The sequence below is a fragment of the Furfurilactobacillus siliginis genome (genome assembly GCF_001437435.1).
GTDB lineage: Bacteria > Bacillota > Bacilli > Lactobacillales > Lactobacillaceae > Furfurilactobacillus > Furfurilactobacillus siliginis.
In genome coordinates this window covers 47,095-104,765 of the sequence record NZ_JQCB01000002.1, presented here as the reverse complement: position 1 = coordinate 104,765, position 57,671 = coordinate 47,095, and the positions used below count along the sequence as shown (strand labels likewise).

Sequence of the window (57,671 nt, the reverse complement as noted above, 5' to 3'; positions counted from 1 at the left end):
AGATTCGCCCTCACAGTAAACAGCAATGATTGATTTTTGGGACAGTCCTTGTTTTTGTCTTCCCATGAAAGTTAATCCTCGCCCTTAATTCTGATTGCCGCGAGCATCTTTTCTTCATCAATTTGTGGAACTGCGCCAAACCTGCCCGCAATATATTTTTTCATAAATCCAACGTCATATCTAGCTGAATCACGACTATCTTTAAAATCAAAGATAGATTTCAAATTACTTTCACCTTGGAAATCCTTGTCCATTAAATATATTTGATCAGTTCTTAAATTCTGGTCTAACAATTGTAATTCATGCGTCGTTAAAATAAATTGATTCAAATTTGTCTCTGAGTTAAAAAGCTTAACCAGTGCTTTTGAAAGTTCAAAATGCAGTGAATCATCAAACTCATCAAACAAGAGTGTTTTGCCATTTCCAGATATTTGAGCGTTGATAATCGACAGAGCTATCAAGAAGATTTTTTGGGTACCTTTTGATTCCATGTTTAGTGGGAAATTTTCTGTCCTGACTACTTCCCCGGAATCGTCATACACTTTATGACTTGTATATAATTGGAGACCTTCAGCAGGGAATTTTGCATCTGAACCAATTGCTTCAAGTATTTTTTTTATTTGTTCAGGTGCTTCGGGTATTTTTACATTTATTGCATTCACATCCGTTATGTTGAAATCAGCAAATTTCAGGAAGTTTAGCAGCTCTTTTTTAATTTCAGGATTCTGAATAAGCTTAACTAACTCAGAGGATGGTTGCGTTTCGTTCACAAAAATCAAATCTTCTGCAAACCACTTAAATACCTCTGTAGAAACAGAATCATTAACCGCCTGAGCGTTAAAAAGCAACAATGTGTTTGACTTAGTTGCCCGTCTGGTATCAGCTAAAGACTCTGGAATTATTTCTTCAACTTCTTTCCCCCTCAAAAAATAGATATTTTCTTTTTCTTTTTCAAATACAGATAATTTTTCCGAAAAAATTTCATTCTGGTAAAATTCAATTGCATAAGAATAGGTGTGCTCTAAGTAATTAAATTTCACTTCAAAGGAAATAGGACGATTACGATTTTCTACATTTAGCATAAATGGTAATCCATTCAACTGTTCAACAACTGTCGGTAAATTTCGCAATACCAAATTCTTCATCAAGCTCAGGCCATCCAACAAATTTGATTTACCTGAACCATTCGGACCAAATATTAGCAAACTTTTTAAGAGGGATACATTGTTTTCTTCAAGAGTGTTCGTTTTTCTCAAGCGGGATAAATGCGCGCCCGTTTCAGCAGACAACGTTATTTTATTTTTTATAGATGCGTAGTTTGTTGCAGAAAATTCAATTAACATGTTTGATTTCCTCCATTTTGCTTCCATGAGTATATCACTAATTCACGGAAAAACGTGATTAATTTTATATTTTATCTTTTTTGTGTTTATTCGCAAATTATATGTTTTTACATAGAAATGATTGCTGCCACTGGCGTGATAAACTTTTTCATACCAATTTTCATGAAACCTTTCCAAGTTGCTATTATAAATGAAAATTCAAAGTCCTCGCAACCTAAGGTCAGATAAGCAATTCTGAGTCTCACCATCCCCACAACCCTTAATGATTTTATTTACGACATTTCATTAGTTCTAGCAGGGAGATCCAACACGTCCCTATCAAAAATAACCCCGTACTCCAATCAAGGAATTTGGGACTATTTGCATTAATAAATCTATAGCGTAGTTATTTAGTTTTGGTTCGCAGTTGCTGGAACACAACTTAACCACGTACCGTAACTACCAAAATCTGCACGGAATCCATTAGACGCAATATCCGTGTAGTCCACATGATGTTCACCAGACACGATGAAGTAATCACCTGGATACAAATTCTAGTTGGCAGCACGATGACCATTCTTGTCAGTCTTAACAAGTGGTGCAGCATCTAAGTAGTTCAAGCTACCGAATTCACCACCAAACAGTTCCTCGCTAGCAATTACATTGTAAGCTGCGTCAGTCGCACTCCCCTGATGTACTCCTCAATTTTAATTGTTGAACCAGGCTCAAGAATCTGGTCAGGAGTAGCTAGTCTCTGTTCCTCTGGCGCACTAATGCCATAAGCTAAGTCGTGTGCAAATTGTTCTTGGCTAATACCATGACTAGCCAGGTACCCAACAGGATTCTGATGATCGCCGCCAATATTGTTAGATACCCATTTGGGTCTTAATGCCGTTTCCTGCACTGTCTAGCGTTAACGGAATACCCATACTTGATTGCCATTGTCCGTAAAATCCAGACTTAACTAGCGTAATCCTTGCCAAACGCAGCTTGATCATCAGTTTCAGTTAGTTCAACCTGCGCCAGTGCGCATGGATTAGCGTTCAGCGCGCCACAACTAACGAATCCATCTATACCACACCCACCAGAACCGACCATGAAGGTGGTATACGCGTTGAACCAGTTGTTCATCATGTAGTTGACTTCTACATCAAGTGGATCACTCATCTGCTTGTCGCTATCATTGCCAGTTACATGAGCAATGATATAGTTGTTCGATGCAGAATATGGTGATCCCTCGTCCCCAGGCAAGATGCTCTGCTCTATGGTTGGGTCAGCCGTTACCTGTTATGTATGACCAACCATCGTCACACCAATAGAAAAGGTCGCCGCAAGTGTGACAACCCCAACCGATTAATTTAGTTTTTCTTCATACTTTACCTCCCTTGTAATAGAAAGAGCGCCCTCAACTCGTGAGAGACGCCCTTCGTGATCATCAATTCTTTTAGAGTGACTGTTAAGACGGCGGTCCTGCTCGTCATTTTTACCATGTAAATCCTAGTGCTCACCAACAGAGTTCAACGATTAGTTGCTAATGCGACATTAGCTCTGCAATCATCTCACGCACAAGCTGACGCATTGCAACCTGAACCCGATGAAAGATCCAACCGATAACACCACCCACACCAGCAATTACCGCCAATAGTGCAGTCCAATCCTAAATACTCCATTGAGTTATATTCACACATTCCCCCTCCTTTCCAAAATAAAAACGTCCCGAAGGACGTTCAATTATTTTAGTCTGTACCGGTATGGAGATAATAAACCTACAATCTTTTTAGCCTGCTCTCCAACACTGACTTGCCATTCAAACTTAACTCTCTGAGAGTATTTCCCATCATCTTCAATGCTATATTTGTCCTTTAACGGCACATCCCAGTGATTATCAGTTTTTTCAAATAAATCTTTAAATCTATCTTTTCCAGTAATAACTTCATCCATTGTTTCTTTTTCGATTTCTTTTAAATTTCGTGACCAAAGCTGTATGATCGCCGTTTCAACTTCTTCAATTAGGTGATTATCACTCAGCTCTATTTGACGCACTAACTGAATATGGTTTGGATTGCTATCCATTTGCGTAAGATTGTATTTGTTCTTAAGTTCAAGGCCATTAAAATATATGGATTTGGGATTCTTTACAAAATCGTTGCTGTTGAGTAACTGCATAATTGCATCATAGCTCTTACGTAATTTTCTCTTTCGAATAAGATTTTCAATTCTATCAACGATTAAAAAAACAAGACCCCTACTGTACCGATTGAACCTATACAGGTCCATGTGACACTCCAACTCCAGCTTGAAAAAGGACTTGGTGTTTTTACAAATTTAAACAAAATAATTGAGGCAATTGCTCCAGCAAGAAACAACGTCAAATAATATGCAATAAGTCTTTTTATTGAAATAAATAAAATCTTATTAAGATACTTCATCTTATGCCTACCTCAACGTAAGTATACATAAAAAATGGTCCGGTCACACTAATCTTTGCTAAGCGTTCAACCTACTCATTACAATAAAATATTGATAAAGTAATTCTTAGGCTTAGCAAAGTTCCAGGAATAGAAGTCCTGCCAGGGCGATTGAAGCGCAGATAAGCTTGAACGATTGTGACATCAAACAACTCGAAGTTCCCATGGCTATCGAACTTAATGTCAAGCCCCCAATCGTTAATGATTGGGTTAAGCACTTTGTTCCAAATCATCTTACTGGTAAAGTCAGCTAAGATGTACATTAGATTGCTTTCACCCATAGATTTAGCCAACTTAGCAGTCGCACTAACTTCATCTAAAAAGATCGTATTGTCGACAATAGTTTTACCAGAACGAACTGCACCGTAATTGATCAGCAGCTTTCAGTCTTTATTATGACGAACTTCACGCAAAACATACTGTTGTTTCCTGGTATACATGCGATCTAGAGCAGCTTATTTCTGTTCCTTACTTATCTTCATCAAGCAATACCCCCCAGATCGTCTAAGTGCTTATCGATTTTGGCCTTACGTTCAGTGTTCTTACCATTGATCAGTTTCACTTTGGCTTCTGAAATCTCTGCGTCTGCCTTAGCCTTACGAGTACGTGAATGAGTCTCTGGTTCCAGGTGCTTGAGCAATAGTTCTAGCGCCTTCTGCTGCTTGTCGAACAGTTCAACATCTACGCCGTCCTTACCAACCTTTACGGACTTGATCAGTGTAGTGTCCACTTCATCCTTATTGCTTAAATAAATCCGTGAACGTTTCTGAACCACTGGATCTTTGTTCTCATCAACCATTGGGCCATACATAGTTATCAGTTGCCCATCATGAGTGTAGAAGTTCACGAAGTCACCAACATCAGCGAACGCTTGGCGTTTGAGTTCATGCAACACGTCTTCCACGGTCAATGACTCTGCTTCTTGACGAATGCGTTTAAGCCGTTTTAACTCGAGTAAAATGTTAGCATTTGCAAACGTACGTGCACCGTTTGTTCTCGCAGTGTCATAACTTCATAAGCTGGTTGGTAAACCTTGGTCGCGTTAAACGACTGCAAATAAAAGAGACAAAACAGTTTTTGCTTTTCACTAAGCTCACCGTTCGCCTCTAATTCATCAACTATCTTTTGGAGTGCACCCCTTTTTCTGTTTTGGGTGCACCCTTTTCCCTTGTCCACCCATGACGTTTATGCCAGGACTTAATTGTGTTTATAGTGACGTTGTGCTTAGTAGCAAGATCCTTATACTTCATTCCTGATAGGTAGTCTTGCTCCGCATTATAAATTTGTTCTTCACTAGCCATTACATATCACCGCCACCTCCTGTTATAGTCAAATAAAAAGAAAAGAGAATATCAATGCAAAATAATTCAAAAAAACGTTTAAGACATTTGGAGAAACAAGTAAGTGAACTTACTAAGGCAAATATAGACAGAGAAAAAGAAGAAGCCGACAGCTTCTGCAACCACAATCTTTTATGATCACCATGGCAACTTGTTTTCCAACAATAATAACGTCACTTTTCTCCATTACTATTTATAAAAATTTTTCAAAAAAATGGAGTAACCACACGAATCAAAAACAATTTATTTTTAGGGACTTAGTAGTTTTTGCGATTTCACTACTTCTTTTGTGGGTAGCACATCATTTCTTACACGGATTGGGCAACTCCCCTTTACGTGCGCTCTTGTATAGCGTCCTTTTTGCACTTTTTTCTGCATCATTAATTGCAGCAATTTCTAACTCTCGGCTTACCAAGTTGGATTAGGACGTTGTTTTCTTCATTTTTTTTATTATCTTTCCTCCACACACGAGCTTTTGGCATAGAAAAACGACGACCTAATAGACAACGCTTAGGTTTGCTATTTCTTTTATCAAGGTTGCAAATAACACTGGCTTCTTGCTTGGTAATATAACCGAAGTTAGTGTTAATCATCTTACCGAACCTTATCTTATTTTATGAATTCTGAATGTTCGTGTTCTAAACTCGTCGATTTCGATCTGGTTAGATATATTACTATATTTGTGCAATCAAATATGCTGACGGGTACGGAACCCGAGTTATGTTGCCTTCTATTAGTCGCCGTATTACTTTTTATTGGTCCGTATATAGGAGGTGGTCTGATGGACATTTTTTTGAAACACTGCTAATCCGAATGACCTCAAAAAAATTATCGATTCATTAACGACGACACAGCCGTGAGCATATTTTTAAAGATACCGAATTAATATCGGTATCTTTTTTTGTGCGGCAAAATAAAAACGCCCCGAAGGACGTTAACACTCAATTTTTATTGCCTGAATGATTATTTGAAAAGAGCTATCAGTGAAATTACGATTGCTGAAACTCCAATTACTGTTGTCAATCTATCATTTGCACTTGGAACTAATTTATTCAGTGTCGCTAGAATTGCAAATACTCCCTGAATGAGCACATCAATTAGCATCGATAAAACAAACCAAGTCGTGTAAAACAAAATTGTTCTGTTCCACCCAAAAAGGACCACTGGATTGATCAGAGTAAGCCCCAAGAACATAACTAGACCATTTCTTATCGCCATAGGAACAAACGTTTCAGAAAACCCGATGTTCTTCAAGACCAAATTTGCCCACCCCATAAACAACGAAATAACAAGCAATATTCCAATAATAATAAGTTGAACTCCCAATTCTGAATTCTGTTTATAGCTCGATTTTTTCATAAAATCAAAAAAACCGTAATTGTATAAAAGCATCAATATGCTCGAAACAGATAATCCAATTGAAATAGCATAAAGTCCGACTATCACTGACCCACCATCAAATAAAATATGAATTAAATAATTTCTGATTTTCTTCATTTTGTACAGTTTCCTCGTCATATATACGTTTCAAATGAACAGCTTTAGAACAGAAAGGTTTGGATAGCTGCGATTACAATAGCGACAACGAACAATAACATGAGCAGCATTGTTTCTTTACTATTTTTCTTCATAATTAATTCATCTTTCTGAAAACAATGTCTATTTCCTTCAAAAGCGCATTTCGTATTTCTACAAACTGAGCATGTAATGAAATCACTTCCTTATCATGATGATCTCTATACCATGATTTTTGCTCTCGATAGCTCTTGCTTCCTAACGCTTTACCTTCATGAGCCATCAGAGAAGTACGGGTCAAAAAAGGGCCAATTAAATTGGACGTAGCTTGAACATTTGTCCATTTCTTATAATATTCGTCAAAGTTCCGACTATCTATAAGTTTGACTATAGAATCCATAACGCCTTGCTTATCAAAAATCAGATGTACTTCCACGTTAAACTTTTCAAGCTTACTATTTAATTCTGTAATATACTGTTGCTTTGCATTGTCTTCGAACGCAACGTCAAGACCCTGCATTAAGTCGAGATAAGATTTAGAACATCTCTCAACTTCAACTGTATAAGTCCGTAATTCAGACAAACAGAATTGAAGTTTGGCAGTCTTGTTTTGAACAGAAATGTTGTTTTCCCGTGCTATTTTTAACTGGTCACGCATTTCAATCCTGTTCTTGTCGAAGGCTTTTGCACTTGAATTCTTAGATAACTGCCACGCTATTAATGCTGGTAGTACAGTCTTGACTATCTCAAACACAAATTGTCCCGCTGAATCGTTTCCCAATACCATTTTGAAAGCTCCCTTACTTATAGAAGTGTTTTCTTAATGATACACAAAAACCGCCCAAGTCGTAAGGCGGTCGAAATTACTTAAATCATAGAATTAATCTTGAGAGAGGAGCGAACACCTATTTTCTATAATGTGTTTGGCGTTAGCCAATGTCGCCGGTAGGGATTTGCACCTCACATGGAACTATTACAAGGTCAGAAGCACCTTAATCTTATAAGGTTCAGTCGATTTAACATTGTTATTGGGTTAGATGGCTTCATTCTGATTACGCTTCTTTTATTACAGCCACATCACGACTAACCCATTCCTTAACGATCTGATAGCGTCTAGCTATTCCGCCACAGTGACATACTCCCTTCCTTTTGACTGGAAGAAGATTATTTCGAAGAAACCGGTATAACTGACTGTCAGCAGTATCTTGGTCAGTGAACGGTCGAACTGTCCTCTCCATTGCCTAGCGTGGAAATTGCTAGGACTTTCATCAGCATTGCAGCCCTAGTATAAGCATGCTTCCAATCACGGCACCTATTGTCGAAGTGATCTACTTGGCAGTTCATCACGATACCAATATAACGCCTTAATCCAGAGGATCCCGACGGTCTTACGATGGTCTTACGACGACAAAACGACGGTCAATCGACAACTGAACGACGATTTGTAAAAGCTACTAGTGATGGATAGCCTGCCTGGCACTCTTTGCGAGTTCGAGTGAAGTAGTCATCAAACTGTAAATGTGCATTCCGCTTCTTAACTCGATATTGTGATTCCTCATAATTCATGTGTCCGATAATGTACGTCTGTGCTTGATGTAATGAGTAGGTACCAATCAGTATTCTCTGATATTCCACATCACATTCTTGATTGCTTCAACCGTGGATAAGATGATTCGTCCTGCATTGGCTAGGTAGTCGCCCTGGTCTTCATCAAGTCGTTCTAACTCGTCCAGAATTGCACGCTCTGCGCCACTCCGACTACTGGCATACCATCCATAACAAGCGAGCGCAGACTGTCTTTTAACTGCATCCCCGTCATGCGCTGAAACCTAGGTTACATATTGTATCAACTGCTATTATAGTGAACAATCCATTATGTACCGTAAATAGATTTTTGATATTTTTTATCTTTTGTTGAAAACGATACTTTTTGTATCTATACTCGGTACATAACATATCACTCCAAAGGAGCTTACTGTATGCTTGGAGAACGTATTAAAGAACTAAGAAACACCACACAAAAAACACAAGATCAGGTGGCACAAGACTTGGGAATTAGCCGTGCCAGCTATTCTCATATAGAAAATAACCGAAATGAGCCGGATACCGAGACATTGGTTAAGATTGCGAAATACTACGATGTAACCACTGACTATCTAGTTGGAAATCATCAAACCCCAGAATGGGCAAACGAAAAAAATACAAATGATCTTGCGAGCTTCTTAACAGCCAACGAGGGATCGATGACTTACGAAGGTGATAACCTGACCGACGATGAAAAATCACAACTCCGTGTGGCGATGGAAACTATTTTCTGGAAACGCCACAAGCATAATTAGGAGGTGTGAAGTTGAATATCAATAAAATCACCGAGTACATGGTAGACAAATATCACACAGCCGGCCCTTTTCAGATTGCCGAAAAGTTAAACGTTCAAACAGATTGGATTAGCATTGATGATTTTCCACTTGGAAAAACTATCTATGATTCAAATAGCCCACTAATTCTATTAAATGAAAATATAAAAAATAGCTCACAACGATACTTCGTCATGTGCCATGAGTTAGGTCATGTATTTTACAAGAAGGACCAGTTGGTTACTACACAGCAACCCATTATGGTCACTCCAAATTAGAAGCAGAAGCCGACAAGTTTTCTGTCAGCCTACTTAGTCAGCTCTATTCTATATAGAAGAAAACAATGAACTACCACATAGCTGGAAGGACCTAGTTAATGACTATGGATTCCCCATCAGCAATGGATCACAAATAATTTAATTCAATTAGGAGACAATATTATGGCATTAGGATTTGGACACATTGTGAATGGTTTGCTAGGTAATATGAGTCAAACCAGCACCACAGAATTAAACTCTAAGTATGGTATTTACTTGCTTCCAAATGAAGAAATAGACAGCGGCTTTATACTGGTGCGTGACGTGATCATCTTTACCAATATCCGCATTATTTATATCAATAAAAAAGATGTAACCGGAAAGAAAACGAATATACAGAATATATATCTAATGAACATTATCGACGTTGAGGTAGAAACAGCAGGTTTTGGCATTGACGATTCAGATATTAAACTCACATATCTAAAGAACGTTCAACGCCGTCCTTATAACGAAATTCTAGAAACAGTCAAGTTTGAATTCCCTAAATCTTATGAAATTTCTACCCTGTATCAATCCTTAGAAGCGCTCGCCTATCAAAACCGCCTGGATATTAATAATTTGAAAGATCAAGCCTAACACTTACTGTTTTATGATCAACAACGAAAAACAAACAATTTAGCCAAAAAGGAAGTCAGCAATGGAAAAATCTCTGCTGCTAATAACACTTGTAGTATCTATTCTTCCACTGTCTGCATGTTCTAGTTCAACTAATAAAACCTCACAACATAATTTCGTCCCAGCAAAGCTTCAACCTGTCGCTAAAACAAAGACTACGGTCGAGAATAGTCACCCTAAAAAGGGAGACTATTTTAACAAGACGGAATGTACTCCGTTCAATTAGATAACCTAAATAATATTTCTGATTACTCTACGAACGGACTGAAATTCAACAATACACAGTATTGGTCTCAAGCTCTAGTTAGAGTCACAGGAATGTCTAGTGCATCTAAATTCATGTGGTCCACGAGCGACGCTAAGCCACTTTTTAATTCAGCCGGTGATAACAAGGTTCACGAAAAAGATACGCTTATTGTTATGACATTAGAAACAGATATTACTAATACTTCATCGAAAACACTTGAATTCGATGGTATGGGTGGCTATGCAGGAGGAGATTACGGTTGGGTTATTCCTGGAAATAAGCAGATTGATACCCGGGATATTGATGATTCAACAATCGGTCAAAAAGTTCAGGCCCACAAAACCGTTGAAGATAAAGACTTACACGTCGTACTATCATCTGGGAAAACGTTAAAAGTCGCTCTCAAAAAGATACCCGAAGGTACATTGAAAATTAAAACTGCCGGTGTTTCAGATGACTCGATGAAACAACTTGGCGGGAACCGAGTTGTTGAAATGAAACTGCCACATATTAAATAACTTTTAGGATCTCAATTCGAAAGGAACCTTTGAAAAACAATTCACTCATTAAGCTTACTTTAGGGATTATTAAGCTGGTTGCTTCGCTTATTGCTGTAGCAACCGCTTCAAATTCTGATCTTGGAGTAGTATTGGGAACACTTCATTTTGTGTTCGCTCTCATTGCTTCTCTAATTGTGCTTCTATATGCGCGTCGAGTATCGACTTCATAGGGCTGGGCTGCCCTTGCGTTTGCCATTCTTCAAATAATTTGGAGTTATTTTATGCGTTCTGATATTCCCACATATTTATTTTCGTTCTTGATTTTAATACTATCGCTTACCGCACTGATCACTAATATTTTTCATACAAAGAGAACTGAAAAATAGTGTAAATAATCGCCCTTTGAGGCCAGTACCCCATCCCAGCCTGCGCGGGTTCGACTCCTGCGGTGGGAATAACAAAAAGGAGAACATATGGATACAGAAAAAATATCGGGCTTCTTCCCATCAACTACTGACGCCAACATAAAACCTCTGATGTACTTACACTCAACTTCCCTGCCAGCCTCCATATCAGTCACTTTTACCTGTGCCTTATTTAATCTAGTTCCCGGAAAAGGGTATCAACTTAACTTTAAGTTTTTTGATCATAATGGAGCACTATTCTACCACTATGAATCGTTATACAAACCATTTATGGACGTCTCTAGTACAGAGAGTTATGCGGACTATCTCGGAACATTTCAGCAATTAACAACGCCTTTCATTTCGTTTTCGGAAACTGCAAGTCAAATCAAAGCTACAGTCGACTTAACAGATACGAAAGGCAATATATTAGATTCAGCAAAAACATTTGTGGCAGTTTTATCGGAGGAATCAAATGCAAAATGATGGTAACCGCGTTGATAACCCTGATAAACCAACAGTGACATATATACATCCAGAATTGCAATCTAACCACAAAACACTTCATAATGATGGAAACGGTTCAGATGGAGGCAATACGATGACAGAATTTGTAACGCATGAAGAGTTGAATCATGCCGTGGATAAACTATCGGATAAAATTGATTTACAAACTGAAAAAATAAACACTAAATTTGCTCAGTCTGATTCAAAATTACTCAAATCACAAATTTGGATGATGGGAACGACAATTACTGTAGTTGCGTTAGCGACTACCATTCTAGGATTCGTACTCTCACACTAAAGCCCTTTTGCGCTTTTTTTAACAGCCGAGAAGAACGTACGTTTGTATTTTAGAGAAACATTTCCAACATTGGAAGCAATTTATGGCAGCTATTAAGCAACACTCACTTAAGAATGGGAAAAAGAGATTGAAAATCCAAGGTTATCCATCTTACTTATGACACTGGCTAGGTTAAAGCTAAGCATTATCACCTTCGTGGATTTTTGAACTTCGCTGAAGCAAACGCCAAAGCTAAACAAATTGAATCCGACTACTTTAATAACAAGGTAAATTCCTCACACTATGGTGAACTTTCAATCGAAGACTACCTCAATATGTGGCTTGATAAAATTGATAATCGTGTAAAAATTGGCACCCTTATTCGCCAACGTTTTGTTATTAATCACTACATCATTCCTAATACAGGCAGATGCAGGCTCAAAGATTACAGTTTGCAAGACCATCAAAGGTTCATCAATTCACTGTTCACTAACACCAAATATGGACGTCTAGACCCAAATACAGGAAAAAAACAAGGTCTTCGCTGGCATACCTGCATCCGCATACAGTGGTGCTGTCAGATTAGGCTACGTAGATGTAAATCCTACACACTGTGTTACTTATCCCAGAGAGTACAACCCAACAAATAACGGTAAGAAACTGCACTACTTTACCGCAGATCAAGTCGATAAATTTTTGGAGACTTCGCTTAATGAACGCGATCCCTTTCTTTGGTATCAATTTTATCTAGTAGTTTTTGACGCAGGTCTTCGTAAGGGTGAAGCCGCGGGCCTCTGGTGTAAGGACATCGACCTAGAAACAAGAATTATACACATTAGACGACAACGCCTCTTCAAAGCGGAAACATCTACGACCATCGTTTACGATGATCCCGAGACGCAAAACAGCATTCGTGATGTCCCCATGATCGGCAGAGTAGTTGATGGATTCTACGCATACTTCCGTGAAAGATTTGGTGTTACTTTCGAATCTGAAATTAAAATGGCACTGAAACAGTATGCATATGAACCCGCCTTCGTTCATATGCAAGGTCAGACAATTGGATTACCAATCAGAGAACAAACGACTAATTCAATATTCAATCGCATTATTAAACGTGCTGGTCTCCCTCACATCCGATTACACGATGGCAGACACACCAATGCGGTGCGCATGCGTCAAGCTGGCGTCAGTCTGGAAGATATTGGCGGCATACTTGGCCATAAAAATGTTGAGACAACTCAAATTTACGCAGAAATCACCCCAGACGTAAAAGAAAAAGCCATCCGTAAAATAGATGACTTTAACCAAAATTATCAATCAAACTTATCTACTGTTAACCAGAGTGTAAACCACTCCAACAAAAGCGAGCCTCAAAAACATTCACGCAAAGAAATTTAACAGCCTGTAAACGTTGATATATCACTGGTTAATGTATTCTTTCGTTGAAACGATGATGTCAGCCAGCCCTTTTTTCGCATCAGCAAACAACATTTGCGTATTATCTAATGAGAATAATGGGTTTTGCACGCCGGCGTAACCAGTGCTCATTGAACGTTTGATCACAACCACAGCCTTTGACTTATCGACATCTAAGATTGGCATCCCCGAAATGGCATTCCCTTTTTCACGTGCAAGTGGATTAGTCACATCGTTAGCACCAATCACCAATGAGACGTCGGTATTTTCAAACATTGAATTAGCTTCTTCTTGCTGCTTCATCTGATCGTAAGGGACATTCACATCAGCCAACAACACGTTCATGTGCCCTGGCATCCGTCCAGCAACCGGGTGAATGGCATAGTTCACATTTATCCCATTATCAGTGAGTAACTTAGCTAATTCGGCAACTTCATGCTGTGCCTGGGCGGCAGCTAAACCATAGCCAGGGACGATCATAACGTTATTTGCATAAGCCAACTGTAACCCAATATCGTCAGCAGTCGTTTCTTTAACATTAACAGGCGTGTCATCTGCTGCACCACCATCATTGCTATCGCCGGTACCAAAGCCACCGGCTAAGATATTTGCAACAGAACGATTCATTGCATCAGCCATTTGCAAGGTCAAAATAGTTCCGGCTGCACCAACCAAGGCCCCAGCGATAATCAGCACCTGATTATCAATCACAAATCCAGCAAAAGCCACGGCTAGACCCGTGAAAGCATTTAATAGTGATACAACAACCGGCATATCAGCCCCACCAATTGGCAAGGTCATCAATAACCCGAAGATTAAACTAGCCACTAAACATAACGTGACAAACCACATATTTGTCGGCAATCCAATCATCAACCATGCTGATACTAAAATGGCGATGATCACAAGTGCATTGATCAACCGTGCGCCTGGAAAACTAATTGGCTTCCCGGAAACATGCCCTGACAATTTACCGGTTGCAATCAGTGAACCAGAAAATGTAATGCCACCAATGACGACATCTAATAAAACTGGCAGCGAAAAAGCGACGGCTAAATGAGACCCGTTAGCCAACACCGTATAGTCAAAGATCCCGATAACGGCGGCAGCACCACCACCAACGGCATTAAATAAACTAACCAGTTGTGGCACGTCGGTCATTGGCACCTTACGCGCCCGTGTGACCCCGTACCAAATGCCCAGTGCTAACCCTAAAATTAGCACTGTCCAACCAATTCCTGTGATTTTACCTTCGACAATCAATGTAATGACAATCATAATCACAGCAATGAACATCCCCACGGCCGATAGACCATTCCCGCGACGAGCTGTTTTAGGTGACCGCATTAAATGCACACCAATGACGTAACACACCGCCGAGATGAGGTAGACCAGCGAAGAAATCGTTACTAATACACTCATTTTTCGTCATCCTCCTTTGGTGTCGTTTTCTTTGGTCGATTGAACATGCCAAGCATTCGGTCCGTTACGGTATACCCACCCGCCACGTTGACAGCGGCAAAAAAAGCACCCAGAAAAGCTAGACAGTAGAAGAACCAGTTATTGGCTTCAGCGGCAATCACAAAGGCACCGACCACAACGACCCCGTGAATTGCATTGGCACCTGACATCATCGGCGTTTGCAGCGTTGATGGAATCTTACTCATAACTTCAAATCCAACTAATAAACTCAAAACAAAAATTGCAAGGTTGCTATATAATTCCTGACTCATGCCTACTTCGCTCCCTTCTCAGTCGCGTCTGTTTCATCAGCCGGTTTCTCAACTGGTTTTCGTTCAGGCAGCTTCATTGCCGTCCGTAATCGATTACTGATAATTTCGCCATCTTTGGTCGCCAACAGCTCACCGACAACATCGTCATCAACATCAAGTGCTAATTGATCATTATCCGTGATGTCAGTAATAACTGCCTGGACATTTTTAGCAAACATGTCAGACGCAGCCGTTGGTAATTGGCTGGCTAGGTCACCGGCACCGATAATTTGCGCACCAGCAGGCGTCGTAACGGTCGTCGCTGGCTTAACACCGGCAACATTACCGCCTAAGTCACTGGCAGCTAAATCAACGAAAATCGTACCTGGTTTCGCTTCGTCAACTGACTTCTGTGTGACCAACAATGGCGGTTTTCGTCCTGGAACCTGCGCAGTTGTGATAATAATGTTGTTGTCAGAAATGAACCCTGCCAGTTCATCCTGTTGTTGCTGGGTTTCTTCAGGTGTTAATGCACGCGCATACCCACCTTCACCTGCTCCCGATACTGACGTGGTTAAGAATGTTGCACCTAATGACTCAACCTCTCCTCGAGAAGCAGGTCGTACATCATACCCTGATACCACCGCGCCTAATCGTTTAGCAGTCCCAATGGCTTGCAAACCAGCGACCCCAGTTCCAAGGACCAAAACCTTTGCCGGTTTGGCTGTCCCAGCAGCCGTGATCATCATTGGGAAATAACGTGAGAATCGTTCTGCCGCCACCAAAGCAGCCTTATAACCGGCCACACTCGCTTGCGAGCTTAAAACATCCATCGTTTGTGCCCGTGAAACAGTCCGTGGCAACAATTCAAAAGACAATGCATTAATCTTTTTATCTGCGACAGATTGAATCCATTCTGGATCTGTCAATGGTGAAAGTAACCCTAGTAAAGTTTGACCACCACTTAATTGATCAATCGTCTCATCGCTAGGACGGTTGATCACTGCTAAAACAGTCGCCGATTTAATGGCTTCAGTTCGATCAACCACCTTAGCGCCTGCATCCGTATATGCCTGATCTGGATAAAACGCCCGCTCACCAGCGCCGTGTTCAATTAATACTTCATAGTTGCCTTTCACAAGCCGACTAACGATTCCAGGTGTCAACGCAACCCGGTTCTCATCTGTGGCTTCCTTCAGTGCAGAAACTACGATTGCCATTCAGCATCCCTCCGTTTTTGAAAGTGTTTTCACAAGTTCATCATAGCGCTTACATGTAGCAGACGCAATTATCAACCAACCGCAAACAGCCTTCCAAAATATTGCCACATTTGATAATTCAATTATCCATAAAAATCACGCACACGAAAAAGACCATTGATCCAATTCATTTCATGACGTGAATTGGATCAATGGTCTTTTAATTACTAACTTATGTCTATCAACTCCGAATTAACGGCGCCGCTTATTCTTCTTAATACGCTTCTTCTTGTTCTTTTGTGTCTGCCGAACCATCCGATTCATAGCCATTTTGCCCAACCGACCAGACATACCAGAACCGCCGCCTAACATGTTACCTAGGCCACCGGGAACCATCTGGTCCAAAGCCCCCATGTTTCCGTTAGACATTTGTTTCATCATCTTTTTCATTTGATCAAACTGTTTGATCATCCGGTTAACTTCTTGAATCGGACGTCCTGCACCAGCTGCAATTCGGCGACGACGGCTCGGGTTCAAGACATCTGGATTTTCACGTTCCTGCGGTGTCATCGAGTAAACGGTGGCGCGCATGTGCGCTAAGTCCTTTGGATCAATCTGCGCGTTTGCCAAAGCGGGATTATTCGCTAATCCAGGAATCATCTTCATGATGCTTTCCATACCGCCCATTTTGTTCATTTGGTCCATTTGATCCAAGAAATCGTTGAAATCAAATGAATTTTCCCGCATCTTTTGTTCAAGATCAGCAGCCTGTTTTTCATCGGACACCTGTTGCGCCTTTTCAATCAGCGTCAGCATGTCACCCATGCCCAGGATTCGTGAAGCCATCCGGTCTGGGTGGAAAGTATCTAACGCAGACATCTTTTCACCTTCACCGACAAACTTAATTGGTTTGCCTGTGACCGCACGGATTGACAAGGCGGCCCCACCACGGGTATCACCATCTAACTTGGTTAAGACGACCCCGGTGATGTCTAATTTTTCATTGAATCCAGTTGCTGTGTTAACGGCATTTTGCCCAGTCATAGCATCAACAACCAGCAAGATTTCATCTGGTTTAGCCAACGCTTTGATATTAGCAAGCTCATCCATCAACTGTTCATCGATTTGCAAACGCCCAGCGGTATCAATGATGATGTAATCGTTCTTATCAGCTTCAGCCTTCGCTAACCCTTGCCGAACGATTTCAACTGGATCAACATCCGTCCCCATTTCAAAGACAGGAACATCAATTTCACTAGCAACTTGTTGTAATTGATCAATGGCGGCCGGCCGGTAGACGTCGGCTGCAATGAACAATGGTCGCGCATTTTGTTCTTGTTTCAACTTGTTGGCAAGTTTCCCGGCCGTGGTTGTTTTACCAGCCCCTTGTAACCCAACCATCATGATGATTGTTGGAATCTTGTCGGACTTGTTTAAGGCACTGGCGTCAGAGCCCATCATCTTCGTTAATTCTTCATCAACAATTTTGACGATTTGTTGTGCTGGGTTTAACCCATCCAAAACAGCTGACCCCATCGCCCGGTCACGAACAGTTTTAACAAAGGTTTTGACGACATCAAAATTAACATCGGCTTCCAGTAAAGCTAGGCGGATTTCACGCATGGTTTCGCGTAAATCAGCTTCGGAAACTTTTCCTTTGCCGCGCAAGTTCTTCATTGCATTTTGTAAACGTTCTGTAAGCCCTTCAAAGGCCATGATTGATTCCTCCAGTTAAATGACGCGATTAATCGATTTGCTCATCGATTTCACCATCTGTGATTTCTAATTTGTGAACCAGCTCTATAAGCGCTTGGTCATTTTCGTGATGCTCGGCCACATAAGTCGAAATTGCATCAGCCACCTGATTACGCGCGACAAACTCAGCAAATAAATGTAATTTGGCTTCATACCCTTCCAAAATCTTTTCAGTCCGCTTGATGTTGTCATAAACGGCCTGGCGACTCACGGAAAAGTTTTCAGCAATTTCACCAAGTGAATAGTCATCGCCATAATATTGTTCAATGTATGCTTTTTGCTTCGCCGTCAATAACGGTTCATAAAATTCAAACAGTGAGTTGATCCGTTCGTTTTTTTCAATTTCCACGTTGATCCACTCCTTTACGTTATTGACACCTCAACAGTTTACCATTTTGAGTTTCGCTTGAACACCGATAAACTGCGCGATAAGCAGGTTAATTGTCGATGGTTAGGCATTAATGGTAGCTTATAGATGGCAATGAAAAATAATGAGGACATCCCTATGAAAACAACGACTAAATTATCAGCGTTTGGTTTCTTTACACTAACCGCAGCTATGCTTATGTCAGCGGATGAATACCCGGCCTTTGCCCAATCAGGATTGTTAGCCACCGGCTTTTTGATTCTTGCAGGGTTATTGTGGTTCTTACCGGTCGCACTTGTCTCTGCGCAGATGGCAACCATGCCAGGCTGGGGCGACGGCGGAATTTACACCTGGGTGAAAGGATCACTAGGGCAACGCTCCGGGTTTATCGCAGTCTTTTTTCAATGGCTACAGATCACGGTCAATTTTATAACGATGATTTATTTCATTATCGGGGTCTTAGCCTTTGCGGTGGATATGCCCGCACTAAACAGTAATCCCTGGCTCAAGCTTGCTTTATTTCTGCTGATCTACTGGGTAATGACCGCAATTCAATTACGCGGTATCAACGGCACCGATAAGGTTGTCAAATGGACATTCCTGTTTGGTATTGTCTTACCAGCGTTAATTCTGCTCGGGCTTAGCGTCACATATTTACTCGAAGGACACCACGTCCAATTTGTAACCAATTTTGCTGCTAATCGAACAACCTTAACAACCCACTTTTCGCTCACCAGCGTTGTGCCATTTGTCCTGGCCTTTACGGGTATTGAAGCGTCTGCCGCATATGTCAATAATCTGCGAAACGCGCGTCGAAATTATCCGTTGATCTTATTGATTCTAGTGCTTTTTGCCATTACATTGGATTCATTTGGCGGTCTATCTGTCGCGGCAGTGGTTCCTGCTAAGGCGCTTTCGCTGAATCAAGGCGTCATCGAAGCCATTAACAAAATGGTTCACAGTGTGACGGTGGGGACTTTCACACCGGTTGTCAAAGGCATCGGACTCCTGATGGCAATTGGAATGCTAGGAGAGATCAGTTCTTGGATTGTTGGCCCTGTCCGCTCATTACTAGTAACCGCCGAGGATGAAATTTTGCCGGCACGTTTCAACCAAGTGAACAAACAACAAGTACCGGTGCACCTCGTCTTTTTGCAAGGTGGTCTTGTCTCGATTATTGCGTTCATCTTAACGATTGGCTTTGGTGGGAACAATGCTGCCTTTTCAATGGCCATGTCACTGACAGTCATGCTGTATTTAGTCATGTACATCTTGATGTTCATCGCTTTTCTAAATTTAGTTCGCAAAGGTAAAATGGCTGCAGCCACTTTTAGGATTCCAGGCAACAAAGTCGTTCACTTATTACTCGGATTACTTGGCTTAGGCAGCTCAATGGTTGTGTTCACCTCTACCTTTCTACCCACAGCAAGTAGCCATCTATCAACTGGGGTGTATGCAGCCATCATGAGTCTCTTTTTCCTAACGGTACTGGGAATCACACTTTGGCTATACAGTCGGCGCAGAACCCAATCAACGACGAAAACATGGCACATTCGCCATCGCCACCTTGACGAGGTCCCGCGCTTTACACAGATGCAAGGACGTGGCGAACATGTCTTAGAACAAACCGAGCAATCAAAAACCAAGCAACCAACGTCGCCGTAATCTTCGAAAATCTGCTATACTGCAAGCATCAAAGTTCTTTTAGCGGAGGTTACACATGGTTTTATTAAGTTTATTAGTGGATGCACTAGCTGCAGGTTCCTATTGGTTGCAAATGACGGTACCCGCGCTACGTATTGTCGGCGCAATTCTCCAAGTTGTATTTATCGTTGCGCAACTCATTTTTATGATTGGGTACCAGGGCCCTCGTCGTGAAAAACACGATTATGATTTAAAAGGCTATCGCTATTCGACCATTCGATACACGGTGATTGTCTGGTCCCTAATCATCAATGCATTATTACTTTTCTTATATGCACTCAATTTATTTGGCGGTAACCCAATCGTTTTCGGCGGTTAAGGTCATAATTCAAAAATCGAGTTTGGGACATGAGTATCATACGTCCCAAACTCGATTTTTGAATTACAAGCCTAAATAGCGAAAACGTGGGACAACAGTCAAGTCGCTGTGCAGAGGACGAACAACCTAACGGATTGAAGACCAATCCGTTAGGTTGTTCTAGGTCTTGCTCACGATTTCCCGACTTTTGCCCCACTCTCTTCCTGCGTTATTTCCATGCCGGTAATGTGTTTCCTTTATAGTACTTATCGATGTTCTTCTTCGTTGCTTCTGTTTGATAAGCTTTAACAACTTTCAGGTACGTTTTGTTATGCCGATCTTTTTTCAAGGATGACACCACGTTGATATACTGACCGCCTGTCTTTAACTGTTCACGATAAAGTGCATTTTTAAGTTTAAGGTTTGCAGCAGAAGCATAATTTCCGTTAACGACCGCAGCATCAACACTCGTCAGTGAACGGGCAGTTTGTGCAGCATCAACGGTCGTCACTTTCAAATCCAACTTGTTATGCGTTATGTCACTCGGCGTTGGTAGATTTGTATGCTTTAGTTTGATTAGTCCTGCTCGCTGTAACAGCAGTAATCCCCGTTCCTCATTAGCTGCGTCATTGGGAATGATTACCTTTGCACCATGTTTCAAATCTGATAATTTTTTAGCCGACTGTGAATATAACGCTAACGGCTGGAAATAGGTGTTGCCAATGCCAACGATATCCGTTTTATGTGACTTGTTCCACTGACTCTGGAAGTTATAACTTTGAAACGCATTGATATCGATACTGTGATCGGTCAGCGCATTATTGGGTTGGTTATAGTCGGTGAAATTGACGATTTTAAGTTGAATACCATCTTTTTTAGCCGTTTCCTTACCAACAGCTCGCCAAATTGACGCATCTTGATCACCAACGACACCGACACGAACTGTTTTGGCAGACGCGTGCACGCTTACCCCCGCTAATACTAACGTCAGTCCAAAAGCAATTCCCAGTGTTCTCAATAAATGTTTCTTTTCCATAATGATGCCATCCTCTCCAATAAAAAAAGCGCCGCCTAAATCCGCAAAGGACCTAAGAAGCGCTACCGCACGTTACCATTCTTATTTCATCAAAACTCACATTTTGATGCTCACTAACCAACTTACTGTGTTGGTGTGCACGATAAAGGATGCCAACCATCATCATTTTACAAAATGCTCAATGATGCCAATATGCAGGCCATCTTCATCCACTTGTAAGTGCCCTTTTCCATCAATTCAAGGGCTCGCTGTGCCTTTACAAGTGAATTACTCTCCTGTTCAAATTGTGTACATTTTTTAGATGCCATTAATATACACAATTATAGATTACAGGTAAATGAGAAATACCTAATATTTTTAATTTCACTGTAATACTCGCTATTCTTTAATCAGCCCTTTGAACAACCCATACACGAATTCATTTGGATCAAATGGCCGCAAATCATTGACCTGTTCACCCAAGCCAACAAACTTAACTGGCAAGTGCATTTCATTGCGAATAGCGAGCACAATCCCACCTTTGGCAGTGCCATCTAGCTTCGTCAAAACGATACCTGTCACCGCTGTGGCTTCCCCAAACGTTTTCGCTTGGTTCAGCGCATTTTGTCCAGTGGTCGCATCAAGGACTAATAAAACTTCATGTGGGGCATCAGGAATTTCACGGCTCAGCACCCGTTTCATTTTGGCCAATTCGTTCATCAAATTGACTTTATTCTGCAACCGGCCGGCGGTATCAACCATTAAAATGTCAAAATTTTCATTTTTAGCACGTTGCACGGCATCATACACAACCGCTGCCGGATCACTTTTTTCTGGAAGGGCGACAACTGGCACATCATCGCGTTTTCCCCACACCTGCAGTTGTTCAATGGCACCAGCACGGAACGTATCCGCAGCGGCTAATAAGACCTTTTTCCCTTGCTGTTTATACATATTTGCAAGCTTACCAACCGTCGTCGTTTTACCAACGCCATTAACACCAACAAAGAAAATCACCGTTGGACCGCTTTTTGCCATGTTAACTGAGTTGTTTTCCCCATCGCCTTCTTGATCATAACGATTGACCAATTTTTCGACGATGACGTTCTCAACATCTTGACGCTTCTTGGCATTTTGCAAGCGGACTTCATCACGTAGTTCATCTGTGATTGAGACTGCTGTATTAAAGCCAACATCTGCACCAATCAAGGTTTCTTCAAGATCATCGAAGAAGTCTTCATCAACACTACGGAAATTTGCTAGAAATTCATTTAACCGATCGCCAAATGTTTTCCGTGATTTTTCTAAACCTTTGTCATACAGTTCGGCATCAGTTGCTGGGACTTCACTACTAGCAGTATCCTCTACGTCACTTTCAGATTCAGAAATAGATGTCGACGTAGATTCTGACAGACTCGCTGTGCTTAGCCGAGTTGCCTCGCTAGCTGATGTTGAAATTGAGGCACTCGTTGACTGACGCAATGCATCTTCAGCAGCGACACTCAAGGAATCAGCGTTTTGTTGCTCAGTTGATGCAGCTTGCTGACTGTCAGCAGCGCTCGCAGCGACCGACAAAGACGCAGCAACAGATTGGCGCGCTGTCATTTCACTTGCTGCTGATTCACTCAGCAAGCTCGTACTCGTGGATGCGCTGTTACTTTCAGCAATAACGTCGCTTTCAGTGCCACTATCACTAACCACACTCGTTGCAGATTCTAGTGCGGAAGTGGATGCCGCTTCTACATTACCTGTTGTTTCACTGTCCGCCGATGCAGTTTCTTCTGCATTACGTCGGCGAAAAATATCAAATAAACCCATGGGTTCTCCTTTACTAAGCTCCGTTCTCTATGACACTGCTTCCACGTCATCTAACGATACTGCGACCATCTTTGAAACACCAGATTCCTGCATGGTCACACCATAGAGGACATTCGCATTAACCATCGTACCCTTACGGTGGGTGATGACGATAAACTGTGTGCCGCCACCAAAATCACGTAAATAACGTGCAAACCGCGCGACGTTCGCTTCGTCCAAAGCAGCTTCAGTTTCATCAAGAATCGCAAATGGCACTGGTCGCACAGCTAAAATTGCAAATAACAAGGTGATTGCAGTCAGCGCCCGTTCTCCACCGGATAATAAACTCATCCGCTGAAATTTCTTACCAGGCGGTTGTGCCATAATGTCAATTCCAGTCGTCAATAAATGTACCGGGTCCGTCAACACAAGTTGCGCTTTCCCACCACCAAACATTTGCCCGAAGATTTCGCTGAAGGCGTCGGCAACTTCGTCAAATGCTGTCTTGAAGCGGGTCTCTACCTCAGTATCCATTTCAGACATCGTTTCTTGCAGTTGTTCCTGACTGGTCAACAAATCACTTTGCTGACGCGCCAAGAAGTCATAACGTTCAGAAACGCGTTGATATTCTTCAATCGCGCCGACGTTAACATCACCAATTTCGTCTAAACCACGTTTCAGTAACTTCAACTGACGCTTAATTTCAGCAATTGGTAAAGCATCGTCCAACTGCGCCTTCGCGGCTGCCAACGTCAAGTGGTGCGCCTCTGCTAACACGTTTAAATCATTGTCCAGCAACGTTGCTAACCGTGACTGTGTTGCACTTAATGCATTCATATCACTTAACGCAACTCGTTGTAATTCTTGTGCACGTGTTAACGCAGCTTCACCATCAGCCAACATTTGTGCTAAACCTGTCAACTCTTTAGTTGTCTGTGACAGTTGTTGCTGAACCTCTGTGGTTGCAGCCGTTGCTTTGGCCAACTGTTCGGCCAAATTCTGCTCATTAGCAACTTTCTTGGCATTGGTTAACGTGTCTAACTGGTGGCGTAGATCAGCCACTTCAGCCGTCGTTTTGGCGACCGTCTGCTGTAATCGTTGACAATCACTGACTTGCGCTTTTAGGCTTGCCTTCGCACCAGCTAGCCATTGTTGCTTTGTTTGCAGCAGTTCAGTTTGTGTCGTCATATCAGCCGTTAAACTGTTTAAATCCGCTTGTAACGCACTACGCTTTTCCTTAATTTGCGTTAGGGCAGCCTCAGTTTCTATTACTTGCTTTGCCGTCGTTTCAATTTGTGTTTGATAATCCGCGTCGTCTTGCACCCCTTGCTGTTGTTCCAGCTTGATGGCCTGCATTCGCCGCGTTGCAACTGTAAGTTGTTCAACAACCAATGTGAGTTGTCCACGCGCACTTTGAACCGTTGCATCGATTTGATCCTTTTGATCACGCAGTTTCGCACCTGAAGCTGCGGCAGTATCGACCTGTTCTTGTAAATGGCTCACTTGTTTTTCTTGGTCCGACAAGGCCGTTTGCATGGTGCTAATGTCCTGCGTTAGTTTCGTTAACTCAGCTCGCTGACTTAACACGCCGGCCGTTGTGTGTTTATTTGCACCACCAGTAATTGACCCACTGGCGTTCATGATTTGACCATCTTGCGTCACAATTCGAAAACGGTGACCACCTATTTTAGCTAACTGCAGTGCGGCGTCTAACGTTGTCGCGATAACAGTGGTACCTAATAAATGGTCAACGATACTTTGTAGCTCAGGCTTAAAACTAACCAAGTCGCTTGCAACACCCACAAATCCGGGTTGGCCTTGCAATGGTTTGATTTGCATATCGCTCAGCCGATGCCCGTGAATCGTTGTTTGAGGTAAAAAAGTGGCCCGTCCGGCGCGATTTTTCGTTAGGTACTGAACAGCGTCTCGAGCAGTATTTTCATCAGTCACAACTAATTGTTGCAGTTGGGCACCTAAAGCTGTTTCGATTGCCTTAGTCAAATCGGCTGGCACCGTTACTAAGTCGGCAACTGGACCCACTACACCAGGGAATTGGCTGCGCACCTTTAAAATGGCCCGTACGCCTTGGTAAAAACTCGCATGTTCATCATTGGTTGCAGCTAAACTATCTGCTCGAGCTTTTGCGCGCTGCATAACCGTTAGTGCGTTATACCAGTTCTTTTGGGCAGTTTCAAAGGCTGCGGTGAGTTTATGATAATCATCTCCGGCAGCCTCAAATTGCGCGTGGCAAGTCTGCTGCTTAGCCAGCTGTTCATCTAGAACAGCCTGCGCGGCGTCCCGTTTTTGGGTCACTGTTTCAACATCTGCTAGTAGCTTTGTCAGTTGTCCACCCACGCGCGCTTGCTGTTGATCATCTCGTTCATGTGTTTGCGCCAAAAAATGTTGCTCATTATGCAAGGTTGTTAATGCCTGCATTTGATCAACATAGTCATCTTGTAACTGCTGTAGCTGCTGATTTAATCGTTGTTGTTGCGCTTTACTGTTGCCACTAGTTAAACCAGCAACCACCGCTGTCGCATCATCAACAGCCTGTTGCTGCTTACTTTGCGCCGCCAGCGCTGCCGCCAGCGCCGCCTGGCTACTTTCAAGTGTCTGGTTAACAGTCTCTAAACGAGCTGTTAATTCAGTCTGCTGCTGCTTTTGAAAGGCAGAACGGGTCGCGTCTGTTTCTTGCTTTCCAGATAGCGCCGTTGTTTCCTCGGTCAACTTCAGCAATTGTGCCTGTAAATCATCCTTTTGCACCGTCAACGCTTCACGTCGCGCTTTAAGTTGTGTCACATGTTGCGTTTGCTCTGCGACATCTGTTTCATAGCGTGTCACAAGCGCCTTTGAATCTGCAATTTTCTTGTCAGTTACTTGCTTAGCCGCTTGATTATCAGTAATTTCAATAACCAATCGCGCCTGCTCCAATTGATCATAGCGTTCCTTTTGATCAACATAATCCTTTGCTAACGCGCTTTGTTCCGCTAATGGTTCCATCTGGCCTTCAAGCTCGGCGATGATGTCGTTGACCCGATTCAGATATTCACGCGTATTACCGAGTTCTTTTTGAGCCTTATCTTTATTCTGCTTATATTTATAAACACCGGCAACCTCTTCAATAATGCTGCGCCGGTCTTCCGGTTTGCTGTTGAAAATTGCTTCAACACGACCTTGACTAATGATGGAAAATGACTCACGCCCAAGTCCGGTATCCATAAACAGCTCTAAAATATCTCGCAGGCGACAATCTTGACCGTTCACCAAATAGCCAGATTCACCGTTTCTAAACAAACGGCGGGTCACCTTTACCTCAGAAAAATCGCTTTTGAGGTAGTGATCCGCATTGTCAAATGTAATGGAGACTTCTGCCCGGTTGAGTGGCTTGCGATTTGCTGAACCAGCGAAAATCACATCAGTCATTTTGGTACCACGCAGGTCCTTGGCAGATTGTTCGCCTAAAACCCAGCGAATGGCTTCGATAATGTTACTCTTACCACTCCCGTTAGGACCAACGATACCAGTCAACCCAGACATAAACTCAATTTTTGTTTTGTCAGCAAACGATTTAAAGCCGCTGATTTCCAAAGTCTTTAGTTTCATTCAATCGCCATCCGTTAATTTACGTTAATCCTTACCATGGGTAATCAAGGTTTCTTGCTGTCCCCGCAGTTCGTTCAACGCTTTTAATGCGGCCGCTTGTTCCGCACTTTTTTTAGATTTCCCGGTCCCTTGACCAACAATGGTGCCATCAGCTGCAACCGTCATGGTAAAGCTGCGGTCGTTTTCAGGACCATCCTCATGAGCTAACTCATAATCAATCAGTACATCACCATCGCGTTGTAACCATTCTTGTAACGCCGTCTTGTAATCTATGGCGTGGTCAAACCAACCGGCATCCAGCTTGGGAAAAATCACTGTGGTAATAAAGGCAACAACCGCGTCTTTGCCTTTATCCAGATATAATGCGCCAACAAAAGATTCAAAAATATCACAAAGTAATGACGCCCGGTGCCGTGCACCCTCTTTTTCTTCGCCTTTACCAAGACGAATGTACTGGTCAAAGTGACATTCCAGTGCAAATTTTGCAAAGCTGGCTTCCTGCACCATCGCAGCACGAAGCCGTGTCAACTTACCTTGTGGCATTTCTGGATAACGTTTGTAAATATATTCAGAAACCGTCAGTTGTAAAACGGCATCCCCTAAAAATTCAATACGTTCATAAAACTTCAAGTCTTCACGTGGATGTTCATTCACATAGCTGGCCTGGGTGAAGGCTTCATCCAATAAAGCTGGGTTACTAAAATGAATGTCAAACCGATCTGCTAATTCCTTTTGTATTCCTGGTATCACGCTTTTTCTCCTCTGTCTTTGGCTCTGTATCGTGGGGGTAACTTGTCTAAAAACGAGCCAAAAGCCGGCTCACGTCCTAACAGCTGCCAAGTGCACTAGGTTCAGTACCTCGACCAGCGACGTTAGAAAATGATACTTCCCGACCTTTGACTCGCGTGGCGTTAACCTATTCAGCTGTTTCCTGATGGTCATACACATAATCGACCACTTGGCCGATGGTGTTTAACTTCTCCGCATCATCGTCGGAAATTTCGGCACCAAACGTATCTTCTAATTCCATAATGAATTCAACGAAATCAATGGAGTCAGCGTCCAGATCTGTCCGAAAGTTAAGATCATTGGTGACCTTATCATGTTCAACTTCAAACCGGTCTTCAATAATCGAACCAATTTTGTCAAAAATTTCTTGTTTAGTCATGTCTACCCTAGTTTCTGGAAAGTGTTTTACAGTTTTTTAGTCTATCGTTTTCACGGTTACTTGTCTAGTGCTACCGCTACTTTTCAGCGTCAGTTGTCGTCGCTTTGGCATCTTCGAAATAAGCCACTGTTTTCGCAATTAAGCCACTAGCAACAATCTGATGAATTTGCCCCATCGTGTTACGAACGGTTTCAGCCTTTGCAGACCCATGTGTTTTCACAACGGCGCCCTTTAATCCTAATAACACAGCACCACCATGTTTCGAGTAATCCATCACTTGACCAACTTCATGAAAGGCATTGCGACTCAAAACATAACCCATCTTCGCCTTCGTTGACGCCATGATTTTTGAACGAATCAAAGATAGCATCGATAAAGCAGTTCCTTCAATGGCTTTCAACGTTGCATTACCAGTAAAACCGTCAGTTACAACCACGTCTGCTGCACCATTTAACAGTTCACGTGATTCGACGTTACCGATAAAATTAATATTTTCCATTGAACTCAGTTGTTCAAACGCAGCCCGGTGAACCTTGTCACCTTTATCGGCTTCGGTCCCGTTATTCAGTAAACCAACTTTAGGCTTTTCGATACCCATGACGGTTTGCCCATAAAAGTTACCGAGCACCGCAAATTGCTCCAGGTTAGTCAATTTATAATCCGCATTGGCACCAACGTCCAGCATTGTGAAACTGCCAGTCGCATCCCCAGTAACAACAGGTAACGTGGTGGTCAGTCCCGGACGATCGATTCCTTTGATTCGACCAATAATAAATAAACCCGCTGCTAGGACAGCCCCTGTGTTACCAGCTGAGAAAAAGGCATCCGCGCGACCTTCTTTGACAGCCGTCGCTGCTAGTACAATCGATGAGTCCTTTTTTGACCGCACGGCCCGAACCGGTTCATCTTCCATCGCAATGACTGAAGCCGCATGAACGATTTCAATTCGTTCCTCATTTGTAACTAGTGCTTGGATGCGTTCCTTTGGTCCGTACAATTGAAATTCCATATCTGGATATGCATCCCGTGCTAATTCGATTCCTTTAACAATTTCTTCAGGGGCATTGTCGCCGCCCATCGCATCTACAGCAATTTTCACGGTGTGACCTTCCTTAATCTAACGTTGAGTGTTGTTTTAATAAATGTTGTTCGTACCCAGCCAGTTCACGATTGGCCGGCTGCGTTTGCCAGCTTGGTTGATCTACGAGAGCAATGGCCTCTTGCTGCGCCACTTGCAGGATATTCAACTGTGCCACCGGATCACCAACTTTAAACTCTGGTACCCCGGATTGCTTAGTCCCTAATAAATCTCCGGAACCACGTAATTCTAAATCTTTTTGAGCCAAAAGAAAACCGTCTGTTGTGTCGGTCATGACTTCCATTCGTGCAATTCCGTCTTGCGTTTTGGGGTCAGCAATCAAAATACACGTCGAGGCAACTTCCCCCCGGCCAACACGCCCCCGAAGCTGATGCAGCTGTGCTAATCCGAAACGATCTGCATCAAAAATCAACATGACAGTTGCATTCGGGACATCAACCCCTACTTCAATAACCGTGGTCGATACCAGCACATCATAGTCGCCAGCTTTAAAGGCAGTCATCACAGCGTCTTTTTCTTCATTTTTCAAACGACCATGCAACAGACCCACCTTATAATCTGGTGCAAAGTTTTCGCTTAAATGATCATAGATAGCTTCCGCATTTTTAACATCTAACGCTTCTGACTCCTCAATCAGAGGCGTTACCACATATGCTTGCTGATGATGACTTAGCTGTTGGCGAATAAAGTCCATCGCAGCCTCGGTCTGATTACTATGCACCCAGCGTGTTGTAATTGGCTTTCGCCCAGCTGGTAGTTCATCAATAATTGACACATCCATTTCACCATAGGCGGTGATTTGTAGTGTTCGGGGAATTGGGGTCGCGGTCATCGCTAAGATATCAGGATGTTGCCCTTTTTCTCTTAAAGCCTGTCTTTGACCAACCCCAAAGCGGTGCTGTTCGTCAATGATAGCAAAGCCCAATTTACGATAATGAACGTCCTCTGAAATCAAGGCATGCGTGCCGATGATTAAATCGACATCACCATTTTCAATGTGTTTCAGTGCTTCGCGGCGTGCCTTAGCTTTCATGGCACCGGTTAGTAACACGATGTTGACTGGCACATCGGCAAAGACAGTCGCAAGGTTCTTAGCATGCTGTTCTGCCAAAATTTCGGTTGGCGCCATCAATGCAGTTTGATAACCAGCGGTGATCGCTGCGTACAACACAATTGCTGCGACGATGGTTTTACCAGAGCCAACGTCTCCTTGCAGTAAACGATTCATGTGCAGGGGACGTTTTAAATCGCCACAAATTTCATTAACAACTTTCTTTTGGGCATGTGTTAACTCAAACGGTAGTGATTTGATGAACGCTTTAATTTTTTCATTATCATAATCGATTTCAATGCCAGCGGCCTGATGGTCTTTAACCTTCATCATCTGCATCCGCAGCTCAAATAAAAAGAACTCCTCAAAGGTCGCCGTGCGCCGCGCCAATTTTGCAGCTTCCGGATCATTTGGAAAATGCAGATCATGAATCATTGTCTTACGATCTAACAATCGATACTTTTTAATGAGTGGTTCCGGTAAGACTGTGTATATAACATCCTGATAAGCGTCATATGCTTGGTGCACAAGTTGGGCAATGGCTGTTTGCCGCACCCGTTTATTCACCGTGTAAATCGCGCCTGAGGCAGCTCCGTTGGCACTACTAATTACCTTCATACCAGATAAACTTTTGTGGACTGCATCCCATTTGCCATAAACCGCAATGTCTTGCCCAGACGTTAACTGGCTGCTTAACCAAGGCTGGTTAAAAAAAGTCACGCCAACAACGTCATGTCCAATCAACAAACGGAAGTTCAGCCGACTCTTCTTACGTCCAAACCGGACCACCGTCGGCTCTGTTGCAACCGTGCCTTTCAAGGTAACTTTTTCACCTTCTGTCACAGTGGCCAACTCACGCTCCGCTAAATCTTCATAACGAAACGGAAAATACGTCAACAGGTCACTAATGGACACGATGCCTAAAGATTTGAGCGCATCTGCGCGCTGTGGCCCGACACCCTCTAACGCGGTCACAGGATCTTCCACTGATTTCATTGGAACGGTCATGTTTTCACCACCCTTACATAAATAAATTCATTACCACCCAGTTTAGCAAAGACCACGTAAAATGACCACGCGTTGAGAACGACTCAACAGTCAAGTGCCTGTACGCAAGACTAAAAAAGACTGCCCAATTTTGCTTCGACCTGCCCAGTATTTATCGGCTGTACAAAAAGCTGCCGTTTGAACCGTATCTTCGCTATTTAAAATCGCAAATCAAAAAGAGTCTATGAACATAACGAATTATGTCCATAGACCCCTTGCTGTCTTCTGATTATTCTACTGAAACGATAAATGGATAAACCGGCTGGTCACCTTCATGAATCTCAACTTCTAACTCGTCGTCAATTTCCATGATGGTATTTTCCAATGCGTCGGCATCTTCCTTGGTGGCGTCTGCGCCAAAAATAACAGTCACAATTTCACTGTCATCATCGAGCATGCTTTGCACCATCTTGGTAGCAGCACCCAATAATTCAGGATCAGTGACCTTGATGTCGCCATCAACGATCCCCATGTATTCACCGTTTTTGATATCGATGCCATCAAGCGTCGTATCACGGATTGCATGCGTCACTTGACCACTTTTGACAGTACCCAAGTTATCTTCCATTGCCTGCTGGTTTTCAGCCAACTCAAAATCAGGATTATAAGCTAGCAAAGCAGTCATCCCTTGTGAAATTGACCGGCTATGAACAATCACTGTTGGTACACCAGCGACCTCAGCAGCTTGGTCGGCAGCCATAAAGATATTACCGTTATTTGGTAAAACAATGGCTTTCTTTGCGCCACTCTCTTTAATAGCGTTAGCGATGTCTTCCGTACTAGGATTCATCGTCTGTCCACCATTAATTACGTGGGTTACACCAAGACTCTTAAATAAGTCAGCGACGCCATCACCAGCTGAGATTGAAATCACAGCTGTGTCTGGTGCAGCAATTGGTTCAGCAACAGGTGTTGGTACAGCAGCAGGTTGATCATCTTTTTCCATGATTTCTTCTTGCTGGTGACGCATGTTGTCGACTTTCACTTTGATCAAATCACCAAAGTGTTGTCCCCAGGTCATCACATCCCCAGGATGTTCTGTATGAACATGGACTTTGACGATTTCATCATCATTGATAACCAACAAAGAATCACCTAAGCCAGCTAAATATTGATAGAATTCATCGTAGTCAAACTTACGGTCAACTTGTTGTCCACCGCCGATGCGGACCATGATTTCTGTACAGTAACCATACTTAATGTCACTTGGGTCTAACTCGCCTTGGACACTTCTGTGATGTTCTGCATTAATCATTTCGTCCATTTGTGCGTCATCTGGTTCACCGGCATCTTCGTCGGCAATCTTACCAGTTAAGACTTCATCAAACGCTTGGAAAATGAAAACCAATCCTTGACCACCAGAATCAACGACACCAACCTGCTTTAAAACAGGCAACAAATCTGGTGTAGAAGCCAAAGCCTTTTTAGATGCTTCATAAACAGCATCCATCACTTCTGCGACGTCGTCAGTAGTTGCCGCTTGATCACGACCTGCTTTAGCAGCTTCACGGATAACCGTCAAGATAGTCCCTTCAGTAGGCTTCATCACAGCTTTATAGGCTGTTTGCGCACTGGCGGCCAACGCTTCAGCAAAGTCTTTGGCGCTTAACGTTTCCTTACCTTCAACGCTCTTGGCAAAGCCCCGGAAAATCTGTGAGGTAATAACCCCCGAGTTACCACGGGCACCCATTAATAATCCTTTAGCTAACGCGCCGGCCAAATCGCTGACCGACGTTGATGTTACTTCACGTTCATACTTTGCCCCACTCGCAAAAGCCAGTGAGATATTCGTACCGGTATCACCATCAGGAACCGGAAAAACGTTTAAAGAGTTAATGAATTCTGCCTGGCTAGTTAACCGTTTGGCGGCCGCTTGGACCATCTTGCCGAATTCAAGGTTGGTAATGGTTGTTAATGTTGCTTCCAATTCTATTTCCCCCACTTCGCGACAAGAAGTTTCTTAGTCTGCCAAAACGCGCACACCCTGAACGGTCACGTTGACCGAATTAGCGGCGATGCCAAGCATACTATCTAAGTTATAACGAACTTTTTGTTGAACGTTCTTTGATACTTCAGAGATCTTAGTGCCATATCCAACAACAATGTACACATCAATTGCGACACCGTTATCTTCTTGACGAACCACAACACCGCGGGCATAGTTGTCCCGGCGCAAAATTTCATTTACATTATCACGAAGCTGGTTCTTTGATGCCATACCGACAACACCGTAGTTATCTGTAGCAGCACCGCCAACAACGGTCGCAATGACATCATTATTGATATCGATCGTGCCGTATTGCGTTTTGATTTTCACAGCCATGAAGAGGCCTCCTCAACTTAATCAGTCAATTTACGTAAAAGTACGCAATGCAATCTTCAATCATGCTATCATAAAACCATCGTGTAAAAAAGGCAAATGTCTGTTTCTACGCGTTCAATCCTCATGGGTACAGCCTTTGCAAGTGTCAAGTAGTTTTCCTTGGCAAATTAATATTGCATTCATTTGGTTCCTATGGTAAGTTATTCAGGTGAGAAAAAAGAGGTTCCCTTTGGAAATCCGATAAGGAGGGATGAGCAATGGCTAAAGATTTTATTACTGGCAAGCGGACACACTTCGGTAACACCCGCTCCCACGCCCTTAACAGCAGCCGTCGCAGCTGGAAAGCTAACCTGCAAAAGGTTCGTATCTTAGTTGATGGCAAGCCTAAGCGTGTTTGGGTTTCTGCCCGGACGTTAAAATCAGGAAAAGTGACGCGTGTTTAATTTTTAAATACGTTAACGTCAATCATTATTGATTGGCGTTTTTTCTTGCCCCAAAATAATGTTTCGTTGCCTTCTGCGATTTGTCTCCTAAAACTCACAAACATAGTTGCCACAAAAAAAGACGTTGCCGCAAATCAGCTCATGTGAGCAGTTTGCAACAACGTCTTTTTTAATGACTCAATCTTTCTCTGATCATAAACAGTTTCAACTAAGCACATCTCTTCTACTCTATCAGCTATGCTCGTTTAAATCATAGCGTTCAGCACGATTATCCGGTAGATCAGCGCTTTGAATCACCGCAATGATACCATCCACGAATGAAAACGATGCCTTGTCACCAACAAATTCGTTACTGGCAAATGAAATTGGTTGCTCAAAGTTTGCATGATCTAGATGATAACGTTCATCCGGCAACGTTAAGGCTGTCACCTTACCAAAAGTCACGAAGGCCAAATACTGTTTATCAGCCTCTTTTTTAAGCGCGTGTTGTCCGGGCAAATACCAACGAATCGTATTCTGCCTGTCTACCATCACCAATCGCTCTACAACCGTCTTAAAACGTGACTCTAGTGGTAGAAATAAGTTAGCTAACAAATGATCCAAACGGCCGCCTGTCGCACCATACACGACAATTTCATCGGCATCGTAATCCGTCATTGCAACGGTCACGCCCAATTGGGTATCTGTCTCATCCTTAATCGAACCAACTTGACGAACATCAGCAACTGCTCTTTTGACTTCAATAAATTCAGCTGCTTTCGAGGAATCAAAATCCCCCAACGCAATTTCAGGGGTAATTCCCCGTGCTAACAAGCGAATCGCGCCTCGATCCACACCAATCCAAGGACCATCAATTTGGCCAGTATCCAGTTGTGCCGGATAGTCACGGACTGGTCCGCCAACGAGAATGTTTAACCGTTCAACATGCCGCCGTTTGTTAGTTTGCATGACAAATTACCGAGTTGCGTTATGCATTGATTCAATGGCTGCGGCAGGATTCTCTGCACCATAAACAAAGGAACCAGCAACGGCCACAGTTGCGCCGGCCTTGTAGCAATCGACAACCGTCTTGTCGTTGACACCACCATCGATTTCAATTTCGAAGTCGTAGTCATTGGCCTTCTTCAAATCAGTCAATGCTTGAATCTTGCTGATCATTTCAGGCAGAAATTTTTGACCACCAAAACCAGGGTTAACGGTCATGACCAATACTTGGTCCACAAATGGTAATAGTGGTTCGATCTGGCTAACAGGTGTTCCTGGGTTAATAACAACTTCAGCTTTTACGCCGGCGTTACGAATCATTTGTAAGGCACGGTGAATGTGTTGTGTTGCTTCAACATGAACACCAATCAAATCAGCACCAGCCTTGGCAAATTGGTCGATGTAGCGTTCAGGATTTTGAACCATTAAGTGAACATCTAAAAAGAGGTTCGTAATTGGACGAATGGCTGCCAATGTGGTCCAGCCAAACGACATGTTTGGTACGAACTGACCATCCATTACATCAACGTGCAATAAATCAGCACCACTTTTTTCAACCATCTTGATGTCGCGTTCAAAGTTCACAAAGTTTGCACTTAAAATTGATGGGGCTACCTTAATCATAAAATTCTCCTCCGAATTGTTACTTATTTTTTGTTTTTATCATACCGTGGTTTCTGGTCTGCAATCAACTGGTGAAATTGCAAATAATCATTATACCGACTTGCCATAATTTCATTGTTTTCTAAAGCCGTTTTCACCGCACACCCAGGTTCGTTGATGTGCTGACATCCTCGGAACCGACAATCAGCCGACAATTGTGCTAGTTCAGGGAAATACTGTCCCAGTTCACGCACATCCATCGTAAAGTCTTCATAGGATGAAAATCCTGGCGTGTCAGCAACTAAACCACCGCCGACAGCCAGTAACCCAACTTTACGAGTCGTATGTTTCCCACGATTCAGTACCTGAGAAATTTCTCCCGTAGCCAAATCAAGCCCCGGCGCCAAGTGATTGAGGAGCGTTGATTTCCCCGCCCCAGTTTGACCCATAAAGACCGTCAAGCGGTCAGCAAACATCGCTAGCAGTTCTGATAAGATTTTTTGTCCGAAAGCATCTTTGGTTAAAAAAACCGGATAGCCAATCTTGCGATAACCCTCAGCGATGGGAACTAACTTAGCGAAGCTGTCAGCATTGATCAAGTCAGTTTTTGTAAAGTAAATGATGGGTGTAATCCCCTGTGTCTCTAAGGCTACTAATTGACGATCGAGCAGATTGGCAGAAAAACTTGGCTCGGTAACAGCCGTGACAACAACTGCTTGATCCACATTTGTAACTGGTGGCCGCACCAGCGCATTACGTCGATCCTCAATACTTAGAATGTAGCCGTCAGAACCTTCTTCAGCGCTAAACGTTACAAAATCTCCAACCATTGGGCTGATGTTTCGCTTACGAAAATTCCCACGTGCACGCGTCCGGTACAGTTTGCCGTCTGCCGTTTGTACATCATAAAAGCCAGCTAGCAACTGATGAATTTGCCCTTCCATACCTCACCTCCTAATTTCCTGTTACATGGTTATCTGTCAGAATTACTTTGCCGTCAGACACAACTTTATAACGGCCACTTTTACCACTTGTAATCGTAAATGGCAGTGAAACCGTTGTATCTTCACCGATTTGTAAATGCTGATACACACTATCAAAGTTCTTATCTCGGTCGGCAATGTAAATCTTCACATCATTTTTAGTGTCCTTACGATTCTGATGATATGGAATCGCCAAATTTACGTGAAAGCTTCGTAACGGTTTGCCAGCGGATACCACAGCCGCAAATGTTTGGCCCTCACTCATTAAGCTTCCTTTGGCGGGCGCTTGGCGAATGATCTTACCCTGCTTAACGGTTGCCGACAGTTCATCGCTAAAACTAACGGCAACATTGTGCTGTTCAGCCCAGTGTTGCACGTCTGCCTGCGATTTACCGATAAAATCCGCCATTTTAACCTGTTGGGCAGCCCCCGCCATTTTTGGACCAGCACTAACGGTCAACGTGACGAATGCGCGTTTATACACCGCATCACCTGGAAGTACATCTTGATCGATCACCACGCCCTTTGTGGCATCTGATGAAAATTCCTGAACCTCTTTCACACGTAATCCCAGTTTAAGCAACTGCTTACGCGCCGACTTATATGATGAACCAGTGTAGTCATCCACGCTGATCTTTGGTCGGCCAGAACTGATCACTAATGCCACTGCCGCATTACGCCGCATTCGTTGGCCAGCAGCTGGGCTTGATTTAATCACACGCCCGGCTGTAAACGTCTCACTGGTTTTCTTGGTTTGTTTGCCTGCTCTTAATTGATTCTGTTTAAGGACTCGTTCAGCACGCGTCAGTGTCATACCGGACACATTTGGAACGTGTTCACGCTGCGGTAATAGCCATGCAGCCAAACCACCGGCAATTAGTAACACTGCCAGGATTACCCAAAACAAAGGGCGTCCTTTAACACGCCGCTTCTTAATTGGCGTGCTGGACTTTTCTGTTGGCTGGATGCGCCCAGTTTGATCCTTTGAAAGACTCCGAGCGGCATTACGGACATCTGCAACGGGAATAACCTTGGTGGCATCCTCATCCAATTCAGCCGGCGAAAATTTTGCTTCACCTCGCCGCTCTGGTGCTAAAGCCGTTGCTAAATCAGCAGCCATCGCGGCTGCTGACGGATAACGATCATTTGGATCCTTCGCAGTGGCCCTTAAAATGACATTTTCCAATGGTTGCGCAATTGCAGGATCTTCATCACGCACCGATGGCATTTGGCTTTGTGAATGCTTTAACGCAACAGAGACGGCTGTTTCACCGTCGAAAGGCACTTTGCCGGCCAACAATTCATACAAAATGATCCCTAAGGAATAAATGTCACTTTGCCGGGTAGCCATCCCACCACGTGCCTGTTCCGGCGATAAGTAATGCACGGAACCTAACACAGTGTTGGTTTGCGTCATGGATGATTCATTACTGATCACCGAAATTCCAAAATCAGAGATCTTCAGCTGACCATTTTCACCGACTAGCACATTTTGTGGTTTCAAATCACGATGAATAATCCCATGGTCGTGTGCGACACTCACTGCTTCTAAAATTTGTGTCATCAGATCAATAACGGTTGGATAACTCAGCGGTACGTGTTTTTTTAGGTACGCTTTTAGATCCATCCCCGCCACATATTCCATGACGAGATACTGCATTCCGTGTTCTTCGCCAACGTCATAAACGCTGACAATGTGTGGTGACACTAATTCACTTGCTGCCATCGCCTCTCGTTGAAAACGACGGACAGTGGCAGGATCATCCCGTAGATCAAGACGTAACAATTTCACCGACACATCACGGTCTAAAATCAAGTCATGTGCCAAATACACATCCGCCATGCCACCTTCACCGAGTGGGCGTTTGATCTGGTAACGACCTGCTAACATGTAGTTTGGCTTCATGGCGCAGTCACCCCACGATCTGCTGCCATGAGGAGCACTGTGATATTGTCTAAACCGCCGCCATCATTGGCAAGATCAATCAACTGCTGGCACTTTGTCTGTAAATCAGCAGTGCCTTTTAACACCATTTGAATCTGCGCATCAGTCACCATGTTAGTCAAACCATCAGAACACAGCATGACTAAATCACCTGGGACCGCATGGTACAAATTGATGTCGATATCAGCCTCATCATTGATGCCCAAAGTACGCGTAATGATGTTCTTCTTGGGATGTTTGCGCGCATCAGCAGCACTGATTTCACCCATTTTCACTAACTCATTGACCAACGAATGATCCTCAGTCAATTGGGATAATTGGTCAGCTCGTAAGACATAGCCACGTGAATCGCCGATATTGGCCAATAAAAATTGTTCATCAAACGTGATTGCTGCCACAATAGTGGTCCCCATACCGCCTAAATCGCGATACTGGTGTGCTTTTTCGATGATCGTGTCATTTTCTTGTTGCGCTTCACTCGAAAGCCATTTAGCCGCCGTTGCAGGATCGGTAAAGGCCGTGTCTTCAAAACGTGTTCCAATATGAGAAACCGCCATTGTTGCCGCAACGTCCCCACCTTGATGACCACCGATACCATCAGCCACAATGGCAAAATTTAGCCCGGCTTGATTCGTAAACGTCCCTACATAATCTTGATTATCCTCACGTTGTTTACCAACGTCCGATAAATAAGCTACTTGCATTGTTTAATCACCGTCACACCTAATTCATGGTCGTCTCTTTCCGTCGAAAGGCACTGATGAAGAAACCATCAGAGTCATAATCATCAGGATAAATCGTCAACCACGGTGTTGTCCGTTCTGGTTTTAAATTACGCGTCGTCTGCACTTTGATTGCTTCAAAATCAGGATGCTGTTCAATGAAGGCTGTTGCCACATCGGCATTTTCCTGATTCAAAATGGTGCAGGTACTGTAAACAAGTATACCGTTTTTCTTAACGGTCGGTGCGACCGACGCCAAGATTGAAAGCTGAATTTCTTGCAGTTGCGCGCTGTCTGCCAACGTTTTTGCATAACGAATTTCCGGCTTTCTTCGCAGTAAACCTAGCCCAGAACAAGGGGCATCAACTAAAACACGGTCGAATGATTCGGCGGCAAAATGCGTGTCCACTTTGCGCGCGTCCATTTGCTCGGCAGCAATGCGATTAGCTACATGAAGACGCTTGGCATTCATGTTAATCAAGCCGATTTTGTGTTCATGCAAATCCAGCGCAGTGACTAAGCCTCCTGCATCAGCATCCAATTGTGCTGCTAACTGCGTCGTTTTCCCACCAGGTGCCGCACAAGCATCAAGCACCTGCATGCCGCCACTCACCTGTAGTGCTTCAACCGGTAGCATTGCACTTTCATCTTGAATCGTAATCAATCCTTGCTTAAATGCAGACGAGCTAGCAGGATGGCCAGCGGTGATCCGCAACCCGTCACCGGCAACCTCACTATCAGACCATTTCAATCCATCAGCTGCTAACTGCGCTAAAATCGTGTCGCGTTCGCCCGCTGCTGGGTTAACACGTACAGATTGTGCTGCCGGTCGATTGATACTTTCTAAGATCGTGTGGGTCTTGTCGTCGCCCACTTCTTTACGCAAACGTTGAATCCAAGGCATTGGCACACTATATTTAATACTTTGGCGAGTCAACGGATCCTTTACCGTCGCAACGTCTGCGACACCTTCACGTTGCAACGTATGTAAAATAGCGGTCACAAAGCGACGAATCCCTTCGTGTCCTCGTTCCTTGGCAATGTTAATGGTTTCATCAAAGATGGCACGCGTTGGTACCTTATCCAAAAATTCCATTTGATAGACAGCCGTTTGAAGCAACGTTTTAACCCATGGCTTTACCCGGTCTGGTCGTTTTAAATGCGGTCGTAACCAAAAATCAAGTAAAAGCTGATGTTGCAACACACCATAAACAATCTCCGTACATAAAGCAGCGTCGCGTTGACTCAGCGCCGAATCATTAATAGCACCATTCAATGCTAAATTTGAATACCCACCTTCACTCACGGTCGTTAGGACGTCTAGCGCCAGTAACCGTGGATTCGTAATTGGTGTCTTCTCAGTTGGTTTCGTTTCCGTCATCTTAATATGCTCCAAATTTCAGGGTCACCACCGCTTCACCGGTCGTAAAGTGGTCACTGGCGCCATTTAAAAAGTCAGTAATCGTCATTTGCGGATGCCCAGCCGGTTGCAACCGGTTAATGCGAATCACGGTACCTTGTCCAGCAGCTAAATCCAGCGCATGTTTCGTCCGTGCGACAACTTGTCCAGGTTGAAGATCTGTTTGCTGGTCAGCTAATACCGTGACATCCCATAGCTTCGTCCGCACACCATCCAACACAATGTACGCTGTTGGAAATGGACGCAAACCACGCACTTGCCAATCAATTTCACTGGCGGTGTGGTTAAAGTCCACTTCTTCTTGTTCACGACTGATATTTGGTGAAAAGGTAACGGCCGCTTCATTTTGTACCGTTCCAGGAACAGTCTCGTTAATCAGTGTTGGCAAAGTCTCCATCAAAAGGTCACGCCCAGCCACACTCAATTTGTCAAACATCGACCCAACATCGTCGGTGCCAGTAATTGGCAATTCAACTTGGGCAATGACGTTACCAGCATCCATCTTTCGAATCATGTACATAATGGACACACCAGTTTTAGCATCCCCGTTCATGATGGCGTAATGCACTGGCGCACCACCACGATAAAGCGGCAGCAGCGATGCGTGCACATTGATGGCACCCTTAGTCGCTGCTTTCAGTAACTTCGTTGGCAAGAATTGACCAAAGGCGGCCGTAACAATAAAATCCGGTGCCAAATCAATTACTCGTTGCATTTCAGGTGATTTACTAACTTTTTCTGGTTGTAATACTTCAATATCGTGCGCCAAAGCAACTGCCTTGACTGGCGATGGTGTCAATACGTGCTTGCGCCCAACTGGACGATCTGGTTGCGTCATCACAGCCACGACATCGTACTGACTAATCAATGCTTCTAAAATAGACGTTGAAAACTGCGGGGTACCCATAAATACAATTCTTGTCAAATTCCTTCACCTCATTAAATAAAGCTTTGTGGTTCCATATCAATAGCAACTTGCAGCCCTTGTCGCTGTTCTTTTTGCGCATCGTCTAATACTTTTGCCAAAACGGTTTGCAGATGTGGCTCCTGCTTATACTTCAGGACAATCTGATAGTAGTAACGATTATTGATTCGTGCAATCGACCGCGGCGTTGGTCCCAAAATGACCGTCGTATCAGATAACTGTGCTTTTAATTGCTCAGCCAGTTCAAACATCCGTCGTGCAGCCACGTTTTCATCCTGCGCACTAGCAGTAATCAACGCTGTGTAATAATACGGCGGATAATTTCCCAAATGGCGCATCTTCATTTCAACTCGAAAGAAACGTTCATAATCCTGCTTTTGTGCCAGTTGGATCGCGTAATGGTCCGGATTGAACGTTTGAATAAACACTTCACCCGGTTTGTCTGCGCGACCAGCACGGCCACTGACCTGCGTTAATAGTTGAAACGTTCGCTCACTCGCCCGAAAATCAGGAAGTCCAAGCGCTGTATCAGCATTTAGTACACCAACCAATGTGACATCTGGATAATCAAGACCCTTGGCGATCATCTGAGTGCCTAACAAAATATCAGCCTTGTGTTCACCAAAATCTGTCAGTAACTTTTCATACGCACCTTTGCGCCGCGTTGTGTCAGCATCCATCCGGATAATACGAACATCAGGCAGCAACGTCGTTAATTCAGCGGCGACTTTTTCGGTACCAGACCCGTAATAGCTAATGCGACGGCTATGACAATTTGGACAGATCTTTGGGATTGTTTCTTCATGACCACAATAATGACATTTCATGGTGTGCGTATCCATGTGCAGTACTAGCGAAACATCACAATTGGGGCATTTCAATACAAAACCACAATCACGACACATCACAAAGGAAGAAAATCCACGTCGGTTCAGCATCAAGACACTTTGTTCGCCACGTTCCAGACGTAACTTTAAAGCATCTAGAAGCGCCGTCGAAAAGTTACTTTCCGTGTGTGCCTTTAATTGTTCACGCATGTCAATCACCGTCACCGGTGGCAATGGTTGCTGATTAATACGTTCTGGTAACAGCAATGACTGATAAACGCCACGTTCAGCCCGCGCACGACTTTCAAGTGATGGCGTGGCCGATCCCAATACGACTGGTGCGTGATGATACTTCGCCCGCCATAACAGCACGTCACGCGCATGATAACGCGGATTATCATCTTGTTTATAACTTGTTTCATGTTCCTCGTCCATGACGATGAGACCAATATTGTCCAGAGGTGCAAAGGCAGCCGACCGTGCGCCAACCACCACAGCAGCTTCATGACGTTCAATTCGCCGCCATTCATCATACTTTTCGCCGGCGCTCAACCCACTGTGCAAAACGGCCACTTGCTTGCCAAAACGGCCCCGAACACGGTTGACCATCTGCGGCGTCAACGCGATTTCGGGGACTAACATTAGTGCGGTCTTTCCTTGCGCTAACGCGGCCGCAATGCTTTGTAAATACACTTCGGTCTTGCCTGAACCCGTGACCCCTTCAAGTAAAAAGGGTTGCGGCGTTGCAGATTCAATCGCACCTGTGATGGCAGCTACTGCCGCTGCTTGGTCCGCATGTAATGTCATCGCACGCGTCGCTGCAATATCCTTTTGCGCATATGGATCACGATAAGATTCACGTTCCGTTAACGTTACCCAGCCGCGTTTGGCCGCCGCAGAGAAATCCGCACGGGCTAGCGCACTGTTTTCCGTTAACTTTGCTAATGGTTGCGGCGTTTGACAGGTTGTTAACACATCGAGCAATTGCTGCTGCTTTGTTGCATTCGCCCGGATAGTTGGCCGCACATCAACAATTTGATCCGTCGTTAGCTGACTTTGCACCCAGGTAACCGTTTTGACTTTAGCACGGTTCTCTACCGCATAATCCGCGTGAACAATACCGCTTTGCTGTAATTTAGCTAATTGATCGACTTCATTTGGCGCAAGCTTTGCGGCTGTGAAATCTAGTTGTCCATTGGTAAACAGCCCGGCCAAGTGTGCGTCTGCAATTGACTGATCCGCCACCAGTAATTTGTGACTTTTCGTTTTTAAAGCAGCTGGCAACATCGTCTGAATCGTTGAAATCCGAAAGGCAAACGTGTGCGTTGCTAACCAGTCACTTAACTCAAGCAGCTCAGGATTCAACACCGAGGCCAAATCCAATAGCGCGGTCAACGGCTTTAGCTTACCCGAGAACGTCGGGAGCGTCTGCGCCTGTTCATCGACGCCAATCACCATGCCGCCAACTTCACGACCGCCTTTACCAAAGGGTACGGAAACGCGCATCCCTGGGTGCACGGCGTCTGCAAGTTCAGACGGCACAAGATAACTGTACGGTCGGTTGGTTTGCATTGTGGGTACATCCACAATCACTTGCGCAATTTTTGCCATGTCTACGTTTCCTTTCCACATTTTTTTCGTAACAAACTACATTAATATAAGTGCATTTCCCCTGTTAATCATCTTCACAATTGTACCAGACATTACCGCAGTTTGTTGTGCAAACGCTGGGGTCGCTTACGGTTTTTCAGTCGTTGATTATCACTGTTTAACAAAATATTTATGATAATGAGGCATTAAGGTTGAGAACTTTGCGAAATAAAATTACGATAACAGTAGGTATTTCAAATACTGCAACTTTTAGGGGGTAAGACACTATGCGTACGTTCTCTGTTCGCGTCTTAGATGACGCCTTTGAACTGTCCTACATATCGAATTCCGCCACTAATGCCCGCAAAACGATCACCATCGTTTGCGATCCGGACATCCCAATTGGTGAAAGTCTTGAAAAGATTCGTGAAAAGCTCGCAGGGATCGATTTTGATGCGGCAATTATTGAAAATCCATTGGAGTATGATTTCTCCGACACCATTATCGGTGTCAATCATCAACGCATCGACATCGGCCTAGCTTTATCAAATATGTTAAACCTGCCGGTCGTCAGTCAAGAAACTGCCGATCGTACCGGTTTACAAACGGCCATCGAAAACAAGCGTCAATATAATCAGTGGCATTTAGACTACTACGGTGAATACGCTTCGAAACGTAACTATGGTCAAGAAGCGATGCTGACGATTGGTAATGGCTTCTACGGCTTACGTGGTGCTTACTTAGCTGCCAACGCAGACGCAAATAATTATCCAGGACTATACGTTGCCGGTTTATTCAATCAGCTAACCACTCCGGTCAATGGCCGTGATGTCGTCAACGAAGATTTGGTCAATTTGCCAAACGCGCAGTACCTATCATTTAGTATTGACCACCAAGAACCATTTACCATTAAGCAAGAAAACATTGATGATATTTATCGCTCACTTGATTTACACACTGGTGTCCTCACCACGACCATGTTGGTTTCATTACCAACTGGCCATCGACTCAAGTTATGCGCACAACGGGTCGCTGACATGAACGAATGGCATCGTTTTGCCATTCATTATGAACTGACACCCCTCAACTTCGAAGGTACTGTGACCATCTTCTCAAGAATCGATGGAAGCGTTACCAATGAGAACGTTGAGCGTTATAAAAACTTCGCTAGTCGTCACTTCGATGTCACTGAGACGACGGTTAATGGTCGTGATGCCATACTGGGTGGGCAAACGAAAACATCCAAGGTTGATTTCGCCATCGGTACGCATCTCACCAGTCAGGAGTTGACCAGTACAACAACCATTGAAGAACAAGTTGATGATGATGTGTTGGAGCAAAACTTCTCCTTCAAGGTGCAAACTGGCACCACCTATGTGATTGAAAAGGCCATCGCCATCAACACTTCGTTGGAGACAAAAACCGATTTAAATGATGCTGTCGCCAACGAATTAGAAGATGCCGGCTTTAACGACATCGTGTCACACAACGCCGCCTTCTGGACGCATGTGTGGTCCGACAGTGACATTGAAATCGATGGTGATCTCACTGCACAAAAGCTGACCCGGGTAAATATTTTCCACATGTTCGTCTCTGCATCCCCTATCAGCAACCCACATTTAGATGCCTCTGTTGGCGCCCGTGGGTTACATGGTGAAGCATACCGTGGTCACGTATTCTGGGATGAACTATTTATTCTCCCATTCTATACGCTACACACTCCTGACCTGACCAAACAATTGCTGTTGTATCGTTACCGGCGACTCAACGCTGCTAAGGACAATGCACAAGCCGAGGGTTATCAAGGTGCCATGTATCCGTGGCAGTCTGCACAGACCGGGGATGAACAGTCACAGCTGCTTCATTTGAATCCTGACAGCGGTAAATTCGATCCGGATAACAGTCGTCTGCAACGCCATGTTTCACTAGCTATCGCCTATAATGTTTGGCTGTACGTACACACAACCAATGACACCGAATTTCTCAGTCAGTATGGTTTAGAAATGTTGCTTGAAATTGCACATTTCTGGTCCAGTAAAGCCGTTAAAAACACGTCGACTGGTCGTTATGATATTCGTAACGTTATGGGTCCAGATGAATTTCATGAAGATTATCCCAACAGTGATGAGCCAGGCCTAACGAACAACGCTTACACGAACATCATGGTTAGCTGGCTGTTTACCGTCCTGCATAAAATGAAAACCAACGTCTCAGCCAAGACTTGGCAAACGGTCAGCAAGCAGGTTGGTTTGACCGATAAGGACTTCACCCGCTTTGATGACATTGCCAGTCACTTAACCCTGGACATTAACAAAGATGGTGTCATCGGTCAGTTCGAAGGTTACTTCAAACTGCCATCGCTGGACTTCGACAAATACCGGAAAAAGTACGGCAACATTTCCCGAATTGATCGATTACTAAAGGCTGAGGGTAAATCCCCTGATTCCTATCAGGTCGCCAAGCAAGCCGATGCACTGATGGCCTACTATAACCTCAGCTTTAACACCATTAACAACGTGTTAAGTACACTTGGTTATAAGATGCCCGGCGAATATTTGACTAAGAACATCGAGTATTACCTCGCCCGCACCACGCATGGTTCAACACTGTCACGCATTGCCTACTCTGAACTGAGTTTGATCGACGGCAACATGGACCAATCATTTGCCTTCTTCAATACCGCATTACGATCAGACTACTATGACATTCAAGGTGGAACCACTGCTGAAGGGATTCACCTTGGCGTTATGGGCGCAGTTTTGATGCTGGAAATTCGTAACTATGGTGGTGTCTCTGAGTTTGAAGATCAATTAGTGGTCAAACCACACCTACCAGAAAGTTGGCAACGGTTAGCTTTCCACGAAACGTTCAAGGGTGTCACTTACGGTTTTGCCATCGCACACACTAATATCACGGTGACCGTTGACCAGGCTGCGACGCTCCAGATTCAGGATCAATCATACACAGTTACACCTGACAAGCCACTCACTGTTACGACAGACTAATTAAACCTTTGGAGGGTTACTAACATGACAAAATTTGCTGATTTAAAAGGATTTATCTTTGATTTAGATGGTGTTATTGCTGGAACTGCACAATACCACGGTCAGGCTTGGCACCAATTAGCCGACGAATTAGGTGTGACTTGGACCGAAGAACTCGCCAATGGCCTCAAAGGTGTTTCACGGATGGACTCACTGGAAATGATTCTTAAAGCCGGTGGCAAGGAAAACGACTACACCGATGAACAAAAAGTCGCTTATGCAACTAAGAAAAATGACAACTATTTGTCTTTGATCAAACAGCTCACCCCTGCTGATGTTTTCCCTGGTATTAAAGAATTCTTAGATGACCTATTGGCTAATGGCTACCAAATTTCTTTAGCCTCTGCTTCTAAAAATGCCCCAACTATCTTAGAACATTTGCAATTAGCCAGTTACTTCACGAAAGTTGTCGACCCTGCCACCCTTAAGGAAGGTAAGCCAGATCCTGAAATCTACACCCGTGGTGCAGAAATTCTCGGATTAGATCCTGCTAACTGTGCCGGGGTCGAAGATGCTGCCGCCGGCGTTGCCAGCATCAACGGTGCCGGTGAAACATCCATTGGGATTGGTACACGCTCCGAATTAGCTGAAGCCGACGTTTTATTTGGCGATACAAACGAATTAACCTTAGCAAACATCAAGGCTCAAATGGATAAGTAAATACGCGCACATCTAAAAGGCACTACCGCAAACATCTGCAACGATGTTTGCGGTAGTGCCTTTTAGTGTGTCTTCATTATGCGCGGCTGATAAACGTGGTCGTGATTTGATCAACCACGTGTCCTTCGATTGCACGATGAAATTCATTTAGCCAATAACCGTTCTCTAAATCTAACGTGGTATCTAAAGCATAGGCCATTAATGTATATTCATGATCTTTATCAGGCGGTGTCGGCCCATTATAATGCTGATTAGTTAGTGGATCAGTATTGTGAATCAACCGGCCCGCAGTACTATTTTTACCTTGAATGAAGCGGCCGTCAGCATGCCGACTGGCATCTTCAGCCAAATTAGCATCGTCCACTGATAGATTAGCGCCTAACCAATGAATCCAAGAAAAACCAGTCACAGGGATGGCATCATCGTCGAATAAAACCCATGCGACCGTTTTGGCCATCTTGGGTAAGTCACTAAACGTCATTGGAAACGAAATAGCCGGCCGACCATCATACATTTCTGTTGCCGCTGCGTATTTGCTATAACGATCACCAAGATAGCCATTACTCAATGGAATTTCAATTTTCATTTACATGCCTCTCATCTTTTACTCGCGATTAAATGATAATGACGCAACCCATTCACGATCCCATCAGTTGTATTACTGGTGGTAATAAAGTCGGCTACCTCTTTATCCTTCGGGTTCCCGTTCCCCATCACGATTGCATTGTCTACACTTGCAAACATTTCTAGGTCATTCAGTTGGTCACCAAATGCATAGGTTGGCACATCTTGTAAACGTGCTTCCTTAAGCAACCGTTCCAGCCCACTACGTTTGGTAACACCACTTTTCATAATGTCTAAACAAACCCGATTGTTTCTAACCAAGGTCAATTCACCTGCAAACCGTTCGTTGTACAATGCTTCTTTGTCACGGTTAAATACGTTCATAAAGTTAATCGGTTCTTTCAAATACCGTTCTGGATCAATGGTGACATCTAAACGCAGCGTCTGATAGTTATTAACGACATCTGCAGACGATTCCGTGAGCGCAAAGCCACGGTTATTATAGTAGGCCACCGGGTCACCTTGTTCATTGGCAAATGCTGTAAAGGCCTCTAAAACGGCCGTATCGATTGCTTCTTGAAACAGCTCTTCACCTTGATATTGAACGTATGAGCCATTGGCACTCACCACAGAATCAATGCCTGTTTCGTCCAGTACATATTGAATTTCAAAAACATTCCGACCGGTCGCAATCACCGGTAAAATATGGTTTTGTTGCATTTCTTTGATGGCAGCAACACTCTCAGGCAGAACATGTTTATCATCGTCAAACAGCGTTCCATCCAAATCAAAAAACACAACGGCTTTCGTATCGTTACTCATGTTTTTCACTCCCTCAATGATTAGCTACACCTTAAGCATAGCGCATTGCGGCAAAAAAACCATGGTTGCGGTTTTTCGCACGCTTAACAAGTCAATTTTGCCACGTAACCCGCTCGCCGCCAATTTATGTGCCTATCTTCGATTCAAAACATATAAAAAGGTTATCGACGAGACACGCTTGTCGATAACCTTTACATTGTTTAACTTTTAGATTGTGACGACGAGCGACCACTTCTCTGGTAATTGCTCGGCATCAGCCCGAGGTATTCCGCGGTCTACTTAGCTACCGGACGGTTTGAGCCCAAGTCTTCTTCGTTATCTGGGTCGATGGTGACTTCACCGGCTTCGATTTCTTCGAGGGCTTTACCGACTGTTTTAACTGAATCATAGTCAGTTAATAACTCCTGGGCGCCTTGGTCCAATTCATGTGCACGCTTTGATGCCAACATGATCAATGAGTACCGTGAATCAACCTGTTGTAATAATTTATCAACTGAAGGATATAAAATCATAATGTGTACGCCCCTAATTTTCTGAATTAACGTTTTCAACCTGTTTTGATTCTAACATTTGTGCATAGTCTGGGTAAACCCGTGGAACCCGCAAACGTTCTGCACGAATAATTTCGCGAATGCGTTCGACAGCTAAGTTGATTTGATCATTGACGACTGCATAATCATAATTACGCATCATCTTGATCTCGTTTTCGGCCTGCGCAATTCGCTCGTTGATAATTGCCATTGATTCTGTACCGCGGCCAATCAGACGTTGCTTCAAGGCCATTAAATCTGGTGGCGTCAAGAAAATGAACACACCATCGGGCATCTTTTCACGGACTTGCATCGCACCGTTAACCTCAATTTCAAGAAAGACATCTTTCCCCGAGGCCAACGTGTCCTGCACGTATTCCAGCGGCGTACCGTAGTAGTTATCCACGTACTTGGCATATTCTAACATTCCGCCTGTGGCAATCTTATGTTCGAATTCTTCCTTACTAACAAAGAAGTAATCCTGTCCATTTTGCTCGCCATCGCGTGGTTGGCGTGTCGTCATGGAAATGGAGTACTGAAAATCAGTTCCTCCTTGATCAAACATTGCTTTACGCACCGTTCCTTTACCGACCCCTGAAGGCCCGGATAAAACGATCAACATTCCCCGTTTCGGCATTAACTGTCTCGTTCCTTTCGCTGTGTTCTTTAAAAAAGAATTTATCAACTATTTTGAACTTTATTACCCCATAATTCAAGTGCTTTCGTTCGTCACCATCCGCCCACCTTAAGAATTTCTTTACCAGCACTAACCGTTGCTATAACAGCATTCATTAAATTAAACGCCAAAAATCGAGCTGTTTTGGTTGCATTGCGGAACGGGTGTTCGTATACTGTATTTAAACAAACGAGTGTTCGTATTGAACGAACGAATTATCGGAGGCGGTTACGATGGACCAATTATTACCAAACACTTACCTACCACAAATGAAGCGTCGGTTTACCCGCCGGCCACAATTGTCAATTAGGCCAACCTTGACGCTAAAGCAACAAGTTCGTCGGTTCTTCACGGCTGAACGTGGCGACACACTAACACATCCACAGATGCCAGCAGATAAGATCATCTCATTGCTGAATGACTCACTTAGCCACCACACAGTTATCTCAGTTATGTTAAACGCGAGCGATCCGTTTGCACGCCACTTGGAGACTGTCACTGGCACATTACGAAATGATCAAGGCTTATTGACGATTACAAATCACGGGTCCGGTGTTACTTACACACTATTACCTGAACAAATTCGTAGCGTTGGCTACGGCATGATGGTAGCTTAATTCAAACTCAAAACAAAGACTGGGTTTGTGGACATAATTAATCATGTCCACAGACCCAGTCTTTGTTTTCTAAGCTTCAATAGTGAAAACATGCGCCAAAAGTCAATTCGCTGTGCAGAAGACGAACAACCTACCGGATTGAAGACCAATCCGGTAGGTTGTTCTAGGTCTTGCTCGCTACTTCTCGACTTTTGTCCCACTCTCAGTCTTTGCGATCTTAATTTGTTTGTGCCGCTCTTTGCGCTTCTGCTAATTTCAATAATTCGGATGCGTGTTCAGTCGCAAGCTTGGTCACCGTCGTACCAGCTAACATGCGGGCCAATTCGGCTACCCGAGTATCAGCCGATAATTTAGTGATCGTCGTCTGTGTTCGTTTGCCAGTAATCTGTTTTTGAATGTAGAACTGATGATCAGCAATGGCTGCTACCTGTGGCAAATGCGTAATACATAGGACCTGTGAATGCCGACCAATCGCCATGATTTTTTCAGCGATGGCTTGCGCAACCCGGCCGGAAACACCGGTGTCAACTTCATCAAAGATAATGCTGGTAACACCTTGCGTCTCTGAAAAAATTGTCTTCAAAGCTAACATCATTCGTGATAGTTCACCACCTGAAGCCGTCTTTGCTAATGGTTTTGGATCTTCACCTGGGTTCGTCTGAATATAGAATTCAACCACATCAATACCGGTGCTAAAGTACTCATCCGTTGCTGGTTTAGCAAAATGAACACTAAACACTGCTTTATCCATATACAAGGCCTTCAGTTGCTCGTGAACGGCCACCTCTAGGTCTGCGGCTAAGGATTGCCGCTTCGCACTTAAAGCACGTCCGGCACTGTCTACGCGCGTCTGAGCGTCTGCTAACTGCGTCTCTAAGGCATCATCGTCAGCTTGATCGCCTTGCATATTATTTAATTCCGCCGTGATTTTGTCATAATAACTCAAAATATCCGGCACAGATTCACCATATTTACGCTTCAGTTGATGAATGACTTCTAAACGTGCCTCAATTTCGTCTAGCCGACCTTCATCAAATTCTTGATTCGCAAGCTGACCAGACAATTCATTGGTTGCGTCTTGTAACCCATAATAAGCATTGGCAATCGTTTCAGCTAGGTCTTGATAAGCTGGATCCAAATCGGCAATTTCTTGCATAGCTGTCATTGCCGCACCAATCTGATCTAAGGCGGAAGTCGTTTCTTCTGCATCAATTGCTTCGTGGCTCGTTTCTAACGCGGTCACGATTTTTTGATAATTGGCTAAATGATCTCGTTCTGTGTTTAGGGTGGCTTCCTCATCTGGCTGCAAATTTGCATCGCCAATTTCCTGGACTTGGAAAGTCAACATATCTAACCGTTGGGCCCATTCCTGTGCATGGTCTCGCTTATTGACCACCAACTTTTGTAAACGGCGAAATTCGGTATAGGCACCCTGGTAATCTGCCTTTAAAGCACTTAATTCATGAGGGCGATACGCATCGATCAATGCTAGGTGCTTTTCTGGCTGCATTAGCTCCTGATGTTCGTTTTGCCCATGAATGTCGACCATCGTCTCACCCACGCGCTTGAGGGTCGTCGTATTAACCAACGAGCCATTGACACGACTGATATTATGCCCATTTTTGTTCAGTTCCCGATCAACAACTACTTGCCGATCTTCATACTCAATGCCAAGCTCATCTAAAACAGCAAACGTTGGCGAATCACTCGGCAACACAAACAAACCTTGCAGAGTGGCTTTTGGTGCGCCTTTACGAATGAAATCACTGGAGGCTCTACCGCCGGCTAATAAACCAACCGCATCAATAATGATGGATTTACCCGCGCCCGTCTCCCCAGTTAAAACGCTCATGCCATCATCAAACGCAATGTTCAATGCTTCAATAATCGCAAAATTCTTAATGGATAATTCCTGTAGCATTGCCTACTCCTATTTATTCTGCACCTAGCCGCGCTAATCGTTCACGTGTCTGTACAGCGCCTGCAGCAGTGGTTGCAATAACTAAGACCGCACTATCATCACTCAATACACCAAAAACTTCAGGATAACGCATTTGCTTAATCAAACTACCGATAACGGGACCATTACCTGGCAACACGTCCAGCAAACAAAACTGATTGTTCACTGCGATGCGTTCCACATTCCCACGCAGGTTGCGTTGCAACTTCCCTTCACCATCAATTGGCCGATCAGTCGTTAATGTATAGTGTGTGTGCCCATCCTCGTCTGGTAACTTGATCAACTGCATTTCGGTAATATCACGGGAAACTGTTGCTTGCGTGACATCCAAACCTGCCTTAGCAAGCAAAGCGACCAAATCAGTTTGTGTATGAACGGAATTTTCGGTGATTACCTGACGAATGATCGCCTGACGTTCTTTTTTCTTCATGACATTTAATCACTTTCTACTTTATTACTAGGCCTTCTGATTCAGTTGTTCATAGGCAGCTGCCAATGTTTTCTTTGCTGAAACAGTCTCAGCGATGACCCCCACACGTGGTTCAGCTACGTTACGCAAATGAATCAAAAACTCGATGTTTCCTTGGCCACCTTTAATTGGCGAGTAGTCCAAATTCAACACATCGTAACCTGTCATTGTTGCAAATTCCAAAATATCATCTAGCACTGCTTCATGCACAGCAGGATCTTTGACGATACCGTGCTTGCCGACTTTGTTTTTCCCAGCTTCAAATTGTGGTTTAATAAGCGCCACCACATCACCATCGGCTGCCAAAATCGTTTTTAGATTCGGCAAAATTAAATGTAATGAAATAAAGGACACATCAATACTTGCAAAGGTTGGCTGTCCCTCAGTGAAATCCGCTAATTTAGCATAACGGAAATTAGTGTGTTCCATTACGACAACGCGCGGATCCTCTCGTAATTGCCACACAAGCTGATTACTGCCGACATCTAACGCATACGAAAGCCGTGCGCCATTTTGCAACATCACATCGGTAAAGCCGCCGGTGGAAGAGCCAATGTCTAAGACCGTTTTGTCAGCGACACTGATGGAAAAAGCCGTTAGCGCCTTGGCCAATTTGAAACCTCCGCGACTAACATATGGCATTGGATCACCTTTAATATGTAACTCTGTATCCGTTGGAATGCGTTCACCTGGTTTATCTAAACGTTCTTCATTCTTACCCAGAACTTCACCGGCCATCACCGCACGTTTGGCCTGTTCACGAGACGTAAATAGCCCTTGTTCCACAAGAAGAATATCTACTCGTTGCTTTTCCATTATTTTTGTTCCTCCTGTGAACCATCAAAATAGCTGAGTAAGGCCTCTAATACCGTAACATCAACATCAAGATGTGCTAACTGCTGACAACTACGTTTAGCAACCTGAACACTGTCAGTCAGTGCTTTTTTTGCAGCATCCATACCAACTAAACGTGGATATGTGTTCTTACCTTCGGCATCGTCCTTACCAGGGGTCTTCCCCAGTTCACTAGCAGAAGCTGTTTCATCTAAAATATCATCATAAATCTGGAATGCGAGTCCAAAGGCCGCTCCATATTGTTGCAACAGCTGCTGTTGAGCAGCATTAGCACCAGCGAGTACACCACCCGCCACAACCGCATACGCAATCAGTGAACCGGTTTTTCGCCGATGTAAGGCCTGCAACCGAAGCATTGAAATCTTGGTTCCAGTTGTAGATACATCCTCCACCTGACCAGCCACCATGCCTCGTGGACCAGCGGCAACCGCTAACTGCTTAACAAGTACAATCCGCATAGCAGCAGGAATTGGCGCGTCAGCCAACCATTCAAAGGCCAAAGTTTGTAGACCATCCCCGGCTAAAATCGCAATATCCTCGCCAAATTGTTTGTGATTCGTGGGTTTGCCACGCCGCAAATCATCGTTATCCATGGCCGGCAAATCATCATGAATAAGTGAATACGTATGAATCAATTCAACCGCACAAGCCACTTGTAACTGGCCTGGGGTGACCGTTTGACCCAACGCCTCCACCACAGCCAGTGTTAACAAAGGCCGTAGCCGCTTGCCGCCGGCATCAACAGAGTATTGCATCGCTTGGTTCAACAATGGCTGGTTAGCTGCCCCAGTGAGTTCTGTGTCTAAACACTGATTGATCTGTGGCACATACTTTTTTTCAAAGGTTTGCAGCCGTGCACTAATCATTGTTTGCCTCATTAGCCGGTGTCTCAAAAGCGACTTCCTGACCATTTTCATCCATCATCTTCGTTAATGTTTTTTCTGCATTATCCAAGGTGTCCTGTAATTGTTTACTTAATTTAACACCTGCTTGAAACTGAGTTAAGGCTGTTTCAAGTGGCACATCGCCTTGTTCCAATTGCGTTACGATTGCTTGTAGATTCGTCAAATTTTGTTCAAATGTAGGGGTATCTTTTGCTTCAGTCGCCATTTGTCTAGGACTCCTTTGTCGATGTGTTGTCATCATTAATGATTGTTTGCTTAATTTCTGCGATTGCTTGACCATCGCTTAAATGTAACTGGACTTCCTGCTTTGCTGCCAATTGACTCACTGACTTAACCACTTGGTCATCCACCGTTACATAGCTATAGCCACGTGTCATAATCTTTAACGGACTTAATAGATCCAGCTGACTGATCAGCTGATTGACATGTTCTCGTTGCTGATGCAGATAACCTTCTTTACCGGCCACCAGTCGTTCATTTAAAGTGGTCACCTGTTCGGTTAAATGCTGTGTTCGAACCGTCAATAAGTGGGCCGATAACTTGGCGGAAATACCAATAAATTGCTGCTGATTAGTCGCAATAATCTTACGCTGCGCATTGATTAACTGCTCCGTCAGGTTTGCCAATCGTTGCGTGTACCCTTCATATAACCGTTGTGGTTGCGTTAAGACATACGCTTGCTGCAATTGCTGTAAACGTTGACGTTGCAGCGTAATTCGCCCGGCCATTGCCTGAAATAAGCGGCTCCGTGCATCAGTAAGCGCTAATAAGGTGTCACTCAACACTGGTGTAGCAAGTTCTGCAGCTGCTGTGGGCGTTGCTGCCCGCACATCCGCCACCAAGTCAGCAATCGTTGTATCAGTTTCATGCCCAACTGATGAGATGACGGGAATATCGCTGTCGGCAATCGCCCGCGCAACACGTTCTTCATTAAACGGCCATAAGTCCTCAATTGAACCACCGCCACGCCCGATGATAAGCGTATCAAAGGTACCAATTTCATTAACTTGCTGAATTCGTTTCACTAATTCGTCTGCCGCGGAATCTCCCTGCACTTGTGCGGAAAACAGCACTAACTGGGCGATAGGAAAACGTCGTCTGGTCGTGGTAATGATATCGCGAATAACTGCACCAGATGGACTGGTGATCACTGCAATCCGCTTTGGATACTTAACCAATGGGCGTTTGTGTAAATCAAATAGCCCTTCGGTAGCCAGTTTCCGTTTTAACTGCTCATACGCTTGATACAACGCACCAACACCATCTGGCTCCATGCGTTCCACGTAAATTTGATAGCTACCACTTGCTTCATATAGGGAAATGCGCCCTGTCACCAGCACTTTCATGCCTTCTTCAGGCTGAAATTTCACTTTGGCAAAGGCTGATTTAAACATAATCGCGCTGATTTTGGCATGGTCATCTTTCAAACTAAAGTACTGGTGTGCGTTGGGACGCGGGCGAAAGTTAGAAATTTCACCGGTTAAATACACACGTCCTAAATATGGATCAGCGTCAAATTTTCGCTTTAAATACTGGGTTAACGTGCTAACCGTTAAATAATCATCATGAGTTGCCATGTTTACTGCACCTGTTTGCCTGTCTGCCACGCTGCCAATTGAACGGTTTGTTGCATCAACGTTGCAATGGTCATTGGCCCCACACCACCAGGGACTGGGGTTATTGCACCAGCAACGTTAGCAACCTCGGCAGCCACATCGCCGGTTAAAGTGCCATCAGCTAACCGATTCATACCAACATCAATGACGGTTGCACCTGGCTTAACCATGTCCGCCGTAATTAAGTTGGCCTGTCCAACAGCAACTACCAAAACATCAGCGGTTTTCGTCAATTCAGCTAAATGATGTGTGTGTCGATGAGCCAACGTAACCGTAGCATCGGCATTGTTCATAAGGGCGACCAGTGGCTTACCAACTAATCGACTACGACCAACCATCACCACTTGCTTACCAGCTAAAGGCACATCGTATCGATCAAGTAACGTCATGATACCTTTAGGCGTGCAGGCAACTGGATACTGATGACCCACGTTGGCAAATAATTGGCCGAGGTTTTTAGGGTGCAAGCCATCGACGTCCTTTTGCGGTGCGATGGTCATAACGACCTCTTCCTCATTTAAATGTGCAGGCAACGGTGACTGCACTAAGATGCCATGAATCGCCGGATCCTGATTATAATGGCGCACTAAGTCAAGGACCTCCACCTGGGTCGCCGTTTCCGGTAAACGTTTAACCACTGAGTTAAACTGCAGCTTGCCTGCACGACGCTCCTTATTGCGTACATAAATGGCACTGGCAGGATCGTCACCAACCATAATTACTGCCAGCCCTGGAATCACACCTTGGCTGGTCAACGCAGCTGTTTGTGTCGCCGTTACAGCGTTAATTTCTTTTGCCACCGCGCGACCATCGATTACTGTTGCAGTCATTGACAACTCCCCCTTGTAAACAAACTTATACTGCAAATTTTACCACACCTAAACGGCGGATTAACGCGGAAAGCAAAAGCAATCTAGAAATCAAATCGCCTGTGACAAAAGCCAACCAGTTTTTCCGTGGGTCCACTGAATACAGGTGCCGTTTTTGAATATCTGTTCACAGTCTGTTCGTTTAAATTCCAAAACAATAGGTCTGAGACATAATTAGTTATGTCCCAGACCTATTGTTGTTTTATGAGTTTC

55 protein-coding genes and 1 pseudogene (1 of these 56 running past the window's edge) are annotated in these 57,671 nt (G+C 43.9%); 14 read left to right on the top strand and 42 right to left on the bottom strand.

Annotation, left to right across the window (positions count from 1 at the left end; genetic code table 11):
• The 9 genes and pseudogenes from IV55_RS01930 to IV55_RS10295 all read right to left on the bottom strand — a co-directional run.
• Positions 1-66, bottom strand: the start of a protein-coding gene (locus tag IV55_RS01930; protein ID WP_057808807.1) for an RloB family protein. 540 nt of this gene lie to the left of the window's left edge; only the first 66 of its 606 coding nucleotides appear in the window; it begins with the start codon at positions 64-66; its stop codon lies beyond the left edge, outside the window.
• Positions 67-71: 5 nt separating this feature from the next.
• Positions 72-1,343, bottom strand: coding sequence for an AAA family ATPase (locus IV55_RS01925; protein ID WP_057808805.1), 1,272 nt, complete (start codon positions 1,341-1,343; stop codon positions 72-74).
• 939 nt (positions 1,344-2,282) lie between these two features.
• Positions 2,283-2,573, bottom strand: a complete 291-nt coding sequence (locus IV55_RS01915) for a peptidoglycan recognition protein family protein (RefSeq protein ID WP_057808801.1) — start codon at positions 2,571-2,573, stop codon at positions 2,283-2,285.
• Between the two features lie 480 nt (positions 2,574-3,053).
• Positions 3,054-3,488 (bottom strand): hypothetical protein, encoded by a 435-nt coding sequence (locus tag IV55_RS01910; protein WP_146993600.1) that lies wholly within the window; start codon positions 3,486-3,488, stop codon positions 3,054-3,056.
• A gap of 783 nt (positions 3,489-4,271) precedes the next feature.
• Positions 4,272-4,790 (bottom strand): annotated as a pseudogene (locus IV55_RS01900) (terminase small subunit); the annotation flags it as partial.
• 118 nt (positions 4,791-4,908) lie between these two features.
• Positions 4,909-5,091 carry a terminase gpP N-terminus-related DNA-binding protein gene (locus tag IV55_RS10560; protein ID WP_057808794.1) on the bottom strand — a complete coding sequence of 61 codons (183 nt, stop codon included), beginning with the start codon at positions 5,089-5,091 and terminating at the stop codon, positions 4,909-4,911.
• A 1,002-nt stretch (positions 5,092-6,093) separates the two neighbouring features.
• On the bottom strand, positions 6,094-6,627 hold the full coding sequence (locus IV55_RS01890; RefSeq protein ID WP_057808792.1) for a hypothetical protein: 534 nt from the start codon (positions 6,625-6,627) through the stop codon (positions 6,094-6,096).
• 136 nt (positions 6,628-6,763) lie between these two features.
• Positions 6,764-7,432 carry a hypothetical protein gene (locus IV55_RS01885; RefSeq protein ID WP_057808790.1) on the bottom strand — a complete coding sequence of 223 codons (669 nt, stop codon included), beginning with the start codon at positions 7,430-7,432 and terminating at the stop codon, positions 6,764-6,766.
• Positions 7,433-8,064: 632 nt separating this feature from the next.
• On the bottom strand, positions 8,065-8,280 hold the full coding sequence (locus IV55_RS10295; RefSeq protein ID WP_146993598.1) for a hypothetical protein: 216 nt from the start codon (positions 8,278-8,280) through the stop codon (positions 8,065-8,067).
• A gap of 344 nt (positions 8,281-8,624) precedes the next feature.
• Between IV55_RS10295 and IV55_RS01880 the strand changes: the two genes are divergently transcribed.
• The 8 genes from IV55_RS01880 (at position 8,625) to IV55_RS01845 (ending at position 13,273) form a co-directional block, all read left to right on the top strand.
• Positions 8,625-8,984: a helix-turn-helix domain-containing protein gene (locus IV55_RS01880; protein ID WP_057808788.1), complete on the top strand. Its 360-nt coding sequence runs from the start codon at positions 8,625-8,627 to the stop codon at positions 8,982-8,984.
• 11 nt (positions 8,985-8,995) lie between these two features.
• Positions 8,996-9,280: an ImmA/IrrE family metallo-endopeptidase gene (locus IV55_RS10555; protein WP_225425825.1), complete on the top strand. Its 285-nt coding sequence runs from the start codon at positions 8,996-8,998 to the stop codon at positions 9,278-9,280.
• A 162-nt stretch (positions 9,281-9,442) separates the two neighbouring features.
• A complete protein-coding gene (locus tag IV55_RS01870) occupies positions 9,443-9,898 on the top strand; it encodes a PH domain-containing protein (RefSeq protein ID WP_057808785.1) in 456 nt (151 codons plus the stop codon).
• A 357-nt stretch (positions 9,899-10,255) separates the two neighbouring features.
• Entirely contained in the window at positions 10,256-10,702 is a 447-nt protein-coding gene (locus IV55_RS01860) for a hypothetical protein (protein ID WP_057808782.1), read from the top strand.
• Positions 10,703-11,157: 455 nt separating this feature from the next.
• Complete coding sequence (locus IV55_RS01855; protein ID WP_057808780.1) at positions 11,158-11,574, top strand: hypothetical protein; 417 nt, start codon at positions 11,158-11,160, stop codon at positions 11,572-11,574.
• Positions 11,564-11,893, top strand: coding sequence for an RNA-binding protein (locus tag IV55_RS01850; RefSeq protein ID WP_057808778.1), 330 nt, complete (start codon positions 11,564-11,566; stop codon positions 11,891-11,893). Before IV55_RS01855 ends, IV55_RS01850 begins: the two co-directional genes overlap by 11 nt.
• 203 nt (positions 11,894-12,096) lie before the next feature.
• Complete coding sequence (locus IV55_RS10685; RefSeq protein WP_083483896.1) at positions 12,097-12,522, top strand: N-terminal phage integrase SAM-like domain-containing protein; 426 nt, start codon at positions 12,097-12,099, stop codon at positions 12,520-12,522.
• On the top strand, positions 12,422-13,273 hold the full coding sequence (locus IV55_RS01845) for a tyrosine-type recombinase/integrase (RefSeq protein ID WP_371858863.1): 852 nt from the start codon (positions 12,422-12,424) through the stop codon (positions 13,271-13,273). Before IV55_RS10685 ends, IV55_RS01845 begins: the two co-directional genes overlap by 101 nt.
• A 21-nt stretch (positions 13,274-13,294) precedes the next feature.
• Here IV55_RS01845 and IV55_RS01840 read toward each other — a convergent pair whose 3' ends face one another.
• The 5 genes from IV55_RS01840 to IV55_RS01820 form a co-directional block, all read right to left on the bottom strand.
• Entirely contained in the window at positions 13,295-14,713 is a 1,419-nt protein-coding gene (locus tag IV55_RS01840) for an NAD(P)(+) transhydrogenase (Re/Si-specific) subunit beta (protein ID WP_057808774.1), read from the bottom strand.
• A complete protein-coding gene (locus tag IV55_RS01835; RefSeq protein WP_057808772.1) occupies positions 14,710-15,024 on the bottom strand; it encodes an NAD(P) transhydrogenase subunit alpha part 2 in 315 nt (104 codons plus the stop codon). The genes IV55_RS01840 and IV55_RS01835 overlap by 4 nt, the downstream gene beginning before the upstream one ends.
• A gap of 2 nt (positions 15,025-15,026) precedes the next feature.
• On the bottom strand, positions 15,027-16,223 hold the full coding sequence (locus IV55_RS01830; RefSeq protein WP_057808770.1) for an NAD(P) transhydrogenase subunit alpha: 1,197 nt from the start codon (positions 16,221-16,223) through the stop codon (positions 15,027-15,029).
• A 231-nt stretch (positions 16,224-16,454) separates the two neighbouring features.
• Entirely contained in the window at positions 16,455-17,918 is a 1,464-nt protein-coding gene (gene ffh / locus IV55_RS01825; RefSeq protein WP_057808768.1) for a signal recognition particle protein, read from the bottom strand.
• Between the two features lie 28 nt (positions 17,919-17,946).
• Positions 17,947-18,306: a putative DNA-binding protein gene (locus IV55_RS01820; RefSeq protein WP_057808766.1), complete on the bottom strand. Its 360-nt coding sequence runs from the start codon at positions 18,304-18,306 to the stop codon at positions 17,947-17,949.
• Between the two features lie 156 nt (positions 18,307-18,462).
• On the opposite strand from IV55_RS01820, the gene IV55_RS01815 reads away from it, so the two are divergent.
• Both IV55_RS01815 and IV55_RS01810 read left to right on the top strand, forming a co-directional pair.
• On the top strand, positions 18,463-19,989 hold the full coding sequence (locus IV55_RS01815; protein WP_237756161.1) for an amino acid permease: 1,527 nt from the start codon (positions 18,463-18,465) through the stop codon (positions 19,987-19,989).
• A gap of 55 nt (positions 19,990-20,044) precedes the next feature.
• The gene (locus IV55_RS01810) at positions 20,045-20,347 is read left to right on the top strand and encodes a hypothetical protein (protein WP_057808764.1); all 303 of its coding nucleotides are present in this window, start codon (positions 20,045-20,047) and stop codon (positions 20,345-20,347) included.
• Positions 20,348-20,555: 208 nt separating this feature from the next.
• Here the strand turns inward: IV55_RS01810 and IV55_RS01805 are convergent, their stop codons facing one another.
• The 9 genes from IV55_RS01805 to IV55_RS01765 all read right to left on the bottom strand — a co-directional run bounded on the left by IV55_RS01805 (position 20,556) and on the right by IV55_RS01765 (position 33,429).
• Positions 20,556-21,362 (bottom strand): MetQ/NlpA family ABC transporter substrate-binding protein, encoded by an 807-nt coding sequence (locus IV55_RS01805; protein WP_057808762.1) that lies wholly within the window; start codon positions 21,360-21,362, stop codon positions 20,556-20,558.
• A gap of 378 nt (positions 21,363-21,740) precedes the next feature.
• On the bottom strand, positions 21,741-23,159 hold the full coding sequence (gene ftsY, locus IV55_RS01800) for a signal recognition particle-docking protein FtsY (protein WP_057808760.1): 1,419 nt from the start codon (positions 23,157-23,159) through the stop codon (positions 21,741-21,743).
• A 27-nt stretch (positions 23,160-23,186) separates the two neighbouring features.
• Positions 23,187-26,741, bottom strand: coding sequence for a chromosome segregation protein SMC (gene smc, locus IV55_RS01795; RefSeq protein WP_057808758.1), 3,555 nt, complete (start codon positions 26,739-26,741; stop codon positions 23,187-23,189).
• A 24-nt stretch (positions 26,742-26,765) separates the two neighbouring features.
• On the bottom strand, positions 26,766-27,491 hold the full coding sequence (gene rnc / locus IV55_RS01790; RefSeq protein WP_057808756.1) for a ribonuclease III: 726 nt from the start codon (positions 27,489-27,491) through the stop codon (positions 26,766-26,768).
• A 166-nt stretch (positions 27,492-27,657) separates the two neighbouring features.
• Complete coding sequence (gene acpP, locus IV55_RS01785; RefSeq protein ID WP_057808755.1) at positions 27,658-27,909, bottom strand: acyl carrier protein; 252 nt, start codon at positions 27,907-27,909, stop codon at positions 27,658-27,660.
• 76 nt (positions 27,910-27,985) lie between these two features.
• Positions 27,986-29,008, bottom strand: coding sequence for a phosphate acyltransferase PlsX (gene plsX, locus IV55_RS01780; RefSeq protein WP_057808753.1), 1,023 nt, complete (start codon positions 29,006-29,008; stop codon positions 27,986-27,988).
• Positions 29,009-29,021: 13 nt separating this feature from the next.
• Positions 29,022-31,055 carry an ATP-dependent DNA helicase RecG gene (recG, locus tag IV55_RS01775; RefSeq protein ID WP_057809077.1) on the bottom strand — a complete coding sequence of 678 codons (2,034 nt, stop codon included), beginning with the start codon at positions 31,053-31,055 and terminating at the stop codon, positions 29,022-29,024.
• 280 nt (positions 31,056-31,335) lie between these two features.
• The gene (locus IV55_RS01770) at positions 31,336-32,988 is read right to left on the bottom strand and encodes a DAK2 domain-containing protein (protein ID WP_057809076.1); all 1,653 of its coding nucleotides are present in this window, start codon (positions 32,986-32,988) and stop codon (positions 31,336-31,338) included.
• 78 nt (positions 32,989-33,066) lie between these two features.
• Complete coding sequence (locus IV55_RS01765; protein WP_057808750.1) at positions 33,067-33,429, bottom strand: Asp23/Gls24 family envelope stress response protein; 363 nt, start codon at positions 33,427-33,429, stop codon at positions 33,067-33,069.
• A gap of 257 nt (positions 33,430-33,686) precedes the next feature.
• On the opposite strand from IV55_RS01765, the gene rpmB reads away from it, so the two are divergent.
• On the top strand, positions 33,687-33,872 hold the full coding sequence (gene rpmB / locus IV55_RS01760) for a 50S ribosomal protein L28 (RefSeq protein ID WP_057808748.1): 186 nt from the start codon (positions 33,687-33,689) through the stop codon (positions 33,870-33,872).
• 231 nt (positions 33,873-34,103) lie between these two features.
• Here the strand turns inward: rpmB and IV55_RS01755 are convergent, their stop codons facing one another.
• Genes IV55_RS01755 through priA form a run of 8 tightly spaced genes read right to left on the bottom strand, consistent with a single transcriptional unit; the run spans position 34,104 to position 43,892 of the window.
• Positions 34,104-34,820 (bottom strand): thiamine diphosphokinase, encoded by a 717-nt coding sequence (locus IV55_RS01755; RefSeq protein WP_057808746.1) that lies wholly within the window; start codon positions 34,818-34,820, stop codon positions 34,104-34,106.
• A gap of 6 nt (positions 34,821-34,826) precedes the next feature.
• The gene (gene rpe, locus IV55_RS01750) at positions 34,827-35,480 is read right to left on the bottom strand and encodes a ribulose-phosphate 3-epimerase (RefSeq protein ID WP_057808744.1); all 654 of its coding nucleotides are present in this window, start codon (positions 35,478-35,480) and stop codon (positions 34,827-34,829) included.
• A 23-nt stretch (positions 35,481-35,503) separates the two neighbouring features.
• Positions 35,504-36,403, bottom strand: a complete 900-nt coding sequence (gene rsgA, locus IV55_RS01745) for a ribosome small subunit-dependent GTPase A (protein ID WP_057808742.1) — start codon at positions 36,401-36,403, stop codon at positions 35,504-35,506.
• 10 nt (positions 36,404-36,413) lie between these two features.
• Complete coding sequence (gene pknB / locus IV55_RS01740; protein ID WP_057808740.1) at positions 36,414-38,348, bottom strand: Stk1 family PASTA domain-containing Ser/Thr kinase; 1,935 nt, start codon at positions 38,346-38,348, stop codon at positions 36,414-36,416.
• Complete coding sequence (locus IV55_RS01735; RefSeq protein ID WP_057808738.1) at positions 38,345-39,091, bottom strand: Stp1/IreP family PP2C-type Ser/Thr phosphatase; 747 nt, start codon at positions 39,089-39,091, stop codon at positions 38,345-38,347. The genes pknB and IV55_RS01735 overlap by 4 nt, the downstream gene beginning before the upstream one ends.
• 19 nt (positions 39,092-39,110) lie before the next feature.
• Positions 39,111-40,490, bottom strand: a complete 1,380-nt coding sequence (rsmB, locus tag IV55_RS01730; RefSeq protein ID WP_057808737.1) for a 16S rRNA (cytosine(967)-C(5))-methyltransferase RsmB — start codon at positions 40,488-40,490, stop codon at positions 39,111-39,113.
• A 1-nt stretch (position 40,491) separates the two neighbouring features.
• Positions 40,492-41,454: a methionyl-tRNA formyltransferase gene (fmt, locus tag IV55_RS01725; RefSeq protein WP_057808735.1), complete on the bottom strand. Its 963-nt coding sequence runs from the start codon at positions 41,452-41,454 to the stop codon at positions 40,492-40,494.
• Positions 41,455-41,468: 14 nt separating this feature from the next.
• Entirely contained in the window at positions 41,469-43,892 is a 2,424-nt protein-coding gene (priA, locus tag IV55_RS01720; RefSeq protein ID WP_057808732.1) for a primosomal protein N', read from the bottom strand.
• A gap of 266 nt (positions 43,893-44,158) precedes the next feature.
• Here priA and IV55_RS01715 point away from each other — a divergent pair, with 266 nt between their 5' ends.
• Together IV55_RS01715 and pgmB are read left to right on the top strand one after the other, a co-directional pair.
• On the top strand, positions 44,159-46,876 hold the full coding sequence (locus tag IV55_RS01715; protein ID WP_057808731.1) for a glycoside hydrolase family 65 protein: 2,718 nt from the start codon (positions 44,159-44,161) through the stop codon (positions 46,874-46,876).
• A 24-nt stretch (positions 46,877-46,900) separates the two neighbouring features.
• Positions 46,901-47,575 carry a beta-phosphoglucomutase gene (gene pgmB, locus IV55_RS01710; protein ID WP_057808729.1) on the top strand — a complete coding sequence of 225 codons (675 nt, stop codon included), beginning with the start codon at positions 46,901-46,903 and terminating at the stop codon, positions 47,573-47,575.
• Positions 47,576-47,651: 76 nt separating this feature from the next.
• Here the strand turns inward: pgmB and IV55_RS01705 are convergent, their stop codons facing one another.
• From IV55_RS01705 to gmk, 4 genes are all read right to left on the bottom strand, one after another.
• Positions 47,652-48,161 carry a YbhB/YbcL family Raf kinase inhibitor-like protein gene (locus IV55_RS01705; RefSeq protein WP_057808727.1) on the bottom strand — a complete coding sequence of 170 codons (510 nt, stop codon included), beginning with the start codon at positions 48,159-48,161 and terminating at the stop codon, positions 47,652-47,654.
• 11 nt (positions 48,162-48,172) lie between these two features.
• Positions 48,173-48,961: a Cof-type HAD-IIB family hydrolase gene (locus tag IV55_RS01700; protein ID WP_057808724.1), complete on the bottom strand. Its 789-nt coding sequence runs from the start codon at positions 48,959-48,961 to the stop codon at positions 48,173-48,175.
• A 275-nt stretch (positions 48,962-49,236) separates the two neighbouring features.
• Positions 49,237-49,473 (bottom strand): DNA-directed RNA polymerase subunit omega, encoded by a 237-nt coding sequence (gene rpoZ, locus IV55_RS01695; RefSeq protein ID WP_057808722.1) that lies wholly within the window; start codon positions 49,471-49,473, stop codon positions 49,237-49,239.
• Positions 49,474-49,486: 13 nt separating this feature from the next.
• On the bottom strand, positions 49,487-50,128 hold the full coding sequence (gene gmk / locus IV55_RS01690; protein ID WP_057808720.1) for a guanylate kinase: 642 nt from the start codon (positions 50,126-50,128) through the stop codon (positions 49,487-49,489).
• A gap of 272 nt (positions 50,129-50,400) precedes the next feature.
• Between gmk and IV55_RS01685 the strand changes: the two genes are divergently transcribed.
• Positions 50,401-50,784: a hypothetical protein gene (locus IV55_RS01685; protein ID WP_057808718.1), complete on the top strand. Its 384-nt coding sequence runs from the start codon at positions 50,401-50,403 to the stop codon at positions 50,782-50,784.
• Between the two features lie 217 nt (positions 50,785-51,001).
• Here the strand turns inward: IV55_RS01685 and recN are convergent, their stop codons facing one another.
• Genes recN through IV55_RS01650 form a run of 7 tightly spaced genes read right to left on the bottom strand, consistent with a single transcriptional unit; the run spans position 51,002 to position 57,419 of the window.
• Positions 51,002-52,705 carry a DNA repair protein RecN gene (gene recN / locus IV55_RS01680; protein ID WP_057808716.1) on the bottom strand — a complete coding sequence of 568 codons (1,704 nt, stop codon included), beginning with the start codon at positions 52,703-52,705 and terminating at the stop codon, positions 51,002-51,004.
• Between the two features lie 13 nt (positions 52,706-52,718).
• Positions 52,719-53,174, bottom strand: a complete 456-nt coding sequence (locus tag IV55_RS01675) for an arginine repressor (protein ID WP_057808714.1) — start codon at positions 53,172-53,174, stop codon at positions 52,719-52,721.
• 27 nt (positions 53,175-53,201) lie between these two features.
• The gene (locus IV55_RS01670) at positions 53,202-54,029 is read right to left on the bottom strand and encodes a TlyA family RNA methyltransferase (RefSeq protein WP_057808713.1); all 828 of its coding nucleotides are present in this window, start codon (positions 54,027-54,029) and stop codon (positions 53,202-53,204) included.
• Positions 54,029-54,934, bottom strand: coding sequence for a polyprenyl synthetase family protein (locus IV55_RS01665; protein ID WP_057808712.1), 906 nt, complete (start codon positions 54,932-54,934; stop codon positions 54,029-54,031). Before IV55_RS01665 ends, IV55_RS01670 begins: the two co-directional genes overlap by 1 nt.
• Positions 54,927-55,178, bottom strand: a complete 252-nt coding sequence (locus IV55_RS01660; RefSeq protein ID WP_057808711.1) for an exodeoxyribonuclease VII small subunit — start codon at positions 55,176-55,178, stop codon at positions 54,927-54,929. Before IV55_RS01660 ends, IV55_RS01665 begins: the two co-directional genes overlap by 8 nt.
• 4 nt (positions 55,179-55,182) lie before the next feature.
• A complete protein-coding gene (gene xseA / locus IV55_RS01655) occupies positions 55,183-56,550 on the bottom strand; it encodes an exodeoxyribonuclease VII large subunit (RefSeq protein ID WP_057808709.1) in 1,368 nt (455 codons plus the stop codon).
• Between the two features lie 2 nt (positions 56,551-56,552).
• Positions 56,553-57,419 carry a bifunctional 5,10-methylenetetrahydrofolate dehydrogenase/5,10-methenyltetrahydrofolate cyclohydrolase gene (locus IV55_RS01650; protein WP_083483894.1) on the bottom strand — a complete coding sequence of 289 codons (867 nt, stop codon included), beginning with the start codon at positions 57,417-57,419 and terminating at the stop codon, positions 56,553-56,555.
• Between the last annotated feature and the right edge of the window lie 252 nt (positions 57,420-57,671).

Excerpts from the sequence above, each read along its gene's own strand:
- IV55_RS01925 (WP_057808805.1), bottom strand. The coding sequence starts at position 1,343 with ATGTTAATTGAATTTTCTGCAACAAACTACGCATCTATAAAAAATAAA.
- IV55_RS01910 (WP_146993600.1), bottom strand. The coding sequence starts at position 3,488 with ATGCAGTTACTCAACAGCAACGATTTTGTAAAGAATCCCAAATCCATA.
- IV55_RS10560 (WP_057808794.1), bottom strand. The coding sequence starts at position 5,091 with ATGGCTAGTGAAGAACAAATTTATAATGCGGAGCAAGACTACCTATCA.
- IV55_RS01890 (WP_057808792.1), bottom strand. The coding sequence starts at position 6,627 with ATGAAGAAAATCAGAAATTATTTAATTCATATTTTATTTGATGGTGGG.
- IV55_RS01885 (WP_057808790.1), bottom strand. The coding sequence starts at position 7,432 with ATGGTATTGGGAAACGATTCAGCGGGACAATTTGTGTTTGAGATAGTC.
- IV55_RS01880 (WP_057808788.1), top strand. The coding sequence starts at position 8,625 with ATGCTTGGAGAACGTATTAAAGAACTAAGAAACACCACACAAAAAACA.
- IV55_RS01870 (WP_057808785.1), top strand. The coding sequence starts at position 9,443 with ATGGCATTAGGATTTGGACACATTGTGAATGGTTTGCTAGGTAATATG.
- IV55_RS01860 (WP_057808782.1), top strand. The coding sequence starts at position 10,256 with ATGTCTAGTGCATCTAAATTCATGTGGTCCACGAGCGACGCTAAGCCA.
- IV55_RS01855 (WP_057808780.1), top strand. The coding sequence starts at position 11,158 with ATGGATACAGAAAAAATATCGGGCTTCTTCCCATCAACTACTGACGCC.
- IV55_RS01850 (WP_057808778.1), top strand. The coding sequence starts at position 11,564 with ATGCAAAATGATGGTAACCGCGTTGATAACCCTGATAAACCAACAGTG.
- IV55_RS01840 (WP_057808774.1), bottom strand. The coding sequence starts at position 14,713 with ATGAGTGTATTAGTAACGATTTCTTCGCTGGTCTACCTCATCTCGGCG.
- IV55_RS01835 (WP_057808772.1), bottom strand. The coding sequence starts at position 15,024 with ATGAGTCAGGAATTATATAGCAACCTTGCAATTTTTGTTTTGAGTTTA.
- IV55_RS01830 (WP_057808770.1), bottom strand. The coding sequence starts at position 16,223 with ATGGCAATCGTAGTTTCTGCACTGAAGGAAGCCACAGATGAGAACCGG.
- ffh (WP_057808768.1), bottom strand. The coding sequence starts at position 17,918 with ATGGCCTTTGAAGGGCTTACAGAACGTTTACAAAATGCAATGAAGAAC.
- IV55_RS01815 (WP_237756161.1), top strand. The coding sequence starts at position 18,463 with ATGAAAACAACGACTAAATTATCAGCGTTTGGTTTCTTTACACTAACC.
- IV55_RS01810 (WP_057808764.1), top strand. The coding sequence starts at position 20,045 with ATGGTTTTATTAAGTTTATTAGTGGATGCACTAGCTGCAGGTTCCTAT.
- IV55_RS01805 (WP_057808762.1), bottom strand. The coding sequence starts at position 21,362 with ATGGAAAAGAAACATTTATTGAGAACACTGGGAATTGCTTTTGGACTG.
- ftsY (WP_057808760.1), bottom strand. The coding sequence starts at position 23,159 with ATGGGTTTATTTGATATTTTTCGCCGACGTAATGCAGAAGAAACTGCA.
- smc (WP_057808758.1), bottom strand. The coding sequence starts at position 26,741 with ATGAAACTAAAGACTTTGGAAATCAGCGGCTTTAAATCGTTTGCTGAC.
- acpP (WP_057808755.1), bottom strand. The coding sequence starts at position 27,909 with ATGACTAAACAAGAAATTTTTGACAAAATTGGTTCGATTATTGAAGAC.
- recG (WP_057809077.1), bottom strand. The coding sequence starts at position 31,055 with ATGAAATCAGTGGAAGATCCTGTGACCGCGTTAGAGGGTGTCGGGCCA.
- IV55_RS01770 (WP_057809076.1), bottom strand. The coding sequence starts at position 32,988 with ATGGTCCAAGCGGCCGCCAAACGGTTAACTAGCCAGGCAGAATTCATT.
- IV55_RS01765 (WP_057808750.1), bottom strand. The coding sequence starts at position 33,429 with ATGGCTGTGAAAATCAAAACGCAATACGGCACGATCGATATCAATAAT.
- rpmB (WP_057808748.1), top strand. The coding sequence starts at position 33,687 with ATGGCTAAAGATTTTATTACTGGCAAGCGGACACACTTCGGTAACACC.
- IV55_RS01755 (WP_057808746.1), bottom strand. The coding sequence starts at position 34,820 with ATGCAAACTAACAAACGGCGGCATGTTGAACGGTTAAACATTCTCGTT.
- rpe (WP_057808744.1), bottom strand. The coding sequence starts at position 35,480 with ATGATTAAGGTAGCCCCATCAATTTTAAGTGCAAACTTTGTGAACTTT.
- rsgA (WP_057808742.1), bottom strand. The coding sequence starts at position 36,403 with ATGGAAGGGCAAATTCATCAGTTGCTAGCTGGCTTTTATGATGTACAA.
- pknB (WP_057808740.1), bottom strand. The coding sequence starts at position 38,348 with ATGAAGCCAAACTACATGTTAGCAGGTCGTTACCAGATCAAACGCCCA.
- IV55_RS01735 (WP_057808738.1), bottom strand. The coding sequence starts at position 39,091 with ATGCAAGTAGCTTATTTATCGGACGTTGGTAAACAACGTGAGGATAAT.
- rsmB (WP_057808737.1), bottom strand. The coding sequence starts at position 40,490 with ATGACGGAAACGAAACCAACTGAGAAGACACCAATTACGAATCCACGG.
- priA (WP_057808732.1), bottom strand. The coding sequence starts at position 43,892 with ATGGCAAAAATTGCGCAAGTGATTGTGGATGTACCCACAATGCAAACC.
- IV55_RS01715 (WP_057808731.1), top strand. The coding sequence starts at position 44,159 with ATGCGTACGTTCTCTGTTCGCGTCTTAGATGACGCCTTTGAACTGTCC.
- pgmB (WP_057808729.1), top strand. The coding sequence starts at position 46,901 with ATGACAAAATTTGCTGATTTAAAAGGATTTATCTTTGATTTAGATGGT.
- IV55_RS01705 (WP_057808727.1), bottom strand. The coding sequence starts at position 48,161 with ATGAAAATTGAAATTCCATTGAGTAATGGCTATCTTGGTGATCGTTAT.
- IV55_RS01700 (WP_057808724.1), bottom strand. The coding sequence starts at position 48,961 with ATGAGTAACGATACGAAAGCCGTTGTGTTTTTTGATTTGGATGGAACG.
- rpoZ (WP_057808722.1), bottom strand. The coding sequence starts at position 49,473 with ATGATTTTATATCCTTCAGTTGATAAATTATTACAACAGGTTGATTCA.
- gmk (WP_057808720.1), bottom strand. The coding sequence starts at position 50,128 with ATGCCGAAACGGGGAATGTTGATCGTTTTATCCGGGCCTTCAGGGGTC.
- IV55_RS01685 (WP_057808718.1), top strand. The coding sequence starts at position 50,401 with ATGGACCAATTATTACCAAACACTTACCTACCACAAATGAAGCGTCGG.
- recN (WP_057808716.1), bottom strand. The coding sequence starts at position 52,705 with ATGCTACAGGAATTATCCATTAAGAATTTTGCGATTATTGAAGCATTG.
- IV55_RS01675 (WP_057808714.1), bottom strand. The coding sequence starts at position 53,174 with ATGAAGAAAAAAGAACGTCAGGCGATCATTCGTCAGGTAATCACCGAA.
- IV55_RS01670 (WP_057808713.1), bottom strand. The coding sequence starts at position 54,029 with ATGGAAAAGCAACGAGTAGATATTCTTCTTGTGGAACAAGGGCTATTT.
- IV55_RS01665 (WP_057808712.1), bottom strand. The coding sequence starts at position 54,934 with ATGATTAGTGCACGGCTGCAAACCTTTGAAAAAAAGTATGTGCCACAG.
- IV55_RS01660 (WP_057808711.1), bottom strand. The coding sequence starts at position 55,178 with ATGGCGACTGAAGCAAAAGATACCCCTACATTTGAACAAAATTTGACG.
- xseA (WP_057808709.1), bottom strand. The coding sequence starts at position 56,550 with ATGGCAACTCATGATGATTATTTAACGGTTAGCACGTTAACCCAGTAT.
- IV55_RS01650 (WP_083483894.1), bottom strand. The coding sequence starts at position 57,419 with ATGACTGCAACAGTAATCGATGGTCGCGCGGTGGCAAAAGAAATTAAC.